Consider the following 57,671-nt stretch of genomic DNA (forward strand, 5'->3'; position numbering starts at 1 on the left):
CATATTTCGCATTTGCTGTTTATAGTAACCGCTATCTAACAATAAATGATACTGGTCGTATTCATCAGCGCCTTTGAGTAGTTTTTGCCGGCGATTATCTTCCGGCAACATATCCAAGGTAACAATATCGGGCCTCGAATCATTGTTGTAATCGGCTATATCAGCGCCCATCGAATACTTGGATATATGCTTTAATGAATGCCGGATGCGCTCGGAAAAAGTGCCGTTTTTATTATTTATGTACAGGCAATCTTGTTCGGTATAATCACTGGATGTATAAACATCAGGCCAGCCATCATTATTTATATCGCTTACGGTAACGCTTAGTCCAAAATTTAAGGCATTATTTATAATTCCCGAACTTAATGTAACGTCCAAAAAAGCAGGCTTACCATCTTTGGAATCATGTCTGAACAGGCGGTTTCCAAATTTCATATTTGGGGTTGCCCGTGTTTTTCTGGTATTTAAGAAGGGTTTATAGGTTTGATTGGAGTGATTGAGCAGAAACATGTCTAAATCGCCATCATTATCGTAATCAAAAAACGCCGCCTGGGTAGATTGAGTTCCAACGGCATCAAGGCCATAAGCGGTCGCCATTTCTTTAAAAACAGGCTGCCCGGCTTTTAAACCCAGGTTAATAAAAAGCTCATTTTTAAGCTTATCATCAGGGAACTTGCCCGAATGGCATACATAAATATCAGGCAAACCGTCGCCATTAATGTCTACCACACTAACACCCGTTGCCCAGGTGCCATTTCCCTTTACGCCAGCCTTATTCGTGATGTCGTCGAACTTAAAATTGCCTTTGTTAAGGTACAACTTATTGTCGCCTGAGTTTGATGAAAAGAATATGTCACACAGTCCATCACCATTAAAATCCGCAATACCCACCCCTGATCCATTATAAAGATATTCGTAATTCATGATATGCAATGAATCCGTTTCTATTACCTTATTTACAAAACTGATATTCGTTTCTTTAGAAAGCATCAACGTAAAAAGCGTGTTTTGTGCCTTAACCAAACCCACGGTAAATATTAAAACAGAAAACAGGGCTGGAACAAATAATTTAATTTTCATAATGTTTTAATTTGCTGGGATGTTTTCTCTGGCAATAAATTTCATCAGCAATCAGAAAGAATGCATCAAAAAATGTTTCGGGCGATAAGGTTAGTCTTCGATGTAGCTGTGCGCTATTTTAAAATAATTTCTTCGTCATGTTCTCGATACGGCAGAAACACCAGCAATAATGTCATCATTTCATCCGTCGATTTCATGTCATTGGCTGAATAAACGTTTCGTGGCGGGCTGCTCGGGTTATCTGGATTATCTTTCGAGTTATCGTAGGTACCCTCAATGGTTAACACAGAGCCCTTTGGTATTTTAATAAGCTTTTTGAACTGATAAATTTCCTGCCATCTGAAATCCCAGGAAGGGATAGAGACCAATTTCACTGTATCACGGGCAGGAGTTACCGCATAAGCCTTAAAAACCTTGCCCAGGTAATGCATGTGCGGCCAAATGTAAAGCAAAGATTGGTCTTGCGGTGTTGTAATCTTCAGCTCAAATTTTCTTATTGAATCTGCAGGGATAAAAAAATATGGGTCAATCGATTTTTCGCCGACGCCGGCAGAGCCCAGACTGATAACCTGTACCTTTCTTTCTATAGGTTCCTTTTTGAAAAAAAAGTTTATTCCTGAAACATTGCTCTCTTCTTTTGATGTTGGCGCAAAGTGGACGGTTAACAATATTACCCCGCGTTTGGGCATAATCCATCCAAAATTATTAGGATACGATTCGTATGACGTTCCTGGAATCCAGCCTCCATAGTAAGTCATGGTTTTTTTAAATGGAAAATACTGTGCGTACTTGGTTCTGTCGTCTTCAGTAAGGTTCAAAAAATCGGCTCCCTGTTTTATATCGATATCATCCGGCACCGGATGAATGGCGAAGTTGGCATGATGAACTACCTTTTTATTTGATGAAATGAATTCTATGGCTTCCACATTGCGTTCTGAACCAATATCGAAAGGAATTTTGAACACAATAAATCGCTCCTTGTTGTCGCCTAAAACCTTGAAAGCAGAGGCCGTTTTTAAAGTGAGGTCTGGAGTACGGGTGTATTGGGTTCCTTCAATATAAGTTTTAGCATCTTTTTGCTGAAATTGATTTGGATTTCCAATTGGCATTTTATCATCAACCCATTTCGCAATTAGCTGCTTTTCTCCGGCCGTTAAAGAGCGGTCGTTTTTAAAGTCTCTGTAGTGATTATCTGGTTTCCATGGTGGCATGTAGCCCGACTGAGTTACCTTTTTTACAAAGCTGCCTCGTTTTGCAACATCCTCGTAAGTTAACAACGAAAATGGCGCCGCCTCGCCCGGCCGGTGGCATGGCTGACATTTATTTTGAATAATACGGGCAACGTCTTTATAATAAGTAACCTTTTGTGCGTTTGCTTTGGCTACGCAAACACATACAATGAACATGGCTACAATGCCTTTAAAAATATAATAAAATAATTTATTCATTATATATCATTTATTAAACATCCGATAGGAGTTGTTTCTTTATAACTAATTTTTCCTTTTAACAAATCGGATATGGCATCTTCCAAATACTTTTGGGTAACCACTAATCGTGTTTTACCTAAGGATGTAGGCCAGTTATCTATCATGCCCTTGTAGGTGATGGCACCTGTTGTATTTATGAGAAAAACCTCTGGTGTAGTTGTCGCTTTTAAATATTTCGATATTTTTTTATCGCGGTCGCTTAATAATTCAAAATTAATTTGATAATCAGCTTTAAGCGCCTTAATTTCTTTTAATGAATAACTTTTACCCGGAACGATTCCATAAAAGGTAATTTGTTTATTCGAGTTTTGGAGTTTAACCAGGCCTGGTAAGTAGTTTTTGCATAAAGGGCATTCCGGACTTAAAAAAATGAGTACTACCGGTTTGCTTAAACTAATTTTGCCAGCCTTACCATCTACCCCAACTAAATTAATGGATTTAATTCCCGAAACTGATGCAAAGTTCTGTGAACTGGCAAATTCAGCATTAAAAAGTATGGCAATGAAAGTTACTACTGCAATGGATAACTTTATTAGCTTCATTGTGTTGATATTAAAAAACCCCTAATAAACTATTAGGGGTTTTAATATTAGCAATTATTTTTTGTCCCACCAAACGCGGCCGAAAGCGTCGTTCGGACCAGCGCCAAAGTCAGGGTTTTTAGCCATTTCTGCTATAGCAGCCTGTTGGTTAGCATAGTTTAAGTTTGAAGAGCTTAAAATTTCGATACCTGCCCTGCGAGCTAATGGTAAAATTGTTCCATTTGCTTTCAGTTCAGACCAAGCTAACACCGAAGTGGTATTTGGGAAACCAGTTCTTTTCCACCATGCCCATGCTTCAAGCGGTTGTCTGTAAAAATCAAGGTAAGCCTGACAAGCAATTTGTTCTGCCGCTTTAGCTGCATCAAATTTCACCCCAACCTGATTGTAATAGGCATCTACACTCGAAGTTGCAACAGCGTTGAAATTCGAAATTTTTGCGTCAACAGCTCTATCGCTGTAAAACTGAACAGATGCGTAAACACCATTTTTGTACCAGTTTTCTGCTACATCGGTTGTAACACCACGTGCCGCAAAATCTGCTCTAAGGAAGCAATACTCTGCATAGGTTAAGATAGGGAAGAAACCTTTTCCCGTACCAGCTCCTAAACCATCATTTTCGTTGTAATTTGGCGTAAACAATCTGTGCTGTAATTGCGATAGATTATTAATTGATGAATACAATGCCGCGTTTGCAGGTAATTTTGCTGCATCCGGGCTCGTAAAACTTCCTACATAATTTCCAGCCTGATTTGGACGGTAGTATATAGATAATCTTGGATCACCTTTAGCAACCATAAAATCTAACACCGGTTTACCAGCTGCAAAGTTTCCTGGGTTGTAGTTTCCTGATGCATCAGCAAAGGTAGGTCCAACTTTAAGCATCCAAGAATCGCTCGGTGCAGTCATTTGTACCGGATCTGCCAAAACTTCTGTTGCAATTGCTTTCATTTTGGCCGGGTCAACCTTCATCAAACGTGCTGCGATTTTAAGACGTAAAGCATTCGCGGCTTTTGTCCATGAAACCACATCTCCATTAAAGAATGGATCGTTACCGCCAAGGCTTATCTGCGTTGCCGCCTGATTCGATTTTAAAGTTGCAACCGATGCTTTTAATTCTTCATCAACTTTTGCAAAAACTGCTTGCTGAGTATCATAAGCCGGCGTGATGGTTCCACCATACCTGGCCTGAAATGCCTGAGTATAAGGAATGCTGCCGTTTATATCACTAACATAGAATGCATAGTACGATAAAAGGACTTGAGAAATCGCTTTCATTTTAACCCTTGCATTTCTGTCTGCATCCGGCATCGATTCTATGTTCTTCATTGCATCAACCAAAGCTGGTGCCAAACGACCATAAAATATTTTGCTGTAGCGGGTATTAAATTGAGAACCAACGTTATTAAAATTTAGTCCGTTACCCGTATTTAGCGTGCTATACTGCATCCAAAGATTTGCTGCACGATAAACATCAGCGAAATACTCAAAATCATCTTGCGAGCCACTCGCCGCTTTCAAAAATTGATCTTCTGGTTTAATCGTGTATAAAGTTTCAGGATTTAGATTTGCTTCCACAAATTTTTCCTTCTTACAGCCTGTACCTAATAACAGGGCTGTAGATATCAAGAAAAAATATTTTGATTTATTTATAATTTTCATATCTGTATTATTTAAGAATTAAAACGATGCCCTGATGTTAAAGCCTAAACTTCTCACTAGTGGCCAACCTCCGTATTCTGCGAAAGCGCCTGCTCTGTTACTGAAAATACTTTCAGGGTTAATGCCATCTTTAGCTGTTTTATATAAATATGTTAAATTTCTACCGGTTAAATTCAGGCTTAAGCTATTTAATTTAACTTTTTGCAAATATTTGCTTGGAACCGAATAACCAACAGTTACCTCACGAAGCGCTACCCAAGAGTTCTCGAACACAGAATATTCTCTGATACCGCTAGACCACTGGCTTAGGTTTTCATAATAAGCATAGGCAGGTATTGGTTTTAATAAGCCTTGTTTAACTGCTTCAGCATAACTCATTCCACCTAAATCTACACCATTAGCTTTTAATCCATCGTTTAACACGCCATCAGGAATAATACCATCATGTTGTAATACGCCGTTTGCATCGGTATATGAAATACCGCCTGATGCCTCATCTCTACCGAAAAGTGAGTTTGCGAAAGAGCCATTGGCAGATCCGTATTGATGCGTTCCTGAAGCCATTAAACCTCCGATTTTAGCATCAATCTGAAATCCTATAGTAAAGTTTTTGAAAGAGAAATCCTGTCTGGTACTCGCCAAATAATCTTCCATCATTGTACCTAAATCCTTTTTAGTCCCGTCGTAATCTTGCGAACGTACAAAAGTATAGTAACCACCTGTTGTACCATAACCGGTGTTACCCAATACTTTTTTACCATTGCTTGGGCTAGCAACTGGATTACCGCTTGCATCTTTCTTTTGATAATAAGAAAATGCCGAACCAGTAATAATTTCGCCGTAGTAGCCACCCACTTTAGCAACTGAAGTAATGTCGTTACCAAACGCTAAATCTAAATCGTATGTATCAACTCCCGGTACCAGTGAAATGATTTTGTTTCTGTTACGTGTGAAGTTCACTGATGCATTCCAGTTAAAATCTTTAGAAACAATTGGCTTGCCTGTTAGTAGAATCTCAATACCTTGATTTTGAATATTTCCAGCATTTAAAGCCTGAGAGTTAACTCCAGACTCTGCTGGTAATGAGAAACTTAAGATTTGATTTGTCGAATTTCTTTTGTAATAAGACATATCAAATGCTAAACGATTTTTAAAGAAACGGATATCAGCACCGATTTCCAATTCTTTTGTTAACTGGTTTTTTAAGTTAGCATTTTTCAAAATCGCATCAGAAAATCCATAAACCGATTGATTTCCGTTGTTGGCATTATTGAAACTTCCATTCAGGTTGTAATAGCCAGCGCTGTTTGTGTACTGTGCATCAGCATCAAGACCTGTATAAGAATACGCGGCTCTAATTTTACCAAAAGACAGAATAGAATTACCATCCTTAAAGGCTGGAAGTTCTGTAAATACAAACGAAAGCCCTACACTTGGGTAGAAGTAAGAATATGCGCCTGAACCATCTCTGTAAGTAAGCGTAGAAGACCAGTCATTTCTTGCACTAAAGTTAAATGTAAGCATGTTTCTCCACGATAAGTCACCGTATAAATAAACTGCATCTGTACGTTTACCTGCATTCGGGAATGCTCTTGTATTAGCTGGGTTTAGTGAATTTGATATTGAATAAACATCTGGTATTTTCAAGCCACCATTGGTGAACGAGGTATTGTAAAGGCCAGAATTGTTGATATTTTTTTGATATGTTTCTGCGCCAAGTGATGCATTCAATTCAAAATCGGTACCGAAAGTTTTCGTGGCGTTTAACAAACCCTGAATTCTAAATGATTTATTTACCGACTGTGTAAGTTCATAATCTCCACCTGCAAACGCGATACCCGAACCTCTGTTTTTGCGTTCATACTGCGTACCGTAATAGCTTGTGTTTGTTCTCAATAAACCAGATAACCAGGGAGTAAGTTTAATATTGAAATCTAAGTTTGCGATTAAATTATTCTCCTTTTGTGTTCTGTTATCATTTTGAAGCGTGTAAGCTACACCACCGATTCCGTAAGGATCATACAAAGCAGCGTTGCTTGAATTTAACGAGCCGCCTGTAACCGGGTTAATATTGTTGTTAACATAGCTGGCAATATCAACATTTCTCGGACGGTAGTAAGTAAAAGCAAATAAAGGATTATTACCACTTCCCTGTCTTGCCGGGTTAAGCGAATTGGAAACACTATAGTTAACACTCGCATCAATAGAGATTGCTTTCGATATATTTTGCGTTGCACGCAATGCAAAGGCGTCTCTTTTTAATCGGTTACCAGGTAAAACGCTGGAGTTGTTTAAATTGGTATAAGATAATCTGTAGGTTGTATTTTCTGATGCACCTTCAACAGATACGTTAGTATTGATGAATTTTCCCGTTTGAAAGAAATCTAAAGGGTCGTTCGCTACCCATGGACGCATCACGCCATCTAAATCTTTTACCATTCTGCCATCTAAACGCGGCCCAAATGAATATCCACCAACATAGTATCCTGCAGATTGATCTACAACATCCACACCGTTAGCATCTTTTGCAAAAGTTGGAGATATACCACCGCCATATTGATTTTGCAGGTCGACAAACTTATAAGCATCATCGAATGATGTTGTTTGCGCTACAGAAACACCAAGGCCTTTGGTTTGTCTACCTTTTTTGGTTGAAATTAACAAAACACCATTCTGCGCTTTCGAACCATATAAAGCAGAAGCAGCAGCACCTTTTAATACCGTAATATTTTCGAAATCATCTGAGTTTAAATTCTTCATTATGTTTCCAAAATCTGCATTATCTCCCCATGAATCGGCACCTGAAGTACCTTGTTCAAGAAGCACCCCATCTAACACAATCAGCGGCTGTGTATTATTACCTAAAGAGGCATTACCCCTTATTCTAATTCTTGAAGATGACTGCGGCCCACTGGCACCCTGGTTTATCATTACGCCGGCAACCTTTCCCTGTAACGCATTAATAACGTTTGCGGTATTGGCTTCGGCTAATTCTGTACCACTAACTGCAGTGGCAGAATAACTTAACTTTCTTACATCTTTCTTTACACCAAAACCGGTAACAATTACTTCGTTTAATACTTTAGAATCATCTTCCATAACAACCGTTAGGTTAGCTGAAGCGGATAGTTCACGCGTTGCCAAGCCTACTGATCTGAAGATTAGCGTTGCGCCATCTTTTACATTAAGTGTGTATTTACCCTCAGCGTTGGTAGAGGTTCCATTTTGAGTGCCTTTCTCTACAACACTTACGCCAGGTATTGAACCTCCTCTCGAGTCTTTAACTGTTCCAGTTACAGTTCTCTGTGCAAATGCAGCTATTGTTATGATAGATAACAACAGCGTACCTAAACACTTTAAGTACATTTTTTTCATAATTAGTTTTTTAGTTTGAATATTTATTTGTTTAATTTAAGGGAGTCGGGTTGTTGTTCCTTTCTTTTAATCCATAAGGTATAGGTTTTGAATTTATTTGAATAAACTATTTTCTACGATTAAGCTGGCTGCAGCAAGTAATTCTGCTTCATCAGATAAGTTCGAGATTTTAATGGTTGTTTGTTCTGCAATTCGCGGAATACAGAATTCGTTTATCGCTTGTTGAATTGAGGGAATTAACATTTTTCCTGCTTTCGCGCCTCTGCCGCTAAGAACAATACATTCCGGGTTAAGAATATGAATTAAAGTTGATAAGCCTTTGCCAATTTTAAAGGCAGCTTTCGATAAAATAGATATTGCTAACGGGTCCTGGGCATTTACTGCAGCTAAAAAATGGTCTCCGTTATGTTTGCTTTTATCTTTAAACAGTTCTTGCATACTCGATTCTGCGCCATTCAATAAAGCCTTTTCTGCATTATCAGCCATAACAAGTAAAGAAGTGTCAACTTCTAAACAGCCCCTCTTGCCGCAAGAGCAAAGATTGTCGCTATCTGAGAGTGGTATATGGCTAAACTCACCGGCGTAACCACTGCTACCTCTGTAAAGCTGCCCGTTAATTATCATTCCCAAACCTGTACCCCAGCCAATGTTTACAACCATAACATGTTTACGCCCAACTGCCTCGCCAAAATTTAGTTCTGCAAGGGCAATTAAGCTTGAATCATTATCTATAAAAACCGGAAGCTTCAACGCGTTCTTCAAGTAGCTTTGTAAGGTGCTTCCATCTTTAGTTTTCAGGTAAGAATTATTTGCCCCGGTTTCTACATTCACAAATCCGGGCATCCCAATACCAATCCCGAGTAAATATTTACGGTCTATTTTGGAAGCATTTATACTGTTTTCAATAAACTTTATTAAACCGTCAAGGTCATCCTTCTCAACGTTAAATTCAAGGTGTTGTACTGGTAATATCGCCTTGCCAGACAAATCATAAATGATTAGCCGGGTAATGAGCTGATCCATAGCTACGGCAACGAGATATTTGTTGTGGGATGGGTTTAATAGGAATGTTGATGCCCGCCTGCCGCCGGTTGAAGGCGCTAAACCCTGTTCCAGGATAAAACCTTCTGCAATTAAACTGTTAACAGAGGACGTAACCAGAGGCACGCTTTTTTGAGTAAGCTTACTCAAAGCAGTTAACGATAATACTTTTTTATAGTATAGATGCTTAATAATATTGGCCCTTAACCGCTGGTTTTTCTCAGTTATTACAGACATCTATTTGGATTTGTAAACAAACTTAATAATTTTTTAGAAAAGAAGTGTAAACTTAATAATTTTTTTTTAAAGTTTTTTACCCAAATAAAAAAGGCTTTATTTTACTTAAGCCCTTTTTTAATTTTGTGTAAATGCTAGTGGATTCCGCGAAGCAACCTACCCCATCTTATTTTTTTTAATAAAGAAGCCGTACTATCCCAGCTCATCCAAATAAACAGCGCCTTACCAACAACGTGATCTTCCGGCAGAAAGCCCCAGTATCGGGAATCAATGGAGTTATGTCGGTTATCGCCCATCATCCAGTAGTAATTCATTTTAAAAGTGTAGCTGGTTGCCACCTTATCATTAATGTACCAAACATTATTTCTTTGCTCAACCTTGTTTCCTTCGTAAGTTCTTATTGCCCGATAATACAATGGCATCGTGTTGCTATCAATTTTAACTGTCCAACCCTTGGCCGGAATTTTAACCGGACCGAAGTTATCCACATTCCATTTCCGGTTTGTATCCAATGGGAAAAGGTCGCCATCGTTTACAGACGGAGGTTTTACAAAAAGCTCAGCCGATTTTATAAAGTCCAGCTTTCTTAACTTCTGAGCCATTTCTTCAGTTCCATTTGCAACATATGTATTTGCATTAACCTGTTGCATCTCACCAATTCTGAAGCCGAGATCCTTAAATACCTCAAAGTTTATGTCAGTAGTTTTCGTTTCTATCTTATAAGGCATTTGCCCGGTGTTCTTCAACAGTTCCTGTTTGCCGTTAATGCTAACAACACCATTTTTCATACTAACTACGTCGCCGGAAATGCCGATGCATCTTTTTATTATATTTTCCCTTTTATCAACAGGGCGGCTGGTAATTGTGTATTGGCTATTAACCGCTTTCCAATCTGATTGGCGTAGCAGCGTGTAATAGCTGGTTTCCTGATTTTCAAGTGCCACGGTATCGCCAACCGGCAAATTGAAAACCACAATATCATTTCTTTTAATTTCTGATAATCCAGGCAAACGGCGATATTGCCACTGAACACCATCCCAGTAGGCTTTGGTTCCGGTTATTGGCATGGTGTGGTGTGCAAAGGGAAAAGCTACGGGTGTCATCGGAATCCTTGCGCCGTAGTTTACTTTGCTTACAAACAGAAAATCGCCGATTAACAAAGACCGCTCCATTGAACCGGAGGGAATGGTATAAGCCTCAATAAAAAAAACGCGGATTATGGTTGCAGCTACAACTGCAAAAACAATGGCATCAACCCACTCACGCGTTTTGGTTTTCTTCTTTTTATTGCCATCTGTTTCTTTTTGCCAAAATTTCCATTTCATAAAGATTAGTTTAGTTCTTTTTGGTGCATATAAACAACACAAATCTTAGATACCCGAATTAAGCCTTTGTTACAACGCCTTGTATCATTAAAATTAAGCACAAAAAAAGCGGGTGACTTTATGTCCTCCGCTTTCAAGTATCGTTTGTATTGTTAATGAATACCTCTAAGCAATCTGCTCCAGCGTATTTTATGCAGAAATGATGCTTCGCTATCCCAACTCATCCAGATAAACAATGCTTTACCCACAATGTGATCTTCTGGCACAAAACCCCAATACCGAGAATCTGCAGAATTGTGGCGATTATCGCCCATCATCCAGAAATAGTTCATTTTAAAAGTGTAGGAAGTCGCGATTTTATCATTTATATACCAATCATTCCCTTTTTGCTCTACTTTATTGCCTTCATAGGTTCTTATGGCCCGGTAATATAATGGCATAGTATTGCTGTCAATTTTAACCGTCCAGCCTTTAGCAGGAATTTTAATGGGGCCAAAGTTATCACGGTTCCAAACCCGCTTCGGATCATGCGGAAAAACACCACCGGCTTCAATCTCCGCACTGGTCGCGGCATCCATATTTACACTTTTTACAAAATCCAAGGCCCTCAACTCATCTGCCATTTCAGGAGAAATATTTACCACATAGGTATTCGGAGCTACCGCAGGATTATTTCCAAGGTCTAATTTAAACTCATCAAGGGCTGAGTAGTTAAAATCCATCGTTTTAAAAATGAGGCGGTAAGGCATCATGCCGGTGCTTTTTAGGGGCTCATCTTTGCCATTAACATTTGCAACACCGTTTTTCATGCTGATAACATCGCCGGAAATCCCAATGCACCTTTTAATAAAATTTTCACGTTTATCAACCGGGCGACTAATAATTGTAAACCGGCTATTTACAGCTTCGCGGCCAAACTGCCGTTTCAAATCATAGTAATTTGAAACCTGATCTTCAACTGCTACAGTATCACCTTCGGGGAAGTTAAATACCACCACGTCATTTCTTTTCACGTCAGATAAACCGGGCAAACGATGGTATTTCCATTGTACGCCGTCCCAATAGGCTTTTGTAGAAGTAGTAAGCGGCATGGTGTGGTGGGCGAAAGGAAATGCAACAGGCGTCATCGGAATACGGGCGCCGTAATTCACTTTGCTCACAAACAGGAAGTCGCCGATGAGCAACGAACGTTCCATAGATCCAGATGGAATGGTGTAAGCCTCAATAAAAAACACCCTGATAATTGTTGCCGCTACTACCGCAAAAACAATTGCATCAACCCATTCGCGGGTTTTGGTTTTCTTCTTCTTATTGGCATCCGTTTTCTTCTGCCAGAATTTATAATTCATATTTTATGTTTAGTTGGTTAACTGATTAATTGCTTAAACGGTTACCTGTTATCTGTTTTTTTATTCGGTATGGTTACAACAAATATGTATCTGTACCAATTTGATTTTTTTTTGCGCTTTGCGTTCTCGCTTTCAGCGTTATTCAAAGATATCAGTAATACTAAAAAATCCTTTTTTATTTTCGAGCCATTCTGCCGCTACAACGGCTCCTAAAGCAAAGCCTGCTCTGCTGTGTGCGGTGTGTTTAATTTCAATTTCATCAACTTCGCTACTGTAAATTACCGTATGGGTGCCGGGGATATTTTCAATTCTATGCGATTCGATAAGAAGTTGTTCGTTCGTTGGAAAAACCTCTACGTTTGTGCCTACAACCTCATTTAACCATTCAGATTTTCTGTCCAGATTATCCACAATGCCTTCTGCAATTGTAATTGCGGTTCCGCTTGGCGAATCTAATTTCTGCGTATGGTGAATTTCTTCGACCTGAACCTCATAAGCAGGGTAATTATTCATGAGTTTGGCCAGAGTTTGATTCAATTTAAAAAATAAATTAACCCCAATGCTAAAGTTTGAACCATAAAGCAATGTATTGTTAGATGTATTGCATTCGTTTTTTACTTCCTGCAATTTACCATACCAACCTGTTGTACCCACTACCACGGGCACATTTGCATCAAAACAGGTATAAATGTTGTTCAAAACAGAATCTGGTGTACTAAAATCGATAGCTACGTCTGCAGCCTTTAAATTCTGACGGGTTAGATCTTCCTGGTTATCAATTGAAATTTTTAAAACGATTTCGTGGCCACGTTCTAGAGCAAATTTCTCTATAATCTGCCCCATCTTGCCATATCCTAAAAGCGCAATTTTCATTAGATGATTATTTATTTATCAAGTTAAAACCTTAAAGAGACTTTCAAAGCCGGCATAGTGTTAAAACCATACATCGAATTTGGGTTAGTCATTAAGGATGGTGTAATTTTTATCGCAACTGAATCATCAATATTAAAGAAATTTAACCTTGCTGCAACATAAGCGTCTATAACCTGCACTGCATAAACTGCGAAGTACGAAAAGATAATGATTTGGGTATTTCTTTTATAAATGGCCTGAGCGTCAGTAACATTTGCATCACCATAACGCACCAAATCGGGATTAACAGGTTGCTTTTTGGTGGGATCGGTTGTTAGTTTGTTAAATGCCCTAACCTGCGCTTCTTCCAGAAATATTTTATAATTGCTTCTGTTGTCGACGTAGGAAAGCGTGAGAAGCGTAAATCCACCATAAATGATACCAACTTTACTTAAGGTATACGTTTTCTGCCAGAAATGACCCGTCTTTTCGCCCCGGGCATTTAGCTTGTCGTTTAATAACTGGTTGTTATACAGTTGCCCCCAACCGGGAATAATCAGCGATTTAAAAATAGCTTTCCGTCCGGCAATTTTACCCGGATTAATGTATTTAACTTTTGCCGTATCTTGTTTTTTGGAAGATGAATCAATCCTTACCGGCCTTTGAATAACTGCCCGCGTTGTATCTAATGGCTTTAAAACAGTATCCCTAACCTGGGCAGAAGCCAGATTTACAAACAAAAGTGCTGGTATTGAAAGAAATATTAACCGCTTAGCTTTTAGCATTACCAATCTAATAATTCTAAGATTCTGTTGAGGTCATCATCACTAACAAAAGGAATTTCTATTGCGCCTTTGCCATTCTGACTTACCTTTAGTTTTACGCGGGTAGCAAATTTTGAAGCTAAATCATCCTGAAGTTTCTGATACTGGAAAGAAGCACTTTTTGCTTTTGGCTTATCTTCTATTTTAAGCGGGGCATGCTGCAGGTTTCGAACCAGTTCTTCTACTTTCCGAACAGATAAACCTTTGTCTAAAATTTCCTGGTGAATAAACAATTGTTTGTCAACGCCATCAACACTAATTAAAGCCCTTGCGTGGCCCATAGAAATTCTTTGGTCGCGTATGGAGGCCTGAATGGCCGGCGGAAGTTTCAGTAATCGTAGATAGTTTGTAACGGTTGTCCGGTTTTTGCCAACGCGTTCGCCTAACTGCTCTTGCTTTAGGCCCACTTCGTCAATCATGCGCTGAAAACTCAAAGCAACTTCAATCGCATTCAGGTTCTCTCTCTGAATGTTTTCGATTAATGCCATTTCCAACATCTGCTGGTCGTTAGCACTACGAATGTATGCAGGAACCTGCGTTAAGCCGGCAAGTTTCGATGCTCTGAACCTTCGTTCACCAGAAATCAGCTGATATTTATTGGCACCAATTTTTCTAACTGTAATTGGCTGTATTAAACCCTGAATTTTAATTGAATCGGCAAGTTCGTTTAATGCAACCTGGTCAAACTCGGTTCGAGGCTGGTATGGGTTGGTTTCAACTTCAGTTAAACTTACATGGCTAATGTTACCAATCTGTTCAGTTTCGCTAACGGCATTTACCTGCTGTTTGGGCGGATGAGCAGATTCGCTGTCATCTAAAAGCGCACTTAACCCTCTTCCTAAACCTGTTTTTCGCTGAAAAGATGTCATCTATAATTTATAAAGTTGCTGTATCAATGTTTTCTTCCTCCTTTAGCAAGCCGTTTTTCTTAACGATTTCACGTGCAAGATTTAGGTAATTAATTGCGCCCTTGCAATTAGCATCGTGCATAATTACCGAAACGCCGTAACTCGGTGCTTCACTTAAACGGGTGTTGCGCTGAATAATTGTATCGAAAACCAATTCATGGAAATGAGTTCTTACCTCTTCTACAACCTGGTTTGATAAACGCAAACGCACGTCATACATCGTTAGCAAAATACCTTCAATTTCCAACTCAGGATTTAAACGGTTTTGAACAATTTTAATTGTATTTAACAGTTTTCCCAAACCTTCGAGAGCGAAATATTCGCACTGAACCGGAATGATAACAGAGTCTGCTGCTGTAAGTGCATTAATTGTAATTAAACCCAGCGATGGAGAACAATCTATAATGATAAAATCATATTGATCTTTGATTTTTTCCAACACCGCTTTCATCTTGTATTCGCGGTTATTTAGGTTAATCATCTCAATTTCGGCGCCAACAAGGTCTATATGAGCCGGCAATAAATCCAAATTGGGGGTATCAGTTTTCTGAATTGCCTGTAGCGGGTCAATATCATTGATGATACATTCGTAAATACTGTCTTTAATATTTCTTGGATCGAAACCAATACCTGAGGTCGAATTGGCCTGGGGGTCAGCATCTACTAATAGAGTTTTGTATTCTAGCACAGCCAGACTGGCAGCGAGGTTTATTGACGAGGTTGTTTTACCAACACCACCTTTTTGATTTGCTAATGCAATAATTTTGCTCATCTATGTATCAGAAATTTACTTAACGCTTATTTATTGGAAAATAACACATGCTTATTAATCGACAAAAAGTTCTATTTTTGCGTTGTCTACGCCCTTTTTCTCAATCAGCTAAGATACAAACTATATGGCAATTTTAGCAATTAGGGCATCTGCGTTTTAAACATCTTATTAACAATTTATCCATGATTACCATTATAGCTGCCACGAACAGACCGAATAGCAATACGTTAAAAGTTGCCAAGTATTACCGGCAGCAACTTAAAATCAAGGGCTTAGACGCTAACTTATTAAGTCTGGAACATTTACCACCTGATGTGTTAAATACAGATATGTATGGCAAACGTTCGCCGGCTTTTCAGAAAATTCAGGATTTGATAAACGATACAAACAAATTTTTATTTGTGATGCCGGAGTATAATGGCAGTTATCCTGGTGTTTTAAAGGTTTTGATTGATGCTTCGACATTCCCGGATAGCTTTTACGACAAAAAAGCTGCTCTGGTTGGCATATCATCAGGAAAATACGGAAACATTAGAGGCGTTGACCATTTTACGGGTGTTTGCCATTATGTACATTTAAATGTTTTACCCCTGCGCATACACATTCCAAACATTAAAACCGAGTTAGATGCTGAAGGAAACTTAATTAAAGAGGATACCCTTAAGTTTATAAATGAACAGATTGACAAGTTTATTCAATTCTAATTCAGGCTTTGGCCAAATTTAACTTAATGATTTCGCTAAGTGAGCGGCACCAAACCGAATAGAATCAACCTTATTTTTAGTGGCTAAGCGCCGAATCTAATCCATTTATCGCCCTCGTGGCCGAAAATGAACGAGCCCGGATGAATCATTTCTGCTATATCTTCGATTAAAGAAACTGCGTTTTCTGCAGAACGACCACGATTTACATCATCGTTTAATAAAATTATCCTATTGTTCTTTACCGCCTGCCAATCGGCATTTAAACTGGCGGGAATTTCACGCATTAAATCTGTCAAGGTCTTTCCAGGCTGGTAATAAATTACGAAAGCAGCATTAAAAACGTCAGCTTCCAACAGCCCACCGGCGAGCGTAATTTCTTCCGATAAAATATAACCTGGGTTATTATTCACATCGAGCAAGGCAACAGGCATTTTATCCATAAACTTAATTTTATGCTCAACAATGTCTAAACGTTCCTGTAAATCTTCCTGCTTGGTGCCGTCGAGGCCAATAAATAAATCGTTTAAAAAAGACATCTCCATTAAATTTATTAATTTGTGCAAAAATAACATTCCTTACCGCATGCGAGGCTCATTTAAATATATATTTTGGATTTTTTACAGCATTATTTTCATTTCATGCAAAGAACCGGCAGACAATAAAAACAAAAAGATTTTCAATATTAATTTGGATCAGGGGCTAACTTCTTTAGATCCCGCGTTTGCACGCAATCAAAATGCCATCTGGATGACGAACCAGGTTTTTAATGGCTTAGTACAGATAGATGCTAACCTGCAAACCGTGCCCGCAATTGCTAAAAGCTGGCAAATTTCAAAAGATGCCTTAACTTATACCTTTAACCTTCGAAATGATGTATACTTCCACGACGACCCAATTTTTAAAAACGGCAAAGGAAGAAAAGTTGTAGCCAGCGATTTTGCCTACAGTTTCTATCGTTTGATAGACCCAAAAATTGCCTCGTCTGGCGGGTGGATTTTTAGCGACAAAGTAAAAGATGAGCGAAATTTTATCGCCTTAAATGATTCTACTTTCCAGATTAAACTCGTTCGCCCTTTCCCACCTTTTATGAGTTTGCTTACCTCTCAGTACTGCTCTGTTGTGCCAAAAGAAGTTGTTGAGCATTATGGAAAAGATTTTCGAAGCCACCCCGTTGGAACCGGCCCTTTTAAGTTTAAATACTGGAAGGAAGGCGAAATTTTAGTGCTTTTAAAGAACGAGCACTACTGGGAAAAAGATTCCAATGGCCAACAAATGCCTTATATTGACGCACTAAAAGCTTCATTTATAACGGATAAGCAAAGTGGATTTATGAGTTTTCTGAAAAAAGATCTGGACTTTTACTATAGTGTTGATGGAAGTTATCGGGATGATATTTTAACGAAAAGTGGAAAAATGACTTCAAAATATAAAGGCAAGTTTACGCTGAGAAAAGGCCCGTATCTTTGCACCGAGTACGTTGGCATTCTGGTAGATTCCACATTAGATATCGTTAAAAATTCGCCACTGAGGTTTAAAAAAGTCAGGCAGGCAATAAATTATTCAATTGATAGAGATAAGCTGATTAAGTACCTTAGAAACGGCATTGGCATTGCGGCAACGTCTGGTTTTATTCCCAAAGGGATGCCAGGTTTTGATAGCGCCGCGGTACATGGCTATCATTACAATCCTAAACTTGCCGCAAAGCTGCTTACCGAAGCTGGTTTTCCGGAAGGCAAAGGCTTACCTGAAATCACTTTGAACACCACCACAACCTACAAAGATTTAATTGAATTTATCCAGGGCGAGTTAAGTGCAATAGGCATCAAAACTAAGATTGATGTGAGTCCAAGTGCAAGCTTAAGGGATTTGATGTCGAAAAATAATGTAAACTTCTTCCGTGGAAGCTGGATTGCGGATTATGCCGACGGAGAAAATTACCTTTCAATGTTTTATTCAAAAAATAAGGTTCCATACGGACCAAACTATACCGCCTTTTATAATAAAGCTTTCGACAGACTATTTGAAGAAAGTTATTACGAGCCTGATAACGAAAAGCGTTTTAAGTTGTATCGCCAGATGGACCAAATGGTGATGGATTATTCGCCTGTAGTTCCTGTATTTTATGATCAATCGGTAGTTATGCTGCAAAATAACATTAGCGGTTATCCGATGAATCCGCTGAGTTTAATGATTTTGAAAAGAGTAAAAAAGAAATAAAAAAAACTCCCGGTTAAAACCGGGAGTTCTTAATTTATATTCGATTGGGTTTTTAAACTTATTGTTGTACGCCACCCATTCCGCCACCTTGTTGCTGCTGGTCTTGCTTAATATCGTCGTTTTTAATTTTCTTTTTCTCCGTAAATTTAAGCTTACCAAAAGTATAACTAAAGTTTAGCGTGTAGTTACGCAGCGGGTAATAAATATTCTGGCTTTGGTAAATTGTGCCTGTTTGGTTTACCGCATTATTGATTGTTTTGATATGCAAATCGCGGGTAAACGGATTCAGGGTTCCTAAACCAATACTTCCTTTTTTCTTAAATATTTCTTTTTTGAGGGATGCACCGTAAATATAGAAAGGGTCGGTAACACCTTGATATGTACGTCTTTTAGACGTGATTACATTAAATAACTCGAAGTTAAAACCTTTACCGAAACCATAAGCCGAACGCACAAACCAGTTAAAATTGAAAAACGTACCGGTATTTACATTGGTTGTGTTATTCACTACCGAGTAGGTATTTCCGGAAAAGTTAGTCATCAAAGTCCATTTTGGTTTAGGATTGTAAGATGCGAAAACGTTGAAACCATAGACTGGTGCTGTACCAACGTTTATATATGATGTAAGCGTTTTATTTACGCCATTTTCAGTTATCGGCGAAATCGAATTTTCGATAACATCACTTGTGCGGCGGTAGAAAATCGATGCATTAATTATCGACCCTTTAATAAAAGTATTGTATCCCAACTCTAAATTATCACTTAACTCAGGGCTTAATTGTGGGTTACCCTGCATAATGTTAAACTGGTCGCTCTCATTACGGAAAGGGTTTAAATAAGATTGCGAGGGCCTTTGTACGCGGCGGTTATAGCTAAGTTTAATTGTACCGCCACCTTTTAAATTTTGAGAAATTATCGCACTTGGAAACAAGTTCAGATAATCATTTTTTTGAATTCCACTTGTTTGCGTGTTAAAGTCAATTCGGGTATATTCAGCCCTTACACCCCCTTTAAACTTTAGTTTCTTAGTTAAATCGAAACTAATTACACCGTAAGCGGCACCAACGTTTTGGTTGTACTCAAAATCTTGGGCGCTATTGTCGAACTGGCTTTGAATATCACGCAAAATTGCTTTTGCACCAACTTCTAGAGTTGTCTTTTTATTAAACGGATAGGTATAATCTGTTTGAAAAGTATACTCATTATTTTTACCTGTATTATTGCTTATCGTAAGTAAACCCGTTGGATAAACTGCCGAGGTAAGCAAGTTACTAAAGCTCGTTGGCGTGCGGCCTGTAGATAATTGTGCGGAAACAGAAAATTCTTCTCCTTCTTTTTTGCTGGTTTTTCTATAATCCACGTTCCAGTCTAAATTTCTGAACGTCATATCCATATCACCAATATTGGAAGCCGCCAAATTATTTATAAGGTAGTTGGTTTCGCTCGGACCGCCGTTGGAAAAGCTATTCAGTTTTACGGTTGTACTAATGTTGTTGTAAGCGTTAAAATCGTAATCAAGGCCGAAACTTCCATTATAACCATTGCGGCTCCATTTCGAAAACCCACTTTGAGAAATATTATTGGTTGTTCCGTTTAAATAAGTTGTATTAGTGATAAATTCTGTTTGAGATCTCTGTGCATAAGCCAGATTTGTACCGATACTCGTGTTAACACTTAAGCGCCCGGTTTTAGCAGTTAAGTTAAAAGAACCATTGTTTTGGCGTGTACCAGCTGCTGCGTTTACCGAACCACTTACTCCTTGCGCATTTGATTTTTTGGTAATGATGTTGATAATACCGCCAGAACCTTCTGCATCGTATTTTGCAGACGGGCTTGTTATTACTTCAACGGTTTTAATCTGCTCAGCAGGTATCATTTTTAATGCATCAGCAACACTACTAGCCATTGTACCAGAAGGCTTACCGTTTATTAAAACACGCACAGCCCCGCCACGAAGCTGGATATTACCTGTTGGATCAACAGATAGCATTGGCACCTTACGCATTACATCGGTAGCATCACCACCTGCATTTGTTCCATCTGCCTCAGCGTTATAAACCATTCTATCAATTTTATTTTCGATAATTGCCTTGGTTCCGGTAACCTGCACATCGGCCAGGTTATTTTCTGTTGATGAAATTAAAACGTTACCAAGGTTAACATCTGGCTTGGCCGGAGTTGTTGTTACCAAAATTGATTTCGTGCGATAGCCCATAAAGCCAATCACTAGTTTATAGGCATCAGGAGCAACGTTTTGAAGCACCAATTTTCCTTTATCATCCGTTACGCCACCATTAACAGATTTATTATCCTTAACTTTTAGTAAAGAAATGGTTGCATAATCTATTGGTTTTTTGTTGGCAGAATCTAAAATTGTAATCGAAACACGACCTGAAACAGTCGCTTTTTGAGCACCTCCCATTCCAAATTGAGCTTGAGCATTAAAAAATATTCCCAGGATGAAGGTTAGTAGTAGAATTCTTTTCATGTTAATAAATAGTATTTTGTAATTAGTCTGCGCAAATTGCAATTTGTTACATGTCAACAAAATAGTTTTTACGCAAAGCAGGTTATTTGGTCGGCAAAGGTGCGACTTTTATCGGTAAATATGATCGGAAATATCAGACTGTTAAGCGAAAAGCTCAATGAGCAGAAAGGATAATGGAAAAAAAATGGACGAAGAGCCATTTGCTCCTCATCCATTAAGTTGTTTTATGCGAAAGCAACGTAATTGTACCGCAAAATTATTTTTTTATTACCTCGAAGTATTGTTTGGCCTGGTGTAAACGAGTTGCATTACGTTAATATTTCGCATGGCGAAAGCTGCTTCGCAATAGTTCAGGTAGTAATTCCATTTACGGATAAAATTATCATCAAAACCCAAAGCCTTTACTTTATCGAGGTGTTTATTAAATTCTATGTACCAAAGGTGAAGTGTTTTAGCGTAATCTAAACCCATATCCTTTAAATCAACCAGCGTTAAATCACCGGTGTTGTTAACCGCTTTGTTTATCGCAGCAACCGATGGTAAAAGCGAGCCGGGGAAAATATGCTTTTGAATCCAATCTACTCCATTTCTTAACTTATCGTATCTGCTATCTGGCGAAGTAATTACCTGCAGAGCAAAAATACCATCTTGTTTTAAGAGGGACTGGCACTTTTCAAAATACGTTTCTAAATACTGGTGGCCAACGGCCTCAAGCATTTCGATAGAAACGATTTTATCGAAAGTACCTTCTATGTTGCGGTAATCCTGAAGAATTATAGACACTTTATCTTCCAAGTCTGCTTCTCTAACACGCTCAATGGCCAGTTTTTGCTGCTCTTTTGATATGGTTACAGAAGTTACCTGGCAGCCGTAATTTTTTGCCAGAAAAATCGCATTTCCACCCCACCCACTACCAATCTCAAGTACATGATCAGTAGGTTTAATTTTTAACTGCTTTGCCAATCTATCGTATTTGGCATATTGTGATTCTTCTAAGCCAACACTCTCATCCAAAAAATAACCGCTGGAATAGGTCATCGTTTTATCTAAAAAGGTTGAGAAGAAATCGTTGTTTAAATCGTAATGCTCCGAAATATTTTTTTGAGCGCCTGCAAGCGTGTTCGCCCGGCGTACATGCGTAAGTTTGTTTAGAACTTTAAAAACGTTAAGCGCCATAGATTTTACTTTGCTACCGGTAACCGAAGGTGCGTTTTCGATGTTTAACAGCACCCATTTCACCACATTTGTTATGTTGGTGGTATCCCAGAGTCCGGAGGTGTAGCCCTCGCCAAAACCGATATCGCCATAAAGCGCTATAGATTTAAAAAAATCGGGGTGGTTAACCTGGATATTGGCAGAAATCTTGTCTTCACCATCGCCGAAGATCAATACCTCCCCACTTGTTAAAGTAAGTTCCAGTTTTCCCAGCGTCATTTTTGAAAGTGCGTTCAGCACCACTTTTTCGAAAAAACCTGTTGATGTTTTAGTAGCAGCAAGCGTATTCATAATCTTCTAAATCTATTTTGTTTGTGGTTTGTAAGGTTTATATACGTTGCGTTGCAGTTCAGGGTTTTTTGCCTTCGGATGAAAAGATAGTTTTTTTAGCCATAAACGCAAAGCCTGCCAGTGAATCATACCCATTATTTGCAAGGGGATGAAAGGAATTGAACAGAAATACTTTATTAACGCACCATTAGTTAGTGGCTGGCGCTTCCCAAACAAAGTACTGATAAAAAACTTGTTACCGTTTTTATCAAGGTCATCGATTTTTATTTCGAGTTTGTCACCAGGTACTTTTAAACTAAAATCGAAGGAATCATCGTGGTCTATAAACGGCGATACATAAAAATATTTTGTCGTAATCTTTTTAAACACATCTCCCCTTAATTCTTCCTGTCCGAAAAAGAAAAGTTTCATCTCGCGGTAAGTATTGCTAATTTCTGCAACGCAGCAAACTGGTTTCTCGGTTTCATCGAAGCAGAAATAGAAAGAAACAGGATTAAAATTATATCCCAAAACATTCAGATTGGTCAGCAATTTTATCTTCAAGCCCTTTCCCTCAACACCGTTTTGCTTAAGGTAATCTTCCATATGTTGGCGGGTATTCTTGGTCTTATCGGGGTTTTCTGCTGGTAACTGCAAATGTTCGGCATCTTTGAAAGAGAAAAGATTAAATCTATTCCGGCTGAACCATCGAAGTTTTTCTGAAATTAAGTCTAGCTCATCCAAATCGATGTAAAACATATATACATTGTACCAAAAAGAATGCTTCTTTGGCGCAAGGCGATGGTGCATGACTTTCGCAGTATAAATGCTTGATGTGAAGTTTGGAGTTACAGACATTTAATTCTTAATCTACAATATTTTCTTATTATCCGTCGGCTTAAGTACCACGGCCCCGGATGTAGCATAGTGCGTAATTTGGAGCAAAAAATTACCTTCCTACGCTCAGAACGGCAGCAAAATCAAACTAGAGGCCTTTGCACAAATCCACTGCACTCTTGTACGCATCTTCGTGGAAACCATATTTAAAATAACTACCGCAATAATACACAGGTCCGTTTTGATTTAGCTCGTGCAACCTTTCTTGTGCCTGCATTGCCGGAACATCAAACAATGGGTGATGATAATCGATTTCTTTAATCACCTTACCAGGATCTAACGTTGCTGATGGATTTATTGAAACAAAGTAGTTGTTTTTCTTCGAAACGCCTTGTAAGTTATTCATCCAATAAATGGTACTCGGCAACAATTTTTCACCTTGTTTTTCTACCCTATAGTTCCAACTGCTCCATGCTAATTTCGCCTTTGGCATTTGCTTTTCATCGGTATGCACAACTGCTTTGTTAAGCTGGTATTTAAATTTAGAAAGCAATTCAGTTTCTAAAGCCGTTTTATCCTTTACAATTTGGAATGTCTCGTCGGCATGACTAGCCATAATAACCTTATCAAATTCAAACTTTTCGCCACTGGCATTCTCCACTTCAACTTTTCCATGTTGCAATCTTTTTACAGAAACAATTTTGTTATTAATTTTAATTCTATCTCTGAAAGGTGCAATTAATTTTTCGCGGTAAGATTGGCTGCCATTTTCCAACGTGTACCATTGGTGCTGAGTGTCGAGACCTAAAAAACCATGGTTTTTGAAAAACCTGATTAGTGTAACAGCAGGGAAATCTAAAATTTGTTCCATAGGTGCACTCCAAACCGCGGCGCTCATCGGAATTAAATATTGCCAAAGCATATCGTCGCTATAGCCAAATTCTTTAAAAAACCTGCCGATGGAGTAATTTTGATATTCAGGCTTGTCTAAAATTTCTACGCTTTGCTTGTTGAAACGGTTAATCTGCATCAACATTTTTAGGTAAGACAAATTAAATAAATTTTTGCGTTGGGCAAATAAATGGTTCAATCCCGAGCCGCTATATTCCAGTTTTTTAGGCAAAAACTGAACACTGAAAGACATATCTGTTTTAATAACAGGCGCACCAATTTCGGCGAACATTTCAGTTAAATTAGGATACGTTTGATAGTTAAAAACCATGAAACCACTATCAAGGTAGATGTTTTTTTCTGCTCCCGTCCCCGCTTCATCCGCTTCCTGGAGTGTAATTGTATTGGTATGACCGCCAATATAATCTGCCTGCTCAAAAACGGTAATATCGTACTTGTTTTGAAGCTTGTGGGCGCATCCCATGCCTGCTATTCCGGAGCCAATAATGGCGAGTTTTTGCATAATGTAAACTGTATTGAGGGTTTAAAATAGATGAATGATTTTTTAGTAAGTAGCCTCAGAAATTGAATGCTGATAATTAAGCCAGGCTCTTAAAGTGGTTCCTTCAGTTTCCGGCAACCAACCTTAACTATTAGTTATTTTTTTTCGAATAAGTAATGGCAAACCATCCATTCATTGCCTTTATTATAATTAAACAATTCTGCACAACTCATGTAAAATAAGCGCCAGTAAACCCACCATTTTACGGCCTGGTCTTTACCATACGTATCTTCCAGCAGCGGCATAATTTCCTTCTTATGCTTGTCCATATTGCTAAGCCAGGCTTCAGCTGTTTTGCCGTAATTACTTCCATTTACAACCCAGTGTTTGTCGATTTTTAAATCATCATTAAAGTAAAAAAACAAATGATTTGAGGGCATAATTCCACCAGTAAAGAAATATTTACTCATCCAATCGGTTTCGTCAATTACCTCAAATTTGTAGGCTAATGTTTTATGGGTGAAAATATGAACGAAGAGTTTACCATCAGCCTTTAAGAAACCTGCTACTTTATTAAGCAAAAATTTATAGTTGCGCATGTGCTCAAACATCTCAACCGAAACAATTCTGTCGAAACTGTCTGCAATGTTAAAGGTATTCATATCCGCGGTTAAAACCGTTAAGTTTTGAATGCCTCGTTGCCTCGCAGTTTCATCGATAAAAACTTTCTGTGTCGCTGAATTTGAAACAACCGTAAAAGTGCTTTTCGGGAATTTTGCCGACATATAAAGCGACAAAGATCCCCAGCCGCAGCCAAGTTCCAGCACATTTTGTCCGCTTTGCAAATCGGCTCGCTTGCAGGTTAAGGCTAACATATCATCTTCCGAAGTATCTATATCTTTTACGCCGGGTTTCCAGTAACCACTACTGTATTTTAGGTTTTTGCCAAGGCAATACTGAAAAAACTCGGTAGGTAATTCATAGTGTTGCTCGTTTGCTTCAGCGGTATTCACGGCAATTGGCGACTGCTTTAATTCATCAACCAAATCCATAAATTTTTCCTGTTGCAACTCTTCGTCGCCCAGCGTTTCGTCATCCAGGCGCTGTTTGCAAAGTTTCCTAATTCCCAAACGTAAGGCAGTATCGGGCAATTTGTCGTTTTCTAAAAGTTTATCGTACCACATATATTAAGGTAAAAAGGGTTGTAAGGTGAAGGGTTTAAGGTTTCTTGAACCATGGAAAAAAGGCACTGGTAGTTTTCTGGTATTCTTTGTAAGCCTGGGGTTTGCTTCTTAAATTTTGCTCCTCGTTATTCGGAACGCCGGTTACTTTGGTTAATAAATATAAAATTATCGCCGGACTGATCACCGCTAAAATTCCCCACGGCGACGCCAGGGCAAATATGAAGTATGCCATCCAGCTTAACCATTCGAAAAAGTAGTTTGGATGGCGGCTGAAGTACCACAAACCGGTGCTGCAAACCTTGCCTTTATTTTTCGGGTCTTTTTTAAATGCCGCAAGTTGTCTGTCGGCTACCATTTCGCCAACAAAAGCAATTATCCAAACCGCTAATCCGAGGTACTCTAAAGCCGAAATCCCGGTTGCCGTATTTGCTGTAATAATAAAAAAAGGTATAGCGAGCAACACGTTAGAGATGGCCTGAAACTGGAAGAAAATGAAAAAATTCCTGTCGGCTTTTTCGCCCCACTCACTGCGAAGTTGCTGATATCGACCCTCCTCTTCATGTAAATGACCAATTACCCGCTGCCACAAATGGATACCCAATCTCAGTTCAGCGATAATAAATACAGAGCAGATTAAAATTCTCCGGGCTTCAAAACCTTCGGATAGGAAGAAAGTTATCAGTGCTATTACCGGGAAATTCAGCGCCCAGAAAACATCAACAACGCCTGCATTTTTAATTCGTTTGGCCCAAAGCCAAACCAAAGCCATAATGGTGCAACAAGCGATTAAAGATATGAGGGCAATTAACAGTAAATGTTGGTAATCCATTGTAAGGTTTAGGTTTATGCTCAAGATTTGAGGTAACGGATTGCCGCCGAGGTTTTACCCGCCACCTTCAACCTTATACCTGCTACCTTTTTACGAGCAATTCTTTTATTCCCTCGCCCTCTTTTAGCTTAAATAAATGAACTAAAACATAGGCAAGAGTGGCAATACTTCCTAAACATACGAACAAAATTGTGATAGAGATTTTAAGAATAATGCTTTTTTCTTTATAAAACATCCAAAGGGTAATAATGAAGATGTTGGCATAAAAATCCCAAAGCGTTGCCCTCATCCAGGGAATACCGCCGAGAAAATCCCATTGCTCAAACAGATTACTTTCAAGGGAAGTTGAAATGACTTTGTAGCACATGAAAATCAATAGTGCAGAGAAAATAATCTTGAGAAAATTTATCATAGGATGAGATTTAATGTTCTTTTTTCGAAAAGCAAGGTATATTTCAAATCGGCTCCGAAAGCCCCGCCATCCGCTTTACTTCGCTACGCTTCGTGCCCGCTTTTGTCGGGTTTAAATAACAGGAGCCAGTGCAGGCCAAAACGAAAAGTATCCGTGCCCATCATTCAAACATCGCCAAGATTTATCCAGCTTAATAAACTAAACTTTTCTAATCTTAATAATCTTCATCCAGTGCAATACCTTCATCACCGGGTACGTAGGGTCAAATTCCCACCATTTGGTTGCAAAGTTCGGACTGTTTGGCTTTTTATGGTGATTATTCTGAAACAACTCGCCCATCAAAAGGAAATCCCAGGGTAAAGAATTTTTACTATGGTCTTCGTTATCATGGTTAGCGTAACCATATTTGTGTCCGCACCAGTTTACAATGGCACCATGTAATGGTCCCATTAAAAAGTGAACCGGCAACAAAATAAATAACCACCAATGGTTGGCAAAAATAAGGTAGAAACCGATATAAAATAAGCCGCAGCCAATTCTCCATAACCAGGAATTTCCAATTTTATCTACAATTGGCCATTCCGGATAATTGCCCTGAAAAGCAGGCTCAGGCTGAATTTTAAACTGCAAATAGTTCATGTACATGTTTTTGGTTGCAATCATCATCCCGAAAACATCTTTAAAGAAATGAGGTGAATGCGGATCTTTTTCGGTATCGCTGTATGCATGGTGCATACGGTGCAGAATTGCGTAAGCCCTTGGATTTAGAAAAGAAGAACCTTGGGAAATAAGTAAAACCAGGTAAAAGAATTTCTCCCAGAAAGGCTCCATCTTAAACATTTTATGCGATGAATAGCGGTGAAGAAAAAAGGTTTGACTAAAAAGGGATAAGAACCAATGGCAAAGAAAAAAAATGAAAATGATCATGTATTGTGTGTATACTTAATAAACGTAAAAAAGCTACGTTTAGTTTTTGATGGCCTGGAAACCATTATATTGAGCTAATGTTAAAATGCAAATAATCCTGCTCCAAGAGCTGGAACAGGATTTGAAAATATTTTTTACCTGCCGAAATCGTCCTGAACTCTAACAATGTCGCTTTCATCTGAAGGGTTTGAGGCATCAGTATGTTGCCAGATTTCTGCTACAACGCCCCAGTCATCTAAACCAATTAAACGGTGGCGTTCACCTTGCTGCAATTTTATTTGCTCTTTCGGAGCATATTTTTTTACGTCTCCTTCTTCATCCGTTTCGCTGGTTTTAATGCCAACTGTTCCGGTTACTACTTGCCAAATTTCGGCTCTGCGGTGATGGTATTGCCACGAAAGGCGTGTATTTGGTGCAACAATTAAAATTTTCGGACTCAATTTACCGCCTATTTTCAAACCTTCTACATCTAATCCGTCAAAATAAGTATCGGCGAATTGTTGGGCCTGAGCTTCATCAATTACAAAGAAACCACCCCAAGGGCGGGTTTCGTCGCGGTTTACTACATTAAAACCTTCAATTTTTAAACGTTGTGCTACGTTATCGAATATTTCTTTTTTGTCGTTTTCCATAATTGGTGTAAAAATAATGCTTTGAAATTAAAAAAGCCCTTTCGGGCTTTTTATTTTTTCACAATCAAAGCTACTTAATTTCAGTTATGGTAATATCTGTTGCCTGGCCTACAGATTGAACAATGAACGGAAAAGCAGCACTATTCATAATCCACAATTCCTGTTTCCCATCTTCACTAACCACGTGAAAAACATCAATCTCTTTTCCACTTATTTTAACAACTCCGGTATCCGGCGACTTAACTTTAAATTTTTGGCCACCATAAGTAAATGCCTTGGTTTCACTCAGCATTTTAAAAGCGGCTTTAGAGATAATCCCAAATGTTTCTGTATCTCCTAACTTGGTAACACCTAAAGCGGGCTGCGTAACTGCTGCAAGCTGAGTTCCGCTTTCTACCGCTTTTTCGCTCATTTCGAAAGCGCCATCGCCATAACCATCAACAGCCCAACCAATGCTTACCGGCGCAGTAATGCTCTTAACCGTTAATACCAAAGGAAACTCTTGCCCCTGAACAAAAGCACTGGCAGACATTACGGTACCAGCTTTAATTTCGGGAATACTTTTTTGCGCTTTCGCCCCCACAAAAATGGCGAGGCAGAAACAAACAGCGAAAATCTTTTTCATAATAAGGAAGTTTTTTTTGAAGATAGCTGTTTTTCAGGAAATTAAAAATAACGCACAAAAAAAACCTCCACGTTTTTATTTGGAGGTTTTATTATTTTTTGCCTTTAACAGGAATTAGTTTTCTAAGATGTTTTCTAAAACAGTTTCTATAAATATCAATTTGCCGTTATTCCAGGTTTTTGGCGAAGACAAATCTTCAATAATTGTTCTGATTTTATATTCGGGAATATTTCCCAGGCCTTTAAATTCAGTAACCAGGCTATATGAGTTCATATCGCCGAAACCCCTTAATTGCTTTACTTTTTGCAAAAAAGTACATAACTCGGATTTTTGTTGTGGATTTTCCATGCCGCAAATTTAAAGTTTGCCCTAAGTAATCATACATTCAAACTTGCTTTTTGAAATTATTTGTGTTGATATAGATCAACATTTTATGATTTTCCTCCCGTTCTTTAAAACATATAGACTTTAACTTCTGACAGGCCTTCGGGACCCCAGTCTTTCAAAGCTGCTGTAATGATAGCACTTAAACCTTTATTGGTTGTCGGTTTTCCTTTTGTTGGCGGTAAAAAATCTTTTTCAGGAACGGTTGTTTCAGTAACTTTTGTAGCAAACCAAGTCATATTTTCATGCGGCAAGGCTAAGCCTAAAATCATTCCGGGCAGCCCTGTAAAAGATTCCGGGCCGCCCGAAACCTCAATCTGATTGGTAAAATAAGCAACAACGTAGATAGAATCCATTATTAATGCATTCGCCCTGCGGCAATCGTAACCTGCAATTTCTCTTGTTTCATCCGTAATTTTCCAGTTTATTTTTCGCAAACTATCTTTTACCAGGTAGAGTTCTTCGTAAACATTTTTCTGACTTAAACTGGTATTGCTATCGAAGTCTGTCAAAATCGTGTTTCGTAAATCAGCAAATGCGTCTCTTGAGAGCCAGGTATTGCCTGCAGCTTCATCGGTCGGCTGCCATTTGTAAATACTTTTGTTTCTGTTAAAGCTCAGTGTACTTTTAGACACTTTGAACTGCGGATTTGTTTTTTTGTATTGGTCAAAAGCGGGTAGATAATAAGTTTCATTATCCTTATTAATCTTCTTTTTTATGATGGCATACATATTCGATCGTTTTTCGAACTCTATCGTACCGTGCTCTACAAAGTGTGCATTTTGAGCCAAAGCATTTCCGCTAAATAAAACAGCGGCAAACAGCAGTATATTTTTATATAAGTTTCTCATAATTATTTTTGTGTTTTAGCAGTACCACCCATTTTTGTAAAATCCCAGATTACTGAGAACATAAAATACCTTTTAATAGTTGTGTAACTGGTTTGCGAAATGTTGCTATTGGAAGCCGATCTGTCGAAGCCAACATTCTGATTTAAAATATCGTTGACGCTTAGCAACAATTTTAGATTTTCTGCTTTGAAAAATTTCTTTATTATTGATGCATTCCAGAGTACCCGCTCAAAAGTTTCGTTAAACCTTTGCGTTTTACCTCTAAATTCATATCGAACATCGGTGCCAATTTCCAGCTTGGCAGGCAATTTCACATTTCCATAAAAGTACCCATTTGTTCCCCAACCATCGCTGATACCGAAATTCCCCACACTGGCTCGAGATATATAATAAGTCGGACCGAAACGAAGATAAAAGTTATATTTTTTATCTTCATATTTCGACAAACTTACACTAGTCTGGTAGCTATAGTTTTTGGTATTATTTAACTCATTGTTTATATAATTATAAGATGAGCTGCCGTTTGCACCTACAGATAAGCCAATATTTAAGGCCGCAAGTTTTAATTTCTTGCTCATGTCGGCATACAAGTAAAAATTAGTCGGCGTTTTATCAGCGATGTTAACCGAACGGATAGTGCTTTTACCAGTTGATGCATCCGTAATCACATCACTTACGATTGGATTGTTAACAAACCCGTAAGAGCCGTTTAGCCAAATAGATTGGTCGCTGATTATTTTGTAAGAATTGTAACTTGCGGAAAAATTACTTCTAAAAGATGGTTTCAAATCCGGGTTTCCAAGCACAATATTTAATGGATCTGTGTTTACGCGAATAGGCTGAATCTGCTCGAGCGTTGGCTGATTGGTATTGCCATTATAACTTAGTCTAAACGATTTTTGTTGAGAGAAACGATATTGAAAAGATGCCTGCGGCATGTAATTGATAAAGTTCCTGTTGTAAGTAACGTTGTTATAAAGGTCTGCCTGCTTAAAATTTACGCCGCTTAATTTCGAACCAAAGTTGATTACGGATTTTCCCTTCTTATAATTAAATATCGCCCCACCCTGATTGATAAGTTGATCAAGTTCGTAATCGTTGCTGAACTGCGGATCTAAAATATCATAATTACCACTGGCCGATTGGTTGAAAGATTTACGGTCCGATTTGCCATTCATTACATTTAAACCGTAGTTAACAACCAGGGTCAGCGCTTTAGACAGGGGTTCTGTATACACCAGATTGGATCTGAATGCGCTATTGGTGATGTTATTTACTTTGTTCTGGTTTATCAGACTATCGCGGGTACCCGCGGCACTGTAAAATTTATTGTCAGAATTTAAAAATCCATCGCTATTGGTTTTGTTGAGGGATTCGATGAGACTTAAGGATAATGTTCGGCCTTTTTTCTTAAACCGTTTAGATAACAAGGCGCTCATGTTAAACACTTGCTCATCAACATTATTTTGTAGCGTTCTGTCTGTAGAGTTTAGCAAATCATTATTGCCATCGCGGGTAACCGTGTTAAACTTATTGTCAGTATTACTTTCTTTAAGCGTTCCATCAACACTTACCTTCAGGGTTAAAGTGGTGTCCAGTTTAACTTCGTAGGTGAAATCCAGTTTCTGGCGAAACATATCATTACTGTTGTACTGGTTGGCAATGGTATTAATTACACCATTCGATAAGTTATTCTGATTAATTGTATTCTTCTCTCCCGTAACTCTTATCGAACCGATTTTATAATTCGTGTTTAAAGATTCCTTGTCTTTATTCCATTTACTATCGAAATGTATGCCGCCAGTGCGTGCAACAGGGATGCCCTCACCATTGTACTGGCCATCATAATTATCAAAATCATCGTTACCGACACTCGAGAACGTGTAACCTTGATCACTATCCTGCATATTTGTGCCACCATATTTATCGCGATCGTCCCAACCTAAACCAACTGTTCCGGTATTACCGAAAATTCCGTAGGCAGAGAACTTCTTCTTGCCCCAAAATTTATTGAACATACCCTGACCAGTGTAAAATTTATCTGTGGCGATACCACCCTGTAGCTTTCCGAAGTATCCGTTCTTTTTGTCTTCTTTTAATTTTATGTTTAGGGTTTTGGTTTTCTCACCGTCATCAACACCTGTAAAGCTTGCCTGGTCGCTCGCTTTATCATAAAGCTGAACGGATTCTACCATATCAGCACGAAGGTTCTCGGTAACCAAGGTTGGGTCATCACCAAAAAATTCTTCGCCATCTACCAAAACCTTTGGTACACTTTTGCCTTGCGCAGTAATTTTACCATCTTTATCAACCTGAAATCCAGGAAATTGCTTAATTAAATCTTCTACTTTCGCATTAGCTTCAATGTTATAGGCTTTAGGGTCGAATTCGGTTGTGTCGCCCTTAATCTTAATCGCATTTCTATTGCCTTTAATAATTACATCGGCCAAAATTTTTGCCATCCCAGTTAAGTTGATATTCTTAAAATCTTTAACCTCACTGGTCGAATCCAATGTAAAGGCCTCAACAAAATCAGCATATTTCGGATAGGTAACTAATAATATAAACTTTCCGTTTTTTAAGCCGCCAATGGTAAATGTTCCATTCTCTGCCGAACGCGTAAATTTTACCAAAGTAGAATCTTTTGCATTTAAAACTGAAATGGAGCTTTTGTAAAGTAGCGTTGTTGATGCGGTATCAATAGTTTTGCCTTTAATGGTGTGTGGAGTTTGCGCTTTAAGGTATGAGGAAATCAGCATTAAAAGGCATAGGGAGAGCAGTCGTGTTATCATTAAGTAGTTTGGTTTTTCACCGTCTAATGTAACTAATATTCTAGTTAAAAGCACCTCATAACACTTTTTTTACGTGAACGTTAAATAATTTAACAGTTTGAAAAAACGGCGAAATTTATCGCCGAAACATGGTGTACTTTAAGCTAAAATCTGCTGAAGCAAGTTCATTTATCAGCTGGAAAATCCAAAAAATACGGCCGGCATCGTTTGAAATAATGATGCAAGAAATACTACTTTTGAATCGACTTACCCAATGCCTATGAAAACCCTGTTCCGAATTACACTAGCTTTAGCCTCCTTCCTCATGTTACACAACGCTTGCGTGGCGCAAACCGTTAGTGAGCCGGCAAATACGCCTGTTGAGTGGTCTCAACCTTATCCGCCTTTTAGGATTGCCGGGAATTTGTATTATGTTGGCACTGCCGATTTGGCTTGTTACCTAATAAATACCCCAAAAGGAAATATTTTAATAAACACCGGACTTGCAAACTCTGCTGAACTTATCGAAACGAGTATCAAAGTGCTTGGTTTTAAACTTGCGGATACAAAAATATTGCTCACTACCCAGGCACATTACGACCATATGGGCGCCATGGCGGCATTGAAGAAAAAAACTGGCGCAAAGGTTTTCGTAAACAGTCCGGATGCGCAGGTAATGATAGATGGAGGCAAGTCAGACTATGCATTGGGTAAGGGTTTAAGTACCTATTTACCGGTTAAACCCGACAAATTATTGAAGGATGGAGCAATAATCAGTATTGGCGGCACTACGCTTAAAATGCTTAGTCATCCGGGGCATACCAAGGGTTCTTGTAGTTTTATATTCGATGTGAAGGATGAGACAAGAACTTACAAAGTCCTTATCGCGAACATGCCAACAATTGTTACGGATAAGAAATTCAGCGATGTTAAACAATATCCCAACATTGCGAAGGATTACGGATTTACGCTGGCCGCGATGAAACGGTTAAAATTCGAAATATGGCTGTCTTCTCATGCAAGTCAGTTTAACCTACGAAAAAAACATAAACCCGGCGATTCTTATAATCCCTCTGCATTTTTCGACCAGGCTGGTTACGACCAGGCCTTGGCAGAATTAAAGGCGCAGTTCGATAAGAAAATGCTCGATAAATAATTTAGAAATCCGCGGTTCTTATAGTTCAGCTAAAAAATAGAATGGAGTTGAAATCGCATAGCGAAGTTTGGCTGGCAGCAGTTAGCGGGTATTAGTCCCACATGGTTCCTGCCAGGCCTAGCACTAAACTCATCCATAACCCGATGAAATAACCTACAAAACTTAAAACTAAGAACACTTTCCCAGTCCAGCCTTTTATTTTTCGAAGTGGCTCTGTAACGTCATAACACAGGCCAACAATTGCACCCAAAAAAGGTGTTAACAATAATGGTTTTATGCGCCAATAATCGCCCCAACTTGGGTTTCCGCTACCAGCACCGATTACAAAAGCACTTATAACGCCTAATGCAATTATTGCCCCTACGGCCATTCTTTTGCCTAAAGCAGGTGTAAAGATGGATTTTCTAGTTAAATTTTCTGTTTGTGTCATATCCGTTGTTGATTAAACAACACAAAAATATTAATTCACTTTGAATTTCAAAGTGCTTTTTAAATTATTTTTCCCGCCTGCTAATTGGCTATAACTTTATCACCCCAAAGAAAAGCCATCCAGGCAATTATTGCTGGCTTCTGAGAACTTTTTCCGGATAGTAAACTGTTGTTTAATAGAAACTTATATCTTAAAAAGACTTTTCGATCTTTTCGGCTAATAGCGAAATTGACCGGATGGATGGCTTTAATTAAATAGGATAATTATGCGCTGAGAAAAGCCGCATCAAAGTAAATTGAAGAAATTAACTTTCAAAAAAATTTGATTTCGTTATAATTTTAAGGCATTTAAACGTCTAGAAGATCTTCAATCGTTCGTATTAAATTTGAGGAATTAAATGGTTTTCCAATAATTGCATCGGCATCGCATTCTATTTCGCCAATTTCTTCGTGCGTTAGCGCCGTAAGCATTATTATTGGAATGTGCTTTGTAGATTCGCCGGTTTTTAATTGATTGCAGATTAACCTCCCATCACCGTCGGGTAGCCAGATGTCGAGTATAAGCAGGTGTGGGGCGAAACTTTCCATTGCATCGGCAAGCGACGTTGCCGAAGAAACGCAGCAAACCCGATAACCTTCACCTGTAAGCATCGCATCCAGACCAGTAAGTGCAAGTGGGTCGTCATCCAGAAACAAAATCTTCTTTTCCATAGGGGTAATTTAACGAGGTCTGAAAATTAAAGCAATATCAGATTTTGAATTCGATTTTCACATTAAATAAGTATTCAAAACGTCAAAATTTTATTTTTTCATTTTTAAAACCTACCTTCATGTGCGAAGGTGTAATATTTTATAATCCATTAACAATAAATCAGTTAAACAAATCCAAAACTCTCAATATGGATAATTCTGAAAAAATTGCACAGCTTAAGGTTCTGGTCGCACAAAAATCAGGACTTGATTACATCAAACCTGAAGACTGTAAAGGCCTTTCCGAACAGATTTTCATCAAAACAAACAACTATTTATCCGAAAAAACTTTGAAGATGTTTTTTGTTGAAAACAGAAAAGAGGCCACGCCATTTATTCTAAATTGTTTAGCGCAATTTGCAGGGTTTGGCAATTGGAACCAATATTTTGAACTTGAATCTTAAGTAAAATCTTTAAATCCCTCACCCGGCTACTAACCATAGCATAAATACCTTTAGGCACTGTATTTTTTTTGATTCTAGCTCCCCGCAAAAATGCCGTCAAGTTTTTAGTATGTTACTATCCAGATACTCTATCGCCTTTCTTGTTTAAATTTCCCGCTAATATTTGAGCCGGACTTCTCAAGCCATTATTTTAAAGCTGCTTTGCACGGTAATTGTTTTTGATCAGGTAATAAACCGGGATACCCACTAAAGTAATTATCAGACCTGGCCAGGTAAAACGTGGTTTATAAACGATAAGTAACAGGCAAAATGCCATGCCCATTGCAATATAAATAATTGGAAGTACCGGATAGCCGAAGGCTTTGTACGGACGCTCGGCATCCGGCCGTTTTTTGCGAAGGATAAAAATTCCAAAGATGGTGAGCATGTAGAACATTACGACAACGAAGGAAATCATATCAAGCAAATCGCCATATTTACCACTAACACACCATAGGCACGCAAATAAGCATTGAACCCACAGGCCAAAACCCGGAACTGAATTTTTATTGAGCGTGCCAACCTTTTTAAAAAACAAACCGTCTTGCGCCATAGAATAGTAAACCCTTGCGCCAGCCATAATTAAACCATTGTTGCAGCCGAAAGTAGACACCATAATCATCACAGCAATACCAATTGTACCCGCCGTACCAAATATGTGATTTGCTGCAGAAACAGCAACCCGATCTTTATCTGCATAGGCAATGTCATGCAGGGAAAGTACGCCGGTATACATTACATTAGTGAGAATGTAAAGAATGGTTACAATGATGGTTCCAAGCGCCAGACTTAAACCAATATTTCGGGCCGGATTTTTAATTTCCCCAGCAATAAACGTTACATTATGCCAGGAATCGCTACTAAAAATAGACCCGACCATAGCTGCAGCAATTGCGCCAAAAGCAGCCAGCGTAGAATATGAAGATAGCGTATTACCGGCAGACAGACGCCCAAGGTGCCACATGTTTGTCCAGTTGTTCTTCCATACCTCGCCATCTAAAAAATATAAACCAAAAATGATTAGACCGAAAAGGCTGAGGAGTTTTGTTACCGTAAAGCTTGTTTGAATAATTTTACCGGCATTAACGCCCTTGTTGTTGATGTAGGTGAGTAAAATAATTATTGCTATGGCAAGCAACTGGGCCGGCGAAATGGTTATAAATCCTAAATTGACGGCCACAATATCTTCGCTTAAAGCAGGTATCAGATATGCTGTAAATTTTGCAAAAGCCACACCAACTGCGGCGATTGTAGCAGTTTGTATAACCGTAAAAAAACTCCATCCATACAAAAAGCTAATCAACGGATTGTAAGCCTCCTTTAAATAAATGTATTGTCCGCCGGCTTTAGGGAACATTGCGCTTAATTCGCCATAGCTTAATGCTGCAGTGAGGGTCATAAAACCAGTTATCAGCCAAACAATAAGCAACCAGCCAGAACTGCCCACGTTACGGGTGATGTCTGCGCTAACAATAAAAATGCCCGAACCAATCATGCTTCCCGCAACCAACATGGTGGCATCAATTAACTTTAATGACGATTTAAATTGTGTATTTTCTGCTTTCATAGGTTTCACATTAATTTGCCGGTCAGGAAATTTACGCTTTGCCAGGTTGGTCATAAAACTTCCAGGATGTGGTAAAATCTCTGGTTAAGGGCTGATTGGTTAAAGTTGCGCGAATCATTTCTACCGGGATAAGATTTTCTTTAATTATTGAATCATGAAATTGTTTAAAGCTCATTTTACCGCTATCAACAAGCGCTTTCTTTAAGGCAAAAAGCTGCAAACCTCCGGTTAAATAAGCAATCTGGTAAAGCGGACTATAATTTCCCTGGAATGACCTACGCACTTCACCTTCGGCATTGGCACGCTCATGCCCCACTCTATCCACCAGGAAATCGACACATTGTTGTGGCGACCATTTTCCAAGATGGTAGTTGAGTGAAAAAAGTATTCTTGCACAGCGATGCATGCGCCAGAATAACATACCAATTTTTTCTTCGGGCGTTTGCGCAAAACCTTCATCGTAAAGTAAAAGCTCCCAATACAAAGGCCAGCCTTCCAAACTGAAAGGTGTTTTAAATGGGTCCCTATAACCTTTATAGCGGCTGTTCATATAATATTGAAAATGATGGCCTGGTAATAGTTCGTGTTGAACTGTGCCCCTTGAGAAATATGGATTATTGCCCCGCATGCTCATTAACTTGTCATCTTCCTGCATGCTATCCGTTGGATAAGAGATGCTGATTTCTCTCCCGCCTGTGAAAAAAGGATTTACAAGTTGCCTTTCTGCAGACATCATTACCATCCCCCAGGTTTCCTCTGCTAGAGGTGGAATGTCGATAAGGTCATTTTCTTTAATAAATTTTAATGCATCTTCCTGGAGTTTTACAATAAGTTCAGGTTGCCTACCTAAAGGCACGTAACTGTTTTTTATTTTTTCCTGTGCTTTTTTCCAGTCTTTCCCAAACCCCATCGCGGCTGATGCTTTTAACAATTCAGCATCGCAAAACTCAAACTCTTTACTGGCTATTTGCACAAGTTGTTCCGGACTATAAGGAATCATTTCAAAATCCAGTTGCCTGATAAGTTCTGTTCGTCCAACCGGAAATCCTTTTATCCCCAATTTATCGTGCTTGCTAATAAAAAGGCTATCGTTTTTAGCCACGAAACCCGCAGCATAGCTGGCTAAGGCAGAATCGGCCCGGGCATAAGGCTTTGGTACCCACCAGGTAAATGTGGGCTCATAATTCATATAAAACTGATAAAAGCCTTTTAACCGGTATTTCAAACTTAGGGCAATTTCTGCCGCCGTTTTTAACTGTTCCGAATTAAGTTTATTTGTGTTTTTAAAGTTTACAGATGATGAATCGATCAGCTTAGCGGTTGAGTTTAGCTGCGCCGCCAAAAGTGCGCCATCCTTGTAGGTTCCTCTTCTGCGAAGCGCTTCCAGGCTGTAAATAGAATCTGCAAAGGGGAAATACTTGGCCAGTGTTCGGTAATTTAGCTCCTCCTGGTTAAGGAGTGAAATTGAAGCCTCAATCTGTCGCTTTAGCAAAATGTAATCTACTTTGCCATAAATGCTGAACGAATCAAAACTCAGCGCTTTTAATTTTGAAAGATAGCTGTTATTTAAATCTTGAAGCCGCTTCCGTTGAAGAGGGCTTTTAAAAGTAGTTAGTGGCGATAGATAAAAGCCACCAGTGTAAAAAGGAAAGTAAAAGTCGTTTATGGCATCTACATCCTTCTGATAACCAATAATTGCCGTCCCCATTTCGCTCGTTTGCTCAAAAAGGCTCGGGTTTTGAGCGCAAAGTTTGGTAGAAAAAAAAGTGCATAAACCTATTGACAGTAATGCATACAAAATCAAATTATTGCGCATAAAACTAAATTTGTTAAAAGCAGACAATCGCTGTCGCATCTGATGAACAGGGTGAGACAGTTTCGTTGGAAAATAGATAGTTACATGACATAGCCTCGCCGTGCAGTATCGAATCAGGGATATTAAAAACAGCTAACCTCAGGCCATTCATTAAGGATAACCTAAGGCTTTACCGTTTAAAAAAAAATAAATCTTTCCTGTTTACAGACTAATCTGGTTTGGCATTCACAAAGCTGAAAATATGTATATTAACTTCATCATTCGAATCTTTACAGCATAATGTGAAAATATGGTTGCAACCAGATAATATTAAACAGTTATGTCTTTCAGACCTGAAATAGCGATAACTGAATGGCCAGATGATAGGTACTTATTTGTCTGGCTGTGTTCAATTGAAAGCTGTAAGCTTGCGGCATAATCCAAATTTAAACTGGATAAAAAATGCGTAGCATTTGCAAATTGTAAAGCTTATTTCCTTAAATATTTCCATTAATTTAGCTAAGGCACCGGCGAATCGTCAGCGAGCGGCGAAGTTATCCGCCAATAGTCTATAATTATAAGCCTTAAACATTTTCACCAGAGTGCAGAAAGTAAATCAAACCAAAATATCAAAATATGAGAAAAGTTATTACAACAGTTATTTTATTCTTTTTCGTGGTCAACTTTACCTACGGAAAAGATTTTCAGGTTAAGTCTCCCGATAAGCAGATAACCATAACAATAACCACAAACAATAAGCTTTATTGGAGCATTCGCTACAAGCAGGACCTAATTCTGCAACCCAGCCAAATTGCGCTAAGTCTAAAAAATAAACTTGAGCTGGGGATTAACCCCGTTCTACTAAAACAGAGTTTATACAGTGCAAATGAAACCATTTCGGCCGTTGTTCCTGTTAAGAGCCAAACGATAGCAAACAATTACAATGAACTTAAACTCGATTTTAACGGCGGCTACAGCTTATACTTCAGGGCTTACAATGATGGCGTTGCGTATCGTTTTCAAACGGATTTAAAAGATGAGGTAGAAATTGAAAAGGAAACGGCCGATTTCGATTTTGGCAGCAACAACCGTGTTTTCTGGCCTCAGGAAAGCGACCCGAATTTCTTGTCGCATTTTGAAAGTTTGTACAAGGATTCTACCATCAACGCATTTAACGAGCAACAACATGCCGCTCTGCCAATGCTGATTTATGCTAAATCGGGTGTGAAAATGCTTATCAGCGAATCGGACCTGTATGATTATCCAAACATGTTTCTTTTTGGCACTAATGGAAATAAGTTAACAGCCGGTTACCCGAAAAATATTGCCGAAAGTAAGCCTGTTGGAGATAGAGGTATCAAGATTACTAAACTGCAGAGTTATATCGCCAAAACTAAAGGGAGCAGAAAATTTCCATGGAGAAGCATTGCCATTTGCCCCGAAGAAAAAGATTTGCTCGTTAATAACCTCACTTACAAACTATCAACGCCATCTGCAATAAACGAAACCAGTTGGATAAAACCGGGCAAAGTAGCCTGGGATTGGTGGAACGACAATAACATTTACAATGTAGATTTTAAAGCAGGAATTAATACGCAGACTTACAAATATTACATTGATTTCGCCTCGAAGTTTGGCCTGGAATACATTATGCTGGATGAGGGCTGGACTAAAACAACGACAGACTTACTCCATACCACACCTGATGTAAATTTGCAGGAAATTATTGCTTACAGTAAAAGCAAAAAAGTTGGCGTGTGGCTGTGGACATTATGGGGCCCGCTCGATGCCGACATGGAAAATATTCTGGCAACCTATGCCAAATGGGGAGCAGTAGGTGTAAAAGTAGATTTTATGGCCAGAGCCGACCAATATATGGTGAATTTCTATGAACGTGTTGCCGCAACTGCGGCGAAGCACCACCTGATGGTGGATTTACACGGCGCATACAAACCAGTTGGCCTGAATCGTAAATATCCGAATGTGCTTAGCTACGAGGGTGTTCGCGGACTGGAGAATAACAAATGGAGCACAGACATTACACCGGCACATAACGTTACCCTTCCGTTTATCAGAATGGCTGCCGGACCAATGGATTATACACCTGGGGCTATGATAAATGCCAACAAAAAAGACTTTAGCATTGTATACAGCGAACCCATGAGCATGGGCACAAGGGCACATCAGGTAGCTATGTATGTAATGTATGAAAGCCCCTTGCAGATGCTGGCCGATAATCCGTCGAATTATTTAAAAGACCCCGCCTGCACGGAATTTATCTCCCGGATACCCACCACCTGGGATCAAACAGTAGCGATTGACGGCAAGGTGGGCAGCTACGCAATCATCGCCAGGAAAAAGGGCAACAACTGGTATATTTCCGGCATGACAGATTGGAATGCCCGAAGTTTTAATATTGACATGAGTTTTCTGGACGATAAAACTTACGAAATGGATGTTTTAAGTGATGGCGTGAATGCAGACAGACATGCGTCTGATTATAAAATCAGCCATTTACAAACTACTAAAGGAAAGAAAATCACAATCAACCTCGAAAAAGGCGGAGGTTGGTGCGCCATCTTATCGCCACAACCTTAGGCTAAACCAACTATTACGGCCATCAGTTAAACGAAACTGGTGGTCTTTTTTGTCGCCAGAACCGAAATCTTTTTCACAAAAAAAGGGTGCCCGGTTAAAGGCACCCAACTAATCAAACTTAACAAAAGGTTTTTAATTAACATCCCACCATAGCCTATCGCCCAGTTTAGCTTTTTGCTGTGGTTGAGGATTTGCTGTAATTTCTGCATTTGGATAAAGTACCCTTCTTGGTATTTCAGAAAGTGCATTCTTAACCTTTACCAAAGCCGGAAATCCGGTTCGGCGCCAATCGGTATAATTTTCTGGATTGAGAAAGTTGGATACGCCCTTTTCCTCGATAATTAAGCGAAGCGCATTTGTAGCGGTAAGTGTTCCTCTCGATGCCAGGTAAGTATTTATATCTGCAGTACTTACGCCTACCTTTGTCATATGTTGGCGCACACCGTCTTGATAGAAAGGTTGTGCTGCCGCAACACCAGAAACGATAAGAGTAGCTTCTGCTTTAATGAACAAAGCTTCAGTGTAATTTATAAGGTAATTATTTGCACCTGCCCCGGCGTAAAAATCACTTGGAATGGAGTAAGATTCCAAACTTCCAATGTCTTCCAAACCAATTTGCCTACCGGTATAAAGTCCCGTTTGCTTGGCCGGGCTAACCATTTTACTCAGCCTTGGATCGTTTCTCGTTGCAAAACTATTAACGAAAGTGTTGGCAAGCACATACGTTGTGCCTGGTAAAAAATTCTGTTGCCATGGGTTTTCTGCGCCCGCAGCACCACTAAATGCAATTTTAGCATCGTCGTTGTTACTCTGCATACCATTATTTAATGCAGTTAAAGCAAGTTGTGCCTGTGCAGCCGGTGTTGTACCTGGCGCTTTGCTTAAATGGAGGTAGTAACGTGCCTTTAATGTGTAGGCCAGCTTACTCCACTTTGCCATGTCGCCTGCGTAAATATAATCGTCGCTTCCTGGTGATGAACCGGTATTTCGTCCAATATCGGCTATGCCATCATCAAGCAGAGCTTGAATTTGAACGTAGATTTGTTGCTGGCTGTCGTAACTCGGGTTTGGAACTTCGACACCTAAAAAGGCTTTGCTGTATGGCAGATCGCCCCAGGCATCTGTAGCATAGCCCAATGTATATGCGGTTAATATTTTAGCGATGGCACCATATTTTGAATTGCCATTTGTAGCCGCTTTCGCTTTTAATAAAACAAGGTTGTTCAATGTTCTTACGTAAACATTATTCCAATCGCCATCCATATCTACGTTGTACATAAGGTAGGTACCCGCATTGGGCGCAACCTGGTTAAGCGCAATAACCTGAATATACTGTTGCAAAACCAAGCTTAAGTTTCCATCGCCACCTGCGTTAATATTTTGCGAAATCAGCATTTCGATAGGCGGAAGCATCAGCGATTCCTTTACGTCTATCGGCCGGTTAGGGTCGTCGTTAACATCTATGTATTTTTTGCATCCTGCAAGAACGAAGATGAAGGCAAAACCTAAAATAAAATATATCTTTTTCATGTTATTTCTTTCTAATTGTTATCACCTATAAAGTCAATTTCAAACTAAAATCAATCGACCTTGACGTTGGTGTTGAAAATGAGTAAATTCCCTGTGCGCCGTTTGAAGAACCGAAAGAACTCACCTCAGGATCTCCACCTGTAAAGTGTGGTGCATAAATCCAAAGGTTTCTGCCAGTTACCTGGAAACCCAGGCCTTTAAAAGGTGTTTTCTTTAACCAGGCAGGTTTAACGTTGTAACCCAAACTAACGTTTCTCAATTTTACATAAGTGCCGTCCTGAATAACCGACTCCAGTACGCTATTAGCCCTTTGATAATAAGCCTGACCAGAAACTGAAATTGTGTTTGGCTGCCCTGTAGTAGCATTTACGCCATCAACAATACGTGGCCCGCGATCTTCGGTTACTTTTGGCGTACCATAGAAATAGCCATAACCATCAACGTTATTTTGTATGTCGCCTCCTTTTTTCATATCAAAAGAAAAGCTCAATGAAAACTGCTTGTATTTAAAATTGTTGACAATACCTGCCATCCAATCCGGGTTAATATCGCCAACAATGCCTTGTTCATCCGCTGCAAAGGGAAGGCCTGAATCATCTGTTAACAACCTACCTGCGGCGTTTCTGGCGTAGCGGGTACCGTAAATAACGCCATAAGGCTGGTCGACAAAGATAAATGTAAAGCCATTTCCAACCTGAGTTAAATCTTTATAAATTGAAAGCACTTTATTTCTGATTCTGCTGTAATTAAATGTTAAATCCCAGCTAAAATTCTCTGTTACAACCGGTTTTGCATTTAACAAAATTTCTATACCTCTGTTGCGCATCGATGCAGAATTTACACTTGTGGAGTTGAAGCCTGTAGACGGTGCGAGTGCAACCGAAGGAATAATGCCATTTTTGGTTTTCTTATCGAAATAGGTAACTTCCAGTCCTAGCCGATTTTTGAAGAAACCAGTTTCCAACCCGACCTCAAATTCGTTTATACGCTCATTTTTCAGGTTTGGGTCGCTCAGCGTTCCGCTGATTAAGAACCCGGATTGCCCCTGATAAGGAAATGTGATGTTTCTAATCGTTTGCGATTCGTATGGCGTAAGCAGACTATACGGGCCAATACTCGCATTACCAACGGTGCTGTATGATACCCTCAATTTGCCAAAGTTCATTACATCAGCCAATCCTTTTGAAAAGAAGTTAGAGAAAATAAAACTGGTAGCAGCAGAGCCATAAGGATAGAAACGGTTATTTGTTGCCAAAACGGATGTTCCATCGTACCTGCCTGTTAGCGAGAGGATGATAAACTTCTTGTAATCAATATTCGACTGGAGGTAAAAACCAATTTTTCTTGTCAGGTAACTGGTTTCTGAGAACTTTACTGTTGAAGTTGATGCAATATTATTAAAGCCCGGAATGGTAATGCCCAAGCCATTCGCATAAGCATTTTCAGAGTAGGTAGAAATGATGTTATTTCCTAACAAGGCTTCTAAGTTAAAATCGCCAAAGCTTTTGCTTGCGTTAACGATTAAATCGTTATTGTACTGCCTGAAATTTGTATTGCTGTTTACAATTCTTCCATTTGGATTAGAAACTGACAGCAGCGACTCTGTGTATTTGCCTTGCTCTACATAAACATCGGCACCGAAACGTTCGGTAATGGTTAGCCAGTTTAGTGGTTTGTAATCGGCGGTAAAGGTCGGCAAAAAGCGATTTACAATAGATGTTTGGCTAATATTATCCGTTACCCAATAAGGATTGTTTCTTGAAAAGCGGTACAGGCGCTGCGTTCCATCTGGGTTTGTAGCAGGTTGCAAATCGTAAGAAACCGGTGCGGAGAATATGGTCCAAACCGGACTTTCGAGCGCATAGCCCTCCGGAACTTTTTTGTTCTTTGTGTTTGCGTAGTTTAGCGAGAATGTAATATTCAAATCTTTAACTACTTGTGTGCTGAATTTGCCAAAAAGCGTATTTCTATCAAATGATGTTGATGGAATTGTTCCCTCCTGGGCTAGGTTTGTGTAAGAAAGAAAGTATGAGCTGAAAGCACCACCGCCGTTTAAACTAACCGTATTGGTATAGGTTTTACCTGTTTTAAAAAACAAATCAGACTGATCATAAACCTTAGCCGGTTGGCCATTAATTTTCAGCGTATCCATTAACGCACCCCAGGATGTGCTTGTTTTTTGATTTACGCCGTCGAAATATACACCATTAGATCCTAACGAATATTTATTTTGGATTTCTGGCAGTAACGGATTTTCTATCGAAAACGATGAAGAAAAACTGATTGTGGGCTTTTTATTTTGGCTGCCAGCTTTAGTTGTGATAATGATAACGCCCTTCGCCCCATCCGAACCGTAAAGCGCTGTTGCCGCCCCACCTTTCAAAACATTAATACTTTCGATGATGTTTGGATCTAAATCGGCAATCCTATTTGTGCCCGGGCCAGAATTTAAGTTTCCGGTTTCGTCATTGTTTACCGGAATACCATCAATTACCATTAGCGCCTCATTATTTCCATAAAGTGAATTGGCGCCCCTGATTACGATTCTTGATGAACTGCCCGGCGCACCAGACGAACTGGTAATTTGTACTCCAGATACTTTTCCGGCGAGCGCATTTACAAGATTTGGCTCTTTAGACTGCGTAATCTGGTCGCCTTTTACCTCCTGCGAGCTGTAGGTTAAATTTCGTTTGTCGCGTTTTAAACCTAAAGCGGTTACCACAATCTCATTTAGGTTCTGCTGATCTTCGGTTAAAACGACCGCAATATTGCTTTGACCTCTGTTGCTAACCTCCATTGTTTTGTAGCCAATACCGCTAAACACCAAAGTGGAAGGGTTTACATTTTTTATTGAGAATACGCCCTGCGCATCAGAAGAAGCACCAGTTGATGTTCCCTTTATTTTCACCGATATGCCAGGTATTGGTTTTCCTAATTCATCGGTAATTTTACCGCTGATTAATGCCATTTGACTGTAACTCCGTATAAAACAGAGCATAGCCAGCGTGCACAGAATAATTTTTAGTTTGGTCATTGTATTCAATTTAGTTATTGGTCAGACCAAAGCTAGTCTTCTCGAAAACCAAATTAAGCGTTGATTTTAGCACGTATTAACCAGAAATTAACAGAAATGTCACAGTTGTTTTACAATTCACTTCAAGAAAAAAGATAAAAGCAAGGAGCCCGGAAGCCGGCTTTGAATTTTTCGACAGGTAATAATTTTTAAACGTAAGTCAGCATAAAACGCTGGGCCAACTCCAATGGCTATAAACCAAAAATCCACCAGCTGTTTTTGTAGCTGATGGATTTTTTATTACGGTTTCAATTTTATGACCGAAATCAGTCTGAAATTTTGAACCTGTTAATGTTTTAAATCGAACCTATCCAGATTCATTACCTTATCCCATGCATTGACAAAGTCGGTAACAAATTTTTCTGATGCATCATTACTTGCATAAACCTCCGCAATGGCACGAAGCTCTGCATGCGATCCAAAAACAAGATCTGCACGCGTAGCTGTCCACTTCGGCTGGCCTGTTTTACGATCGCTGCCGAGATAAAGCTCATTTTCAGAAGATGTTGCTTTCCACGCCGTATTCATGTCCAACAGGTTTTTAAAGAAATCATTGGTTAGCTGTCCTGGCCTTTGGGTAAACACACCGTTTTTCGACCCATCAAAATTCACATCGAGCACACGCAAGCCACCTACTAAAACTGTTAATTCTGGTGCTGTGAGGTTTAACAGATGTGCTTTATCGATAAGGATTTCTTCAGCAAAAACCGAAAGATTTGGTTTTCTATAATTTCTAAATCCATCGGCAAGAGGCTCCAGAAAACCAAATGATTCAACGTCGGTTTGTTCCTGAGATGCATCTGTGCGGCCTGGCCTGAAAGGAACTTTAACACTGTGACCGGCATCGTTCGCAGCTTTTTCTACCGCAGCTGAGCCAGCGAGTACAATTAAATCAGCAAGTGATATTTGTTTGCCAGCAACCTGCGCACCGTTAAAGTCTTTTTGTATTTGCTCCAGTACCGCTAAAACTTTTTGTAACTGAACCGGATTGTTAACTTCCCAATCTTTCTGTGGAGCTAATCTGATTCTGGCACCGTTAGCGCCGCCACGTTTGTCAGAACCTCTAAAAGAAGAAGCCGAGGCCCAGGCAACAGAAATTAACGCTGACGAAGATAAGCCTGACTGCAAAATTTTTGCTTTTAATAAGTCTGTGTCATTTTCATCGACAAGGTTATAACTTACCTTAGGCAGCGGATCCTGCCACAATAGCTCTTCCTGCGGAACATCCGGACCAAGGTAGCGCGATACGGGACCCATATCCCGGTGGGTTAATTTAAACCATGCACGGGAGAAAGCATCAGCAAAAGCTTCCGGATTTTCAAGAAAATGCCTCGATATTTTTTCATATTCAGGATCGAATCTTAAAGACAGATCGGTGGTAAGCATAGTAGGCAGATGCTTTTTATTTACATCAAAGGCATCAGGAATTATGGCTTCGGCATTTATTGCCTTCCATTGGTGTGCGCCGGCCGGACTTTTGGAGAGTTCCCATTCGAAGCCAAAAAGATTTTCGAAGAAATTGTTGCTCCATTTTGTAGGTGTCGTTGTCCAGGTAACTTCAAGTCCGCTCGTAATGGTATCGCTTCCATGTCCCGAACCAAAAGCGTTGCTCCATCCAAAACCCTGACTTTCGATTCCTGCAGCTTCAGGCTCTTTTCCAACATGATCGGCCGATGCTGCTCCATGCGTTTTACCAAATGTGTGTCCGCCGGCTATCAAAGCAACGGTTTCTTCATCATTCATGGCCATACGTCCGAAGGTATCCCTAATGTCTTTAGCGGCAGCCAAAGGATCAGGATTTCCATCAGGTCCTTCCGGATTTACATAAATTAGTCCCATTTGCACGGCAGCAAGTGGTTTTTCAAGCTTACGGGAATGTATGTCACCATCGGCATCATCATCACTTACCAAAACACCATGGCCTTCTACTACGCCTTCTGAGCCATGAGCATAACGAACATCGCCACCCAACCAGGTTTTTTCCGAGCCCCAGTAAACAGACTCATCAGCCTCCCAAACATCAGCACGGCCACCTGCAAAACCGAATGTTTTAAAACCCATAGATTCGAGCGCAATATTTCCGGCTAAAATCATTAAATCCGCCCACGAAATTTTCCGCCCGTATTTTTGTTTAATCGGCCATAGTAACCTCCTGGCTTTGTCCAGACTAACATTATCTGGCCAGCTATTTAATGGAGCAAAGCGCTGCAAACCTGCTCCGGCCCCACCGCGTCCGTCGCCAACTCGGTAAGTTCCGGCACTATGCCAGGCCATTCTGATAAACAAACCACCGTAATGGCCAAAATCTGCCGGCCACCAGTCCTGAGAATCCGTCATCAGCTTATGCAAATCAGCCTTTACAGCATCTAAATCCAGGCTATTGAATGCCTCGCGATAGTCAAAATCTTTATCGGGATTTGATAATGCAGAATTTTGCCTTAGGATATTTAGCTTTAACTGATTCGGCCACCAGTCGTTATTTCTTGTACCGCCACCGGCAACGTTCTGCTTTAGGCTTCCGTTATGAAACGGGCATTTGCTGATATCATTTTCCATTTAAATAAACTTTATAATTTGGTTATCGTTTACATTAATTCGTCAGATAAATATACTTAAAAAAGGCGTCGCGAATAATCATAAAACTTGATAGGCACATAACTAAAATCTATTTACGTGAAATAAGTGTTGGGATTTACTTTAGAAAGATAAATTGCCTGGCGCAGAGAGCAGATGCCTAAGGGCAAATGGTTTATGATTTATTTGTTTCGGCTCGGAACTAATTAACAGAAATTATTCAAAAATAAAGCGCACGAAAACTCAGGAAGTTGCTTGAATCACAGCAAAGTGGACCGAGGTGGCTTTTTTAGGAGGGAAATATTTTATTAAAGCTTTATGTGGCCTTGTAACGTTAAATGAACCTTTAATAAAAGATCACTTATATTAAAGGGTTTTGCTATAAACCCATCAGAGCTACAGGAAAGTTCGACATGTGTTTTGGATGAATTGGCGCTCATCATCAGCACAGGAATATTGGCAGTAGATGCTTGCTTTTTCAACGCATCGCACACTTCAATTCCATTCCCATCCGGAAGCATTATATCCAGTAGATAAAGATCTGCGCTTTTATCATCTCCTTTATTGAAATCTTTAACAGTGGAAAAACCATAAAATTCGTACAGTTCTTCTGTGAGTAGAATTTCTATCACGTCCCGTATCCCCTCATCATCTTCAAGCACAAATATTTTTTTCCCCATCGTTATAATACAATGATTATTAATCGCTTTTGTTTCAATTACTTCGCAAGGTTGTCGATTTTTATTTATTCCGGTTTTCATTTGTTTTGGCCAGAACCATTATCAACGTTTCCATGCGATTCATTTTCAGTGTTAGAATTAATACGCGGAACGATATGATTAATACCCAATTTTTAAGCCTTTATCCGTTAAAGGATTTTTTGAAATACACAAGATACTGATAATCAATATTTTGAAGTCGAACTAATCTTTCACAAGTAAAGCCATTCCTATTAGCTGATAAAACTATTTTTATTTAGGGCCAGTTATATCTTCGATGTCCCTGAACGATTTGGAGACCAATTAAGAACCAGATTTGAGTGCCACGAGGGCTTGTAATGCCCACCGGATTGAAAGACATGACCTGATAACTAAGCTCAGCTTAACGTTCATTCAAAAGACGGCAGTGTCATCACAATTTGTGTGTTAAAAATAAAATTAGAAATGAACGCAACCCGCCAAAATTCTGCAAAACCCGACGCGTATGCCGAGATATGATTACCTGATTGTAGGAAGCGGATTGTTCGGCTCTGTGTTTGCTCATGAAGCCACCCGCAGAGGGAAAAAATGTTTGTTGATAGACAAAAGAAACCACGCAGGGGGAAATATCTACTGCGAAAAGGTAGAAGAAATAAACGTTCATAAATATGGTGCCCATATTTTTCATACAAATGATAAAGCGGTTTGGGATTTTGTAAATTCATTTGTTGAGTTTAATCGTTATACCAATAGCCCGGTAGCAGAATATAAGGGAAAACGATACAATCTTCCATTTAACATGAATACCTTCTACCAGCTTTGGGGTGTAAAAACACCTAAAGAGGCTAAAGATAAGCTTGCAACCGAAATTGGATTGGCCAGGGTGGAAAAACCAGTTAACCTGGAACAGCAGGCCCTATCTTTGGTAGGTAAGGATATCTACGAAAAACTGATTAAAGGTTATACCGAAAAACAATGGGGACGGCCTGCCACGGAACTTCCCGCCTTTATTATCAAAAGGCTACCCGTGCGCTTTACTTACGACAATAATTACTTTAATGACCGATACCAGGGCATCCCAATCGGAGGTTATAACAAATTGACAGACGGGCTGCTCGAAGGTTGTGAAATTCAGCTTAATACAGATTATTTTTCTGACCGGGGCAAGTGGGATAACGCTGCAGATTGCGTTGTATTTACCGGCCATATCGACCAATATTATGATTACCAGTTTGGCCAGCTTGAGTATCGCAGTCTAAGGTTTGAACATCAAATTTTAAACACAGATAACCATCAGGGTAATGCCGTAGTAAATTATACCGAACGTGATGTTCCTTACACCAGAACAATTGAACACAAGCACTTTGAGTTTGGCACACAAGCAAAAACAGTTGTAACCAAAGAGTATCCTGATGAATGGACCACAGGAAAAGAAGCATATTACCCGGTTAATGATGAGCGAAACACACGCATTTACGAAAAATATAAAGCCTTATCAAAACAGGAAAAGCACGTAATATTTGGCGGCAGGCTGGCAACTTATCAATATTACGACATGCACCAAATTATTGCTTCGGCACTTAAGGCCGCGAATGTTCATTTCGCCGCCGAGCAAATCGGTAACCAAATTTAAATCTTAAAATGAAATTAGAAAAATTCGCCTTTCCTAAAAACTTACTGTGCTTTTCTCACCTTCGGTGGGATTTCGTGTTTCAAAGGCCACAACATCTCATGAGCCGCTTTGCGCAAGAAACAAATGTGTTTGTTTTGGAGGAACCGATATGGGAGACGCAGGGAAATAATCGTTTTGTAATTGATAAAAGAACAGAAAAGCTAACCATCATCACCCCGCATCTTACGCACCAGGCAAACCCTGAGCACGAAAGGCTTACCATGAGTAACTTACTTACCGAGTTTTTAAAAAACCAAAACATGGCCGATTGGATTTTTTGGTACTACACGCCAATGGCATTGATGTTTTCTGATAACCACGGTCCCGCATTAACGGTATTCGATTGCATGGATGAGCTTTCTGCCTTCGACTTTGCTCCACCTGAACTGCTACAAATGGAAAAGGCACTTTTAACAACCGCAGACATTGTATTTACCGGCGGACATTCGCTACACGAGGCAAAGAAAGGCCAACATAACAACATTCATATTTTTCCAAGCAGCATCGATAAAGAACATTTTGCGCAGGCGAGGACTGCAATTACAGAACCAGCAGACCAGGCCCGTATTGAAGGCATAAAACTGGGGTTTTTCGGGGTGATAGATGAACGTTTCGATAGCGCACTCATCAATGAAATTGCAGTGCAAAGGCCCAATTGGCAACTAATTTTGTTGGGACCGGTTGTAAAGGTGCCCTGGGAAAGCCTTCCTCATCATCCCAATGTTCATTACTTAGGCCAAAAATCATATAAAGAACTTCCTGCATATCTCTCTGGATGGGACATTGCGATGATTCCTTTTGCAATCAATGCTTCAACCCGTTTTATCAGCCCAACCAAAACACCAGAATACCTGGCTGCGGGTAAGCGTGTTGTATCCACTCCAATCAGGGATGTGGTGCAGCCCTATGGTATAAGCGGACTCGTGTCAATCTCTTCAAATGCCGAAGAATTTATAAGTGAGGCAGAAAAAAGCATTGCTTTAGTCGACAAAACCAAATGGCTTGCTTCGGTAGATTTGTTTCTTAAGGATAAATCATGGGACAATACCTTCGCAGAAATGAAACAAAAAATGCTTTCCACCTTGCATGAGAATAATAAATTACTGGCCAGCTGATGAAAAATACCTGTCCGTTCCGATCCTTTTGGATGGGTGGCTTTGAGTGTTCAGATCAGCTTAATCACTTTGGAAACCGGGTAGATCTGCTCAGTGAAACAGGACATATCGAAGGTGCCCGGACCGATTATCGCCTGCTGGCTGACTTGGGGATATACACGGTACGCGAAGGCATTCGATGGAGTTTTGTAGAAGAACGGCCATATCACTACAATTTCGACACCGTAAAGACGATGATGGAAGCCGCAGCAGTTACCGGCATACAACAAATTTGGGACATATGCCATTTTGGTTTTCCTGTGGATTTAAGTCCGCTACACCCCCATTTTTCAGACCGGTTTGTAAGCATTTGCGCTGCCTTTGCAACCTTTCAAAAAGAAAACTATCCTAATGAACGATTAATTGTCACACCTGTTAATGAAGTTGGGTTCATTTCGTGGTTGGGCGGAGAACAAGCCAGTACAACGCCTTATGCAAAAGGCATAGGTTGGGATATAAAATATGCTTTGGTGAAAGCTTATATTCAGGGGATAAAAGCAATTAAGACGATTAACCCTGAAGCCTGGATAATGACCACCGAACCATTGGTAAACATTGTACCTCCGTTAAATGCCAGTTTAGAGATGATCATGGATGCGGAAGAAAAACATGAAATCCAATATCAAACCACCGACATGCTAACTGGAAAAATCTGTCCGGAATTAGGTGGAGCTGCAGAATTAGTTGATTTCATTGGCTTAAATTTTTATTACAATAATCAATGGCTGGCCAACGAATCATCATTTCTACCCTGGGCAAACCTGGATCCAGATCCAAGGTGGAGATCGCTTTCATCTTTGCTGGAGGAGGCTTATCAACGTTATGAAATTCCAATTGTACTCTCGGAAACGAGCCACGCGGGCGAACACAGACCAAACTGGCTTGAAATGATTACGAAGGAATGTTTCAAAACATTGCAAATGGGCATTCCTTTGAAAGGCATTTGCCTGTATCCGATTATCGACCGGCCGGATTGGGACCACGGCCACTTCTGGCACCACTCCGGCCTTTGGGATGCGGATGCAAACGATCCCCATGCCCGAAACCTATACATTCCATATGCACAACAACTGGCGAAATCCATGGATATCATCAAGACGCTTTCATGTTGATTACTACCGCATTGAAGAGAAACGCTCGCAAAGACCTGAACGTAGTGTTTGTAAATGAAATAAAACACGCGGATACATTTTATTAGATTAGCCTTTGGTTGTTAAAAGCTTTAAAAATGCACCGGAATGTTTAATAATTCGCAAACCTGTAAATAAAAATCCGTGTTATTCTTACGATAAAAAAGTGTACGGTGACCTGGCATATGGGCCTTGCTCATTGCCATTTAGCCTGTTCAAAATTATAATAATCTATAACTATGGAAATTAAAGACACAAGCAACCGCCGGGAATTTCTCGCAAAATCAATTAAAACAGCTTTAGTAATTGGCGCTGGCGCCTCTATTGCTGGGGGAGTAATAAATCCAGTTGCAGCAATGGCGCAAAATGCTGACACAGCACTGCAGGCAAAGATTGCGATGCTGGGTACGGCTTCCCTTCAAACCAGTCAGCTTGCATTAACCAAAGCCTCAAATGCTGAAGTAAAAATGTTCGCAAAATTTGAAACTGCGGAACAGGAAGTGATGGGAAAAATACTTAAAGACATGGGCACAATGGTTCAGACACCAACGGCAGATGGCAAAGCGTTGCTCACCAAATTGCAATCTTTAAGCGGCGAAGCTTTCGACAGAGCCTTTATGCAGGGGCAGGTGGACACGCATAAAAAATTAAAGGATGCAGTGTCGGCATTAATGAACGCAAGTAGTAATAAGCATGTTAAAAACGTTGCCAGTTTGGCATTGGCCACCATACAGGAACATACTGAAAGAGGCCAGATGCTACTGACAAGAATTTAAAAGCTCTACGTATTCGAATTGCAAACCCTATGCTGCTAGGCGAAGAGCTATTCAGCATCGTTAATTGCTTGCCATTCTTCAAAATGAAATCAATAACCGAGTTTTTGCAAAATCAACAAGGATATTTTAGCAAAAAAAAGCCGCAGCGTAATGCTGCGGCTCAAGTTCAAAACTTTTATACTTTAATGTGAAAGTTATTTTCTTCAAATTAATCTCACTTAGCCATTATGCTGATTGCATAGCCACCACCTGGAGCACAATTTAAAGTCAACTTCGTTTTATTGGTAACTTCCATCTTACGGATGGTATAAGCTTTTGGGTTAGTTTCATAATTGGCATCTTTAGCATCCGCATAAATTGTTGCAGTATATTTTTTACCTGCATCTAAAAAGCTAAAGTCAATTTTCGAGGTGCGGGCAACTTCATCATTAGTGCGACCAACAAACCAATTCGCTTTACCTTTTGCTTTACGGGCAAATGTTATAAAATCTCCAGGCTCAGCCTCCAGAACTCTCGTCTCATCCCAGTCAACGGCTACATCTTTAATAAACTGAAAAGCATCCATATACTTGTTATAAGTTTCCGGCAAATCAGCAGCCATTTGCAGCGGACTATACATTGTTACATAGAGCGCCAACTGACGAGCCAAAGTACTGTGGACAAAAGAAGTATTCTCCGGGTTGTAAACACTAACTTTTGTTTCAAATATACCAGGTGTATAATCCATCGGCCCACCAATTAAACGGGTAAAGGGTAATATCGTGGTATGGTCGGCATTGTTACCACCAAAAGCCTCGTATTCGGTTCCACGGGCAGATTCGTTTCCGATTAAATTTGGGTAAGTACGAGCCAGACCAGTAGGCCGCACCGCTTCGTGGGCATTCACCATAATCTTATATTCGGCAGCTTTTTGAATGGCGTACAAATAATGATTATTTAACCATTGCCCATAATGATGCTCGCCGCGGGGAATCATATTGCCCACATAACCACTTTTTACCGCATCATAGCCATTCGCCTTCATAAACTTATATGCCGTGTCTAAATGTCGCTCATAGTTACGAACCGAAGAAGAAGTTTCATGATGCATAATCATCTTAATTCCCTTGCTTGCTGCGTAGCGGTGTAATTCCTGCACATCAAAATCCGGATATGGTGTTACGAAATCAAAAACATAATCTTTTGTTTTTCCGAACCAGTCTTCCCAACCTTGATTCCAACCTTCAACTAAAACGGCATCTAATCCATTCTTTGCAGCAAAATCGATGTATTCTTTTACATGAGCAGTATTAGCGGCGTGCTTTCCGTTGGGTTTAGTCTTCGAGTAATCGGTAACGCCCAGCTGCACGCTAGTTAAATCGTTATAAGCCCAGGTACTTTTTCCGGTAATCATTTCCCACCAAACGCCTACATATTTCGTTGGCTTAATCCACGAAACATCCTTAAATTTTGTTGGCTCGTTTAGGTTGTAAGTTAGCTTTGAGGTTAAAATATCGCCTGCCTTATCACTTACAATTATCGTTCTCCATGGAGATAAACAAGGAGCCTGCATATAGCCTTTGTCGCCAATTGCATCTGGTGTTAACCACGATTCTAAAACCATGTTTTTATCATCAAGATTTAGCGACATTAAGGAGTAGTTGATCAAGGCAGCCTCGTGGATGTTGATGTACAAACCATCTTTGCTTTTCATCATTAGAGGGGTTTGTAAGCCTGTTGGCGAAAAAGTAGTTTGCGATGCATTGGGCGTAACCGCTGCTTTCATCTTTCCTCGCACTTCTGACAAATTTGATGTAACTGTGCTGTATTCCTGCGTATCGTAATCGCCGGGAAGCCAGAACGCCTTATGATCGCCGGCAAGTGCGAACTGCGTTTTTTCTTCTTTTATCACAAAATAATCGAGGTTTTTTTGTTCCGGAAATTCATACCTGAAACCCAGTCCATCATTAAATAAACGAAAACGAACAATTATGAAGCGGTTGGTTTCTTTTTGCGTTAAGGTTACAGCCAACTCGTTGTAATGATTCACAATTTCCTTTACTTCACCCCAAACCGGCTTCCAGGTTTCGTTGAAAGTGCTGGTTTTGGTATCGGTTATGGCAAAGCCATTTATTAACGATTTACCTTCTTTAAGTTCTAAACCAAGTTTGCTGGTTTTAATAACATCCTTTCCCTTGTATTTTAAACTGTAGGTTGGTACGCCACCATCAGCCAAAGTAAAATTGGCAGTCAAATTTGCATCCGGCGATTTCAGTTGTTGTCCGGAAACGTTCCCGAAAAAGAACAAAATGCAAATTAATGCTAAAAATTTAGAGCGATTAAGGTATTTGTTGGTTGCTTTATTCACTTTGTATAATTTATTTGTGAGTCTTTTTTTTCTTGTTTTTGAAACCGTGTAGAACGGGCATTTTACACGGTTCTGTTTTTCCTTCGGTTATCCTGATGACGAGCTGCGATTGTAAGCTTGCTTTTAGGCAAGGTCTTCCATTTAATCCAGTAATAATTGCTCTTCATCATCATCTGTTAAACTTAACTGTATGCTATCGCTTCCGGCAATGCCTTCAATGGAGCCGCGGATGTGTGTCGCATTCAATAAAACTTTTTCAAGTTGCTTCTCGCGAGCTTTCCACAAGCGTTCCATTGCATCACGTTCGCGTTGAATGGAAAGTTTCATGCTCATAAAACCCTCACGGATAGCCTTCCATTGCTCCGAAAATTCGGCTCCGGTAAGGTAATCGTACAACATATGCATTTTATCTCCGCGGTTTTCCTGCGATTTCATTGCGCTAGATAACCGTAAAATTCCGTCTCTCAATACGTAGGCCACGGCATTCACTTCCTCAAAAGAGCAAATCCACACACCATCCCTTTGGCCAAAGCAATCCATTCCTTTAGGGTAACACTGACTTACGATTACCGCAACATCAACACCCATGCTGCGCATATCTTTCTTTAACTTTTCAATCCAGTCGCCACCAAAATCTTTTGTGCGTTTGCTTTCATAAATAATTTTGCCACACTCTTGCCCGAACTGGTTGCGCACAACCTGTACGCAATCTGCCCCCCGAACACCTTTACCAACCTCCTCAATTAAATCGAACGGAAAATTACTACGCAGCAATTCCTCTAAAAT

45 protein-coding genes (2 of these 45 running past the window's edge) are annotated in these 57,671 nt (G+C 39.6%); 9 read left to right on the forward strand and 36 right to left on the reverse strand.

The window, feature by feature from the left end; genetic code table 11:
- The 12 genes from AC0IWT_RS11425 to AC0IWT_RS11480 all read right to left on the reverse strand — a co-directional run.
- Positions 1 to 1,080 carry the beginning of a VCBS repeat-containing protein gene (locus tag AC0IWT_RS11425; RefSeq protein WP_471797311.1) on the reverse strand. Its footprint begins 2,268 nt before the window's first position, so the window shows 1,080 of its 3,348 coding nt (coding positions 1-1,080); it begins with the start codon at positions 1,078 to 1,080; its stop codon lies beyond the left edge, outside the window.
- 113 nt (positions 1,081 to 1,193) lie between these two features.
- Positions 1,194 to 2,528, reverse strand: coding sequence for a calcium-binding protein (locus tag AC0IWT_RS11430; protein WP_056870046.1), 1,335 nt, complete (start codon positions 2,526 to 2,528; stop codon positions 1,194 to 1,196).
- The gene (locus AC0IWT_RS11435; protein ID WP_471797312.1) at positions 2,528 to 3,112 is read right to left on the reverse strand and encodes a redoxin domain-containing protein; all 585 of its coding nucleotides are present in this window, start codon (positions 3,110 to 3,112) and stop codon (positions 2,528 to 2,530) included. Before AC0IWT_RS11435 ends, AC0IWT_RS11430 begins: the two co-directional genes overlap by 1 nt.
- Before the next feature lie 54 nt (positions 3,113 to 3,166).
- Complete coding sequence (locus AC0IWT_RS11440) at positions 3,167 to 4,771, reverse strand: SusD/RagB family nutrient-binding outer membrane lipoprotein (RefSeq protein WP_056870044.1); 1,605 nt, start codon at positions 4,769 to 4,771, stop codon at positions 3,167 to 3,169.
- A gap of 18 nt (positions 4,772 to 4,789) precedes the next feature.
- Positions 4,790 to 8,146, reverse strand: coding sequence for a SusC/RagA family TonB-linked outer membrane protein (locus AC0IWT_RS11445; protein WP_471797313.1), 3,357 nt, complete (start codon positions 8,144 to 8,146; stop codon positions 4,790 to 4,792).
- Positions 8,147 to 8,239: 93 nt separating this feature from the next.
- Positions 8,240 to 9,424, reverse strand: coding sequence for an ROK family protein (locus AC0IWT_RS11450; RefSeq protein WP_471797314.1), 1,185 nt, complete (start codon positions 9,422 to 9,424; stop codon positions 8,240 to 8,242).
- Between the two features lie 134 nt (positions 9,425 to 9,558).
- Positions 9,559 to 10,749, reverse strand: coding sequence for a signal peptidase I (gene lepB / locus AC0IWT_RS11455; protein WP_471797315.1), 1,191 nt, complete (start codon positions 10,747 to 10,749; stop codon positions 9,559 to 9,561).
- Positions 10,750 to 10,901: 152 nt separating this feature from the next.
- Positions 10,902 to 12,098, reverse strand: coding sequence for a signal peptidase I (gene lepB, locus AC0IWT_RS11460; protein ID WP_471797316.1), 1,197 nt, complete (start codon positions 12,096 to 12,098; stop codon positions 10,902 to 10,904).
- A 138-nt stretch (positions 12,099 to 12,236) separates the two neighbouring features.
- Positions 12,237 to 12,971, reverse strand: coding sequence for a 4-hydroxy-tetrahydrodipicolinate reductase (gene dapB / locus AC0IWT_RS11465; protein WP_056870041.1), 735 nt, complete (start codon positions 12,969 to 12,971; stop codon positions 12,237 to 12,239).
- 23 nt (positions 12,972 to 12,994) lie between these two features.
- On the reverse strand, positions 12,995 to 13,735 hold the full coding sequence (locus tag AC0IWT_RS11470) for a DUF5683 domain-containing protein (protein ID WP_471797317.1): 741 nt from the start codon (positions 13,733 to 13,735) through the stop codon (positions 12,995 to 12,997).
- Positions 13,735 to 14,643, reverse strand: a complete 909-nt coding sequence (locus AC0IWT_RS11475) for a ParB/RepB/Spo0J family partition protein (protein WP_056870039.1) — start codon at positions 14,641 to 14,643, stop codon at positions 13,735 to 13,737. The genes AC0IWT_RS11470 and AC0IWT_RS11475 overlap by 1 nt, the downstream gene beginning before the upstream one ends.
- 7 nt (positions 14,644 to 14,650) lie before the next feature.
- On the reverse strand, positions 14,651 to 15,454 hold the full coding sequence (locus AC0IWT_RS11480) for a ParA family protein (RefSeq protein WP_056870038.1): 804 nt from the start codon (positions 15,452 to 15,454) through the stop codon (positions 14,651 to 14,653).
- A 182-nt stretch (positions 15,455 to 15,636) separates the two neighbouring features.
- On the opposite strand from AC0IWT_RS11480, the gene AC0IWT_RS11485 reads away from it, so the two are divergent.
- Positions 15,637 to 16,158 carry an NADPH-dependent FMN reductase gene (locus AC0IWT_RS11485; RefSeq protein WP_471797318.1) on the forward strand — a complete coding sequence of 174 codons (522 nt, stop codon included), beginning with the start codon at positions 15,637 to 15,639 and terminating at the stop codon, positions 16,156 to 16,158.
- An 83-nt stretch (positions 16,159 to 16,241) separates the two neighbouring features.
- Here AC0IWT_RS11485 and AC0IWT_RS11490 read toward each other — a convergent pair whose 3' ends face one another.
- Complete coding sequence (locus AC0IWT_RS11490) at positions 16,242 to 16,694, reverse strand: substrate-binding domain-containing protein (RefSeq protein ID WP_471797319.1); 453 nt, start codon at positions 16,692 to 16,694, stop codon at positions 16,242 to 16,244.
- 46 nt (positions 16,695 to 16,740) lie between these two features.
- Between AC0IWT_RS11490 and AC0IWT_RS11495 the strand changes: the two genes are divergently transcribed.
- The gene (locus tag AC0IWT_RS11495; protein WP_471797320.1) at positions 16,741 to 18,375 is read left to right on the forward strand and encodes an ABC transporter substrate-binding protein; all 1,635 of its coding nucleotides are present in this window, start codon (positions 16,741 to 16,743) and stop codon (positions 18,373 to 18,375) included.
- A 58-nt stretch (positions 18,376 to 18,433) separates the two neighbouring features.
- On the opposite strand, the gene AC0IWT_RS11500 is transcribed toward AC0IWT_RS11495, so the two are convergent.
- From AC0IWT_RS11500 to AC0IWT_RS11560, 13 genes are all read right to left on the reverse strand, one after another.
- Positions 18,434 to 20,863: a TonB-dependent receptor domain-containing protein gene (locus AC0IWT_RS11500; RefSeq protein ID WP_056870034.1), complete on the reverse strand. Its 2,430-nt coding sequence runs from the start codon at positions 20,861 to 20,863 to the stop codon at positions 18,434 to 18,436.
- A 267-nt stretch (positions 20,864 to 21,130) separates the two neighbouring features.
- Positions 21,131 to 22,369: a class I SAM-dependent methyltransferase gene (locus tag AC0IWT_RS11505; protein ID WP_471797321.1), complete on the reverse strand. Its 1,239-nt coding sequence runs from the start codon at positions 22,367 to 22,369 to the stop codon at positions 21,131 to 21,133.
- A gap of 12 nt (positions 22,370 to 22,381) precedes the next feature.
- The gene (locus AC0IWT_RS11510) at positions 22,382 to 23,206 is read right to left on the reverse strand and encodes a DUF1365 domain-containing protein (protein WP_471797322.1); all 825 of its coding nucleotides are present in this window, start codon (positions 23,204 to 23,206) and stop codon (positions 22,382 to 22,384) included.
- 127 nt (positions 23,207 to 23,333) lie between these two features.
- Entirely contained in the window at positions 23,334 to 24,599 is a 1,266-nt protein-coding gene (locus AC0IWT_RS11515) for an NAD(P)/FAD-dependent oxidoreductase (RefSeq protein ID WP_471797323.1), read from the reverse strand.
- Between the two features lie 134 nt (positions 24,600 to 24,733).
- On the reverse strand, positions 24,734 to 25,762 hold the full coding sequence (locus AC0IWT_RS11520; protein ID WP_471797324.1) for an SAM-dependent methyltransferase: 1,029 nt from the start codon (positions 25,760 to 25,762) through the stop codon (positions 24,734 to 24,736).
- A gap of 34 nt (positions 25,763 to 25,796) precedes the next feature.
- Complete coding sequence (locus AC0IWT_RS11525) at positions 25,797 to 26,591, reverse strand: DUF1295 domain-containing protein (RefSeq protein ID WP_471797325.1); 795 nt, start codon at positions 26,589 to 26,591, stop codon at positions 25,797 to 25,799.
- 82 nt (positions 26,592 to 26,673) lie between these two features.
- The gene (locus AC0IWT_RS11530) at positions 26,674 to 27,003 is read right to left on the reverse strand and encodes a DUF1475 family protein (RefSeq protein WP_082491358.1); all 330 of its coding nucleotides are present in this window, start codon (positions 27,001 to 27,003) and stop codon (positions 26,674 to 26,676) included.
- A 198-nt stretch (positions 27,004 to 27,201) separates the two neighbouring features.
- Positions 27,202 to 27,930 carry an acyl-CoA desaturase gene (locus AC0IWT_RS11535; protein ID WP_056870029.1) on the reverse strand — a complete coding sequence of 243 codons (729 nt, stop codon included), beginning with the start codon at positions 27,928 to 27,930 and terminating at the stop codon, positions 27,202 to 27,204.
- A 134-nt stretch (positions 27,931 to 28,064) separates the two neighbouring features.
- A complete protein-coding gene (locus AC0IWT_RS11540) occupies positions 28,065 to 28,562 on the reverse strand; it encodes a cupin domain-containing protein (RefSeq protein ID WP_471797326.1) in 498 nt (165 codons plus the stop codon).
- 70 nt (positions 28,563 to 28,632) lie between these two features.
- A complete protein-coding gene (locus AC0IWT_RS11545) occupies positions 28,633 to 29,187 on the reverse strand; it encodes a hypothetical protein (RefSeq protein ID WP_471797327.1) in 555 nt (184 codons plus the stop codon).
- 114 nt (positions 29,188 to 29,301) lie between these two features.
- Complete coding sequence (locus AC0IWT_RS11550; RefSeq protein WP_471797328.1) at positions 29,302 to 29,535, reverse strand: hypothetical protein; 234 nt, start codon at positions 29,533 to 29,535, stop codon at positions 29,302 to 29,304.
- A gap of 104 nt (positions 29,536 to 29,639) precedes the next feature.
- The gene (locus AC0IWT_RS11555) at positions 29,640 to 30,422 is read right to left on the reverse strand and encodes a GLPGLI family protein (protein ID WP_471797329.1); all 783 of its coding nucleotides are present in this window, start codon (positions 30,420 to 30,422) and stop codon (positions 29,640 to 29,642) included.
- Between the two features lie 2 nt (positions 30,423 to 30,424).
- Positions 30,425 to 33,214 (reverse strand): outer membrane beta-barrel family protein, encoded by a 2,790-nt coding sequence (locus tag AC0IWT_RS11560; RefSeq protein ID WP_471797330.1) that lies wholly within the window; start codon positions 33,212 to 33,214, stop codon positions 30,425 to 30,427.
- Positions 33,215 to 33,518: 304 nt separating this feature from the next.
- On the opposite strand from AC0IWT_RS11560, the gene bla reads away from it, so the two are divergent.
- Positions 33,519 to 34,349 carry a subclass B3 metallo-beta-lactamase gene (gene bla, locus AC0IWT_RS11565; protein WP_471798497.1) on the forward strand — a complete coding sequence of 277 codons (831 nt, stop codon included), beginning with the start codon at positions 33,519 to 33,521 and terminating at the stop codon, positions 34,347 to 34,349.
- A gap of 91 nt (positions 34,350 to 34,440) precedes the next feature.
- On the opposite strand, the gene AC0IWT_RS11570 is transcribed toward bla, so the two are convergent.
- Together AC0IWT_RS11570 and AC0IWT_RS11575 are read right to left on the reverse strand one after the other, a co-directional pair.
- The gene (locus AC0IWT_RS11570; protein ID WP_056870023.1) at positions 34,441 to 34,779 is read right to left on the reverse strand and encodes a hypothetical protein; all 339 of its coding nucleotides are present in this window, start codon (positions 34,777 to 34,779) and stop codon (positions 34,441 to 34,443) included.
- 347 nt (positions 34,780 to 35,126) lie between these two features.
- Positions 35,127 to 35,489, reverse strand: coding sequence for a response regulator transcription factor (locus AC0IWT_RS11575; protein WP_056870022.1), 363 nt, complete (start codon positions 35,487 to 35,489; stop codon positions 35,127 to 35,129).
- 188 nt (positions 35,490 to 35,677) lie between these two features.
- On the opposite strand from AC0IWT_RS11575, the gene AC0IWT_RS11580 reads away from it, so the two are divergent.
- Positions 35,678 to 35,932, forward strand: a complete 255-nt coding sequence (locus AC0IWT_RS11580; protein ID WP_471797331.1) for a hypothetical protein — start codon at positions 35,678 to 35,680, stop codon at positions 35,930 to 35,932.
- 190 nt (positions 35,933 to 36,122) lie between these two features.
- On the opposite strand, the gene AC0IWT_RS11585 is transcribed toward AC0IWT_RS11580, so the two are convergent.
- A complete protein-coding gene (locus tag AC0IWT_RS11585) occupies positions 36,123 to 37,538 on the reverse strand; it encodes an APC family permease (RefSeq protein WP_471797332.1) in 1,416 nt (471 codons plus the stop codon).
- Between the two features lie 31 nt (positions 37,539 to 37,569).
- Entirely contained in the window at positions 37,570 to 39,354 is a 1,785-nt protein-coding gene (locus tag AC0IWT_RS11590; protein WP_471797333.1) for a DUF885 family protein, read from the reverse strand.
- Between the two features lie 615 nt (positions 39,355 to 39,969).
- Here AC0IWT_RS11590 and AC0IWT_RS11595 point away from each other — a divergent pair.
- Entirely contained in the window at positions 39,970 to 41,931 is a 1,962-nt protein-coding gene (locus AC0IWT_RS11595; protein ID WP_471797334.1) for a glycoside hydrolase family 97 protein, read from the forward strand.
- 132 nt (positions 41,932 to 42,063) lie between these two features.
- On the opposite strand, the gene AC0IWT_RS11600 is transcribed toward AC0IWT_RS11595, so the two are convergent.
- The 4 genes from AC0IWT_RS11600 to AC0IWT_RS11615 all read right to left on the reverse strand — a co-directional run bounded on the left by AC0IWT_RS11600 (position 42,064) and on the right by AC0IWT_RS11615 (position 49,869).
- Positions 42,064 to 43,461, reverse strand: a complete 1,398-nt coding sequence (locus AC0IWT_RS11600; RefSeq protein WP_471797335.1) for a SusD/RagB family nutrient-binding outer membrane lipoprotein — start codon at positions 43,459 to 43,461, stop codon at positions 42,064 to 42,066.
- Positions 43,462 to 43,486: 25 nt separating this feature from the next.
- Entirely contained in the window at positions 43,487 to 46,429 is a 2,943-nt protein-coding gene (locus AC0IWT_RS11605) for a SusC/RagA family TonB-linked outer membrane protein (protein ID WP_471797336.1), read from the reverse strand.
- Between the two features lie 393 nt (positions 46,430 to 46,822).
- On the reverse strand, positions 46,823 to 49,090 hold the full coding sequence (gene katG / locus AC0IWT_RS11610) for a catalase/peroxidase HPI (RefSeq protein ID WP_471797337.1): 2,268 nt from the start codon (positions 49,088 to 49,090) through the stop codon (positions 46,823 to 46,825).
- Between the two features lie 326 nt (positions 49,091 to 49,416).
- Complete coding sequence (locus AC0IWT_RS11615; RefSeq protein WP_471797338.1) at positions 49,417 to 49,869, reverse strand: response regulator transcription factor; 453 nt, start codon at positions 49,867 to 49,869, stop codon at positions 49,417 to 49,419.
- Positions 49,870 to 50,311: 442 nt separating this feature from the next.
- Between AC0IWT_RS11615 and glf the strand changes: the two genes are divergently transcribed.
- The 4 genes from glf (at position 50,312) to AC0IWT_RS11635 (ending at position 54,538) form a co-directional block, all read left to right on the forward strand.
- The gene (gene glf, locus AC0IWT_RS11620; protein WP_471797339.1) at positions 50,312 to 51,439 is read left to right on the forward strand and encodes a UDP-galactopyranose mutase; all 1,128 of its coding nucleotides are present in this window, start codon (positions 50,312 to 50,314) and stop codon (positions 51,437 to 51,439) included.
- An 8-nt stretch (positions 51,440 to 51,447) separates the two neighbouring features.
- The gene (locus AC0IWT_RS11625; RefSeq protein WP_471797340.1) at positions 51,448 to 52,593 is read left to right on the forward strand and encodes a glycosyltransferase family 1 protein; all 1,146 of its coding nucleotides are present in this window, start codon (positions 51,448 to 51,450) and stop codon (positions 52,591 to 52,593) included.
- A complete protein-coding gene (locus tag AC0IWT_RS11630) occupies positions 52,593 to 53,744 on the forward strand; it encodes an amine oxidase (protein WP_471797341.1) in 1,152 nt (383 codons plus the stop codon). The genes AC0IWT_RS11625 and AC0IWT_RS11630 overlap by 1 nt, the downstream gene beginning before the upstream one ends.
- Before the next feature lie 257 nt (positions 53,745 to 54,001).
- Positions 54,002 to 54,538: a DUF4142 domain-containing protein gene (locus tag AC0IWT_RS11635; protein WP_471797342.1), complete on the forward strand. Its 537-nt coding sequence runs from the start codon at positions 54,002 to 54,004 to the stop codon at positions 54,536 to 54,538.
- 214 nt (positions 54,539 to 54,752) lie between these two features.
- On the opposite strand, the gene AC0IWT_RS11640 is transcribed toward AC0IWT_RS11635, so the two are convergent.
- Both AC0IWT_RS11640 and AC0IWT_RS11645 read right to left on the reverse strand, forming a co-directional pair.
- Positions 54,753 to 56,885 (reverse strand): glycoside hydrolase family 97 protein, encoded by a 2,133-nt coding sequence (locus tag AC0IWT_RS11640; RefSeq protein WP_471797343.1) that lies wholly within the window; start codon positions 56,883 to 56,885, stop codon positions 54,753 to 54,755.
- Between the two features lie 141 nt (positions 56,886 to 57,026).
- Positions 57,027 to 57,671, reverse strand: partial view of a DUF2130 domain-containing protein gene (locus AC0IWT_RS11645; protein ID WP_471797344.1) — the 3' portion only. 609 nt of this gene lie beyond the right edge of the window; only the last 645 of its 1,254 coding nucleotides appear in the window; its start codon lies off the right edge, out of view; it ends in the stop codon at positions 57,027 to 57,029.

It is taken from the genome of Pedobacter sp. AC464, assembly GCF_979253075.1.

Coding starts and splice junctions, on each gene's coding strand:
- AC0IWT_RS11580 (WP_471797331.1), top strand. CDS start 35,678: ATGGATAATTCTGAAAAAATTGCACAGCTTAAGGTTCTGGTCGCACAA.
- AC0IWT_RS11605 (WP_471797336.1), bottom strand. CDS start 46,429: ATGGCATTAATCAGCGGTAAAATTACCGATGAATTAGGAAAACCAATA.
- AC0IWT_RS11505 (WP_471797321.1), bottom strand. CDS start 22,369: ATGAATACGCTTGCTGCTACTAAAACATCAACAGGTTTTTTCGAAAAA.
- lepB (WP_471797316.1), bottom strand. CDS start 12,098: ATGAATTATAAATTCTGGCAGAAGAAAACGGATGCCAATAAGAAGAAG.
- AC0IWT_RS11435 (WP_471797312.1), bottom strand. CDS start 3,112: ATGAAGCTAATAAAGTTATCCATTGCAGTAGTAACTTTCATTGCCATA.
- AC0IWT_RS11545 (WP_471797327.1), bottom strand. CDS start 29,187: ATGAAAAAGATTTTCGCTGTTTGTTTCTGCCTCGCCATTTTTGTGGGG.
- AC0IWT_RS11500 (WP_056870034.1), bottom strand. CDS start 20,863: ATGAAAAGAATTCTACTACTAACCTTCATCCTGGGAATATTTTTTAAT.
- AC0IWT_RS11470 (WP_471797317.1), bottom strand. CDS start 13,735: ATGCTAAAAGCTAAGCGGTTAATATTTCTTTCAATACCAGCACTTTTG.
- AC0IWT_RS11575 (WP_056870022.1), bottom strand. CDS start 35,489: ATGGAAAAGAAGATTTTGTTTCTGGATGACGACCCACTTGCACTTACT.
- AC0IWT_RS11520 (WP_471797324.1), bottom strand. CDS start 25,762: ATGTGGTACGATAAACTTTTAGAAAACGACAAATTGCCCGATACTGCC.
- katG (WP_471797337.1), bottom strand. CDS start 49,090: ATGGAAAATGATATCAGCAAATGCCCGTTTCATAACGGAAGCCTAAAG.
- AC0IWT_RS11450 (WP_471797314.1), bottom strand. CDS start 9,424: ATGTCTGTAATAACTGAGAAAAACCAGCGGTTAAGGGCCAATATTATT.
- AC0IWT_RS11595 (WP_471797334.1), top strand. CDS start 39,970: ATGAGAAAAGTTATTACAACAGTTATTTTATTCTTTTTCGTGGTCAAC.
- AC0IWT_RS11635 (WP_471797342.1), top strand. CDS start 54,002: ATGGAAATTAAAGACACAAGCAACCGCCGGGAATTTCTCGCAAAATCA.
- lepB (WP_471797315.1), bottom strand. CDS start 10,749: ATGAAATGGAAATTTTGGCAAAAAGAAACAGATGGCAATAAAAAGAAG.
- AC0IWT_RS11555 (WP_471797329.1), bottom strand. CDS start 30,422: ATGAGAAACTTATATAAAAATATACTGCTGTTTGCCGCTGTTTTATTT.
- AC0IWT_RS11440 (WP_056870044.1), bottom strand. CDS start 4,771: ATGAAAATTATAAATAAATCAAAATATTTTTTCTTGATATCTACAGCC.
- AC0IWT_RS11625 (WP_471797340.1), top strand. CDS start 51,448: ATGAAATTAGAAAAATTCGCCTTTCCTAAAAACTTACTGTGCTTTTCT.
- AC0IWT_RS11485 (WP_471797318.1), top strand. CDS start 15,637: ATGATTACCATTATAGCTGCCACGAACAGACCGAATAGCAATACGTTA.
- AC0IWT_RS11570 (WP_056870023.1), bottom strand. CDS start 34,779: ATGACACAAACAGAAAATTTAACTAGAAAATCCATCTTTACACCTGCT.
- AC0IWT_RS11585 (WP_471797332.1), bottom strand. CDS start 37,538: ATGAAAGCAGAAAATACACAATTTAAATCGTCATTAAAGTTAATTGAT.
- dapB (WP_056870041.1), bottom strand. CDS start 12,971: ATGAAAATTGCGCTTTTAGGATATGGCAAGATGGGGCAGATTATAGAG.
- AC0IWT_RS11430 (WP_056870046.1), bottom strand. CDS start 2,528: ATGAATAAATTATTTTATTATATTTTTAAAGGCATTGTAGCCATGTTC.
- AC0IWT_RS11480 (WP_056870038.1), bottom strand. CDS start 15,454: ATGAGCAAAATTATTGCATTAGCAAATCAAAAAGGTGGTGTTGGTAAA.
- AC0IWT_RS11475 (WP_056870039.1), bottom strand. CDS start 14,643: ATGACATCTTTTCAGCGAAAAACAGGTTTAGGAAGAGGGTTAAGTGCG.
- AC0IWT_RS11560 (WP_471797330.1), bottom strand. CDS start 33,214: ATGATAACACGACTGCTCTCCCTATGCCTTTTAATGCTGATTTCCTCA.
- glf (WP_471797339.1), top strand. CDS start 50,312: ATGCCGAGATATGATTACCTGATTGTAGGAAGCGGATTGTTCGGCTCT.
- AC0IWT_RS11615 (WP_471797338.1), bottom strand. CDS start 49,869: ATGAAAACCGGAATAAATAAAAATCGACAACCTTGCGAAGTAATTGAA.
- AC0IWT_RS11515 (WP_471797323.1), bottom strand. CDS start 24,599: ATGCAAAAACTCGCCATTATTGGCTCCGGAATAGCAGGCATGGGATGC.
- AC0IWT_RS11600 (WP_471797335.1), bottom strand. CDS start 43,461: ATGAAAAAGATATATTTTATTTTAGGTTTTGCCTTCATCTTCGTTCTT.
- AC0IWT_RS11490 (WP_471797319.1), bottom strand. CDS start 16,694: ATGTCTTTTTTAAACGATTTATTTATTGGCCTCGACGGCACCAAGCAG.
- AC0IWT_RS11445 (WP_471797313.1), bottom strand. CDS start 8,146: ATGAAAAAAATGTACTTAAAGTGTTTAGGTACGCTGTTGTTATCTATC.
- AC0IWT_RS11530 (WP_082491358.1), bottom strand. CDS start 27,003: ATGATAAATTTTCTCAAGATTATTTTCTCTGCACTATTGATTTTCATG.
- AC0IWT_RS11540 (WP_471797326.1), bottom strand. CDS start 28,562: ATGGAAAACGACAAAAAAGAAATATTCGATAACGTAGCACAACGTTTA.
- bla (WP_471798497.1), top strand. CDS start 33,519: ATGTTACACAACGCTTGCGTGGCGCAAACCGTTAGTGAGCCGGCAAAT.
- AC0IWT_RS11495 (WP_471797320.1), top strand. CDS start 16,741: ATGCGAGGCTCATTTAAATATATATTTTGGATTTTTTACAGCATTATT.
- AC0IWT_RS11535 (WP_056870029.1), bottom strand. CDS start 27,930: ATGATCATTTTCATTTTTTTTCTTTGCCATTGGTTCTTATCCCTTTTT.
- AC0IWT_RS11510 (WP_471797322.1), bottom strand. CDS start 23,206: ATGTCTGTAACTCCAAACTTCACATCAAGCATTTATACTGCGAAAGTC.
- AC0IWT_RS11550 (WP_471797328.1), bottom strand. CDS start 29,535: ATGGAAAATCCACAACAAAAATCCGAGTTATGTACTTTTTTGCAAAAA.
- AC0IWT_RS11525 (WP_471797325.1), bottom strand. CDS start 26,591: ATGGATTACCAACATTTACTGTTAATTGCCCTCATATCTTTAATCGCT.
- AC0IWT_RS11630 (WP_471797341.1), top strand. CDS start 52,593: ATGAAAAATACCTGTCCGTTCCGATCCTTTTGGATGGGTGGCTTTGAG.
- AC0IWT_RS11590 (WP_471797333.1), bottom strand. CDS start 39,354: ATGCGCAATAATTTGATTTTGTATGCATTACTGTCAATAGGTTTATGC.